The organism is Nocardia sp. NPDC058640 (genome assembly GCF_042716995.1).
Lineage (GTDB): Bacteria > Actinomycetota > Actinomycetes > Mycobacteriales > Mycobacteriaceae > Nocardia.
The window spans coordinates 1-55,335 of record NZ_JBHXRG010000018.1 but is presented as its reverse complement, the minus strand read 5'-3'; the positions used below and the strand labels follow the sequence as shown (position 1 = coordinate 55,335).

Below are 55,335 nucleotides of genomic sequence, written 5' to 3'. Positions count from 1 at the left end.
TTGATCGCCGAGCGTCTGCGGGTGGCCGCCGAGCGCACGAGTGGGCGTGACGGCGTGCACGTCAATGTCGCGGTCGGGTACGGCGGTCGGCAGGAGATCACCGATGCGGTGCGTTCGCTGGTGCGGCAGGAAATCGCGTCGGGGGAATCCGATGAGGATCTGGTGCAGTCGATTACGGTCGACGCGATCGGTCAGCACCTGTACACCTCCGGCCAGCCGGACCCGGATCTGGTGATCAGAACCTCTGGGGAGCAACGGCTTTCGGGGTTCCTGTTGTGGCAGAGCGCCTATTCGGAGATCTGGTTCACCGAGGCGTACTGGCCGGAGTTCCGCCGCGTCGACTTCCTGCGTGCCCTAAGGGATTACGCCGCACGTCACCGCCGTTTCGGCGTGTGATGTCGTAGGGGTCGCGTACTCTGCGATCAGTGCAGCCCGAACAGCCTTCTTACATCAGCTATGAGGAGTTCGGCAGGCGTTTCCTGGAATACGCCGTGTCCGAGCAGCGCATCGCCGACGCCTTCGGCCAACTCACCGGTGCCGCTTTCGATTTCGGGCCCGTGGGTGTCGGTCCGGGACGACTGGCGAAGGTCACCGCGCAGGTGGAGCTGGGCCAACCGCGGATCCTGCGTTTCGTCGACGCGTTCATCTCCTTCGAACTGACCATCCCGTTGCATGTGGATCTGGTGCTGGATCTGGCGGTGGACCGGTCGCGTTTCCGGGTCGACGGCACCGTGCACCTGCATCTGACCGCGCGCACCGCCGACCCGTTGCGGGTGGTCATCGACATCGCCGAACCGCGCCCCGGCGACGTGCGGGTCAATGTCGCCAGCAATTCCAAGCGCGGCGAGTTGTTGCGCGTGCTGGCCAGTGTCGATCACGAGATCCGGCGGTTCGTCGCCCGGTATATCGCGCAGGAGATCCGCAAACCCGAGATCGCGGCGGTGCGCAATATCGACGTGGCGACCAGGCTCGACGCGGCCTGGACCTTGTAGCGCGTAACCCCCGATACGGTGCCGCCACGGGCTAGGCTGCCACCCGAGACCAGGCCGGATGACAGGGGTGAGCTGTGGGGATTGTTTCGAAGGCGAGCGTGTGGTGCGCGGTGCTCGGCGTGGCGGCGGTGTTGGCCGGCTGCGGTGAGGTCGACAAGCCCGCGCTGCCTCGGCTGACCCCCGAGCAGGAACAAGCCGCGAAGGGTTCGGTGTTCGCCTACCGCACCGGTTCCGAATTGGCGGTGGTGCGCGGCAGCGAAACCATCCGCGCGACAGGCAGTTTCGGCTACTCCTCGGGCACGGTGTCGTTCACCAGCGACGGTCAGTACGCGTTCGCGGTGGAGCCCAACACCAAGGCCTTGGTCGCGCTGGGCGTGCGCGACGGCTCCGTCACCCGCATCGACTGCGAGTGCACCGACGCCGTGGCTTTGCGCGGTTCGGTGGTCGGTTGGTGGCGCGAACCGGGCCAGATCGTGAGCATGGACCTGGCGGGCACCGAACCTCCCGCGGCCGAACGCGAGATCGAACTGCCGGATTCGCCGAGTCCGCTCACCGGCGGCGCGTGGGACGGCGCCAAACTCGTTGCCGCCACCGATGAATACGTGCTGCTGGCCCGGGTCGAATCGCGCGGACTGTGGTGGGAGAAGAGCCACCTGTACGCCATCGGCGCCGACACCATCCTGCCGCTGGGCCGCGTGCCCGGGATCGACGCGGGACTGTCGGCCGCCGCCGGACCCGACGGTCACACCTTCGTGCTGGCCGGTGCCACCGCGCGCAGTGCGACCTGCGGCAGCGGCAATGTGGCCACCATCGACGCCACCACCAACGGTGTCCGCTCGCTGCCGACCCTGCCCGGCGAATGCTCGGCCGCCTACAGCCCGCGCTGGAGCGCCGACGGTTCGATCACCATCGCCACTCGCAAATGGATCGACGCCGTCGGCGCGCCCAGCATGGTCGACCGTTTGCAGTCCGCGGCGCAGGGGTGGGCGCCGGTCGCGGAGTACCCGGTGGTCGACCTGCTGCCGCGCGCGCAGGAGTCCGCGGTCGAGGTGGTTGCCGGTGACCCCACCGACGCGCGCGGCACCCCCAGCGGCGTGCTCGTGATCCAAAAGGGCACGGCCCGTGAGGAACTCGCGAAGCAGGTCGTGTCGCTGGGTGCCCCGGTGGGCACCAACTGATCAGAGTTTGCGCAGTCGCAACCGGTTGATGGTGTGGTCGGAGTCCTTGCGCAACACCAGGGTTGCGCGCGGACGCGTGGGCAGGATGTTCTCCACCAGGTTGGGTCGGTTGGTGGAGTTCCAGATGTCGCGCGCGGCCGCGGTGGCCTGCTCGTCGCTGAACGCGGCGTAGTGGTGGAAGTGCGCGTCGGGGTCGGCGAAGCCGGTCTTGCGGAGCGCGAGAAAGCGCTGCACGTACCAGTTTTCGATGTCCTCGATGCGGGCGTCGACGTAGATGGAGAAGTCGAACAGGTCCGACACCATCAGTCGCGGACCGGTCTGCAGCACGTTCAAGCCCTCGACGATGAGAATGTCGGGCTGATGCACGCAGTGCTTCTCGTTGGGCACGATGTCGTAGGACTTGTGCGAATACACCGGCGCACACACCTCTTCCGCGCCCGACTTCACCTCGGTGACGAACCGCAGTAGCTTGCGCCGGTCGTAACTCTCGGGGAAACCCTTGCGGTGCATGATCCCGCGACGGGTGAGTTCGGCTGTGGGATAAAGGAATCCGTCGGTGGTCACCAGATCCACGCGCGGGTGGTGATCCCAGCGCGCCAGCAGCGCCTGCAGCACACGCGCGGTGGTCGACTTGCCGACCGCGACACTGCCCGCGACACCGATCACGAACGGCACCTGCTTGTCGGGATGTTTCTCCCCGAGGAAGGTGGCGGTGGCGGCGAACAACCGCTGCCGTGCCGCGACCTGCAGGTGGATCAGTCGGGCCAGCGGCAGGTAGACCTCGGCGACTTCCTCGAGGTCGATCTGCTCACCCAGACCGCGCAGTCCGGTCAGTTCGTCCTCGGTCAGCACCAGGGGAGTCGACTTGCGCAGGGTGCGCCACTGGCTTCGATCGAACTCCACGTAGGGGCTCGGTTCACTCATCCGTGCCACCTACCCGATCCTCCGTCCGGGCGCATACGTACAGCTTCGCTGCCCGTCTGGTGGGATCGGGGATAACTCTGACCACATAGCGAGATTGTGCTCCGTGCTCGCCGTTCGCGCGCAACAGGGGGTTTGGCTACTGGTCGGTAACTAGTCGCGATGCCGAGGTAAAGCCCGCTTTTTCGACCGACCCAGTAATGTCGCCCACATGGGTTCACATCCACTTGTCACCGAGTATCTGCGGCTGGGGCTGGCGTTCGATCGCCTCGAAGAGGGCTTCGTCGACGCGTTCACCGGCGACCCGCAGCTGCGCCGCGATGTCGAGAACGCGCCCGTGCCGCAGCCCGCCGAGCTGGCCCGACGCGCTGTCGACCTGCGCGCGGCCCTGCCCGATGCGGGGCTGTCGGCGCAGCGCACCGAATTCCTCGACGCGCACCTGGTGGCGATGGAGTGCTCCGCGCGCAAGTTCGCCGGCGAGCAGATCGGCTTCGTCGACGAGGTCCGCGCCTATTTCGACGTCGATATCGCGCCCGGCGACCCCGACGACTACCTCGAAGCGCACCGGCAGATGGACGAGGTGCTCGGCGGCGAGGGGCCGCTGGCCGAACGTGCCGCGGCCTACCGTCGCGGCGACGAGATCCCGCCGGAAAAGCTGGCGATCTGCGTGGAAGCGTTCTCCAGCGCGCTGCGCGAACGCGTGCGCGACCGGTACCCGCTGCCCGACCATGAGCACGTCAACTACGAGGTCGTGGGCGACAAGCCGTGGTCCGGTTTCAACTATTACCTCGGCAATTTCACGTCGACGGTCGCGATCAATTCCGATTTGAAACAGCACATGGGCAACTTGCCCGCGCTGATCGCGCACGAGTCCTACCCGGGCCATCACACCGAGCACTGCCGCAAGGAAGCCGGACTGGTCGCGGCGGGCGAGGACGAGCAGACGCTGTTCCTGGTCAACACCCCGCAGTGCCTGATGGCCGAAGGTCTGGCCGACCTGGCCCTGCAGTCGATCGTGGGACCGGGCTGGGGTCTGTGGGCGCAGGAAATCTACGCCGACCTGGGGCTTCGCTTCGATGGTGAACGCGCCGAACGGTATTCGACCGCGTCGGCGAAGTTGCTGAACGTGCGCCAGGACGTCGCGTTGCTGCTGCACGACCAGCATCGCAGCGAGGACGAAGCTGCTCTGTACCTGCAGCGATGGGTGCTGGCGACGCCGGAGCGGGCGCGGCAGATGTTGCGGTTCCTGTCGTCGCCGCTGTGGCGGGCCTACATCAGCACCTATGTCGAGGGATACCGCCTGTTGGGCGGGTGGCTCGACGGTGCCGTCGACGCGCAGGATCGCGTCGAGCGGTTCGGGCGACTGCTCGACGAACCGCTCACGCCGGGGGCGATCCGGCGGATGACTACTGGATGATCACGCAGCCGCCGGGGTTGAACAGCGAACAGATCAGGTAGTTGAGCTGCAGCAGCAGCGCTTCGATCGGGTTGGACGGTGCGATGGCGGGGGTCACGGGCATGACAGGTCCTTACGGTCGGGGATCAGGTGTAGATGACGCAATTCTGGCCGCCGGTCCAGGTGCAGATCAGCTGCTGAACCGCCATCCAGAACGCTTCCAGCGGTCCTACGGGTGCGAAGTTCATACCCGTGTCATCGGTGCCCGCGGGTCGCGCCGTTACGGTTTTCGCCCTGTTCGACGGCTATCGAACCTGGTCAGACGCATCAGTTCGCCGGTGTGAACTGGGTCTCTCCGGTGGCGTCCGCACCGGTGTTGCGCTATCCCCGTGCTGGGCGCGCGGTACCCGGCCCATAGACTTGCGGTCGTGACGCAGACGACCGCTTCGGTGAATACCCAGTCTCTCGGTGAGCTCGATCCCGAGTTGGCCGCCGCGATGGCGGGCGAGCTCGCCCGCGAACGCGACACCCTCGAGATGATCGCCTCGGAGAACTTCGTGCCGCGCGCGGTCCTGCAGGCGCAGGGCTCCGTGCTCACCAACAAGTACGCCGAGGGGTACCCGGGCCGCCGCTACTACGGTGGCTGCGAGGCCGTCGACGTGGTGGAGACCCTGGCTCGCGACCGGGCCAAGGAACTGTTCGGCGCCGAGTTCGCCAACGTGCAGCCGCATTCCGGCGCGCAGGCCAACGCCGCGGTGCTGATGGCGCTGATGGAGCCGGGCGAAACCCTGCTGGGCCTGGACCTCGCGCACGGCGGTCACCTCACCCACGGCATGCGCCTGAACTTCTCGGGCAAGCTCTACGACGTGCACTCCTACGGCGTGTCCAAGGAAGACCACCGCATCGACATGGACGAGGTGCGTGACATCGCACTGAAGGCCAAGCCGAAGGTGATCGTCGCCGGTTGGTCGGCCTACCCGCGTCACCAGGACTTCGCGCGATTCCGAGAGATCGCGGACGAGGTCGGCGCCTACCTGTGGGTCGACATGGCGCACTTCGCCGGCCTGGTCGCCGCCGGTCTGCACCCGTCGCCGGTGCCCTACGCCGACGTCGTGTCCTCCACCGTGCACAAGACTCTCGGCGGCCCCCGCTCCGGCCTGATCCTGGCCAAGCAGGAATTCGCCAAGAAGCTCAACTCCGCGGTGTTCCCCGGCCAGCAGGGCGGCCCGCTCATGCACGTGATCGCCGCCAAGGCCGCCGCGTTCAAGATCGCCGCCACCGACGAGTTCGCCGACCGCCAGGTCCGCACCCTGTCCGGCGCCCGCATCCTGGCCGAGCGTCTGCTCGGCGAGGACGTCAAGGCCAAGGGCGTGTCCGTGCTCACCGGCGGCACCGACGTCCACCTGGTCCTGGTCGACCTGCGCAACTCCGAACTCGACGGCCAGCAGGCCGAAGACCTGCTCCACGAGGTAGGCATCACCGTCAACCGCAACGCCGTCCCCTTCGACCCGCGCCCCCCAATGGTCACCTCCGGCCTGCGCATCGGCACCGCCGCCCTGGCCACCCGCGGCTTCGGCGACACCGAATTCACCGAGGTAGCCGACATCATCGCCGCCGCCCTGGCAGGCACCGCCGACACCGAGTCGTTGCGCGCCCGCGTCTCCCGCCTGGCCCAGAGCGTCCCGCTCTACCAGGGCCTGGAAGACTGGCGCCTGCTCGGCTGAGCCGAAAGTCTTTACCCGACAGCCCCGCTGATCATTCAGCGGGGCTGTCGTGTTCTCGGGTGACCCGTCGGGTGGTGGCTCTGCGTCGCCGCGACACAGGGTGGGGGGGTGTGATTGTCGGAACACACAAAGATTTGGCGAATTGCCTACGGGGCTACTGAAATACGGCATGGTCAGTGCGTATGGAATATCGGCGTGAGCTGGCGCGTGAGGTCGGCGCGGTGCACGCGTTCGAGTTGTTGTCCGAGGCCGAGGCCAAGGAGCTGCTCGAGCTGTTCCGTGAGGTGCGGTCGAACGAGGTGCGGGCGTTGAATCGGTCCATCGATGCCGCGATGACCGCGATGCCTGCTTCCCTGCGCACCGTCACGCGCAAGATGATCTTCGGGCGCTGACGCGATGATCGAAACCGAACTGGAAGCCCAGACCCAACTCGTCGTCCTCGCGCGCACTCTGCACGTGCCGCCGCAACATCTCGCACCGCTGGCTCGCCTCGGTGCGGTGCATCTTTCGGCGATGCACGAGCAGATCCTGCGATCGCTGCACGCCGAGCACGCGGAGACCTTCCGACGCGTCCGCCCGCTGGTGCCGATCTTTCCGGTCGGCCTCGGCGTCGCGCTGTTCGAGCGGGTGGTGCCGCCGGTGCTCGCGGCCCGGTTCCTCGGCGCGGTCGGCATCCACCATCCGCAGAAATGCGCGCAAGCGTTGTGCGCGGTCGATGCCATCTACGCGGCCGACGGTGCCCCGTTCCTCGACCCGAACGTCTTCGAACAGTTGATGCGCTACGGCAGACCCGAGCCGATCACGTTGATCATCAACGAACTGCTGCGCCGACGCGACTACGTGACCGCGGCCCGGTTCCTCTCGGTGGTGAACGAACCGCTGATCGCGGCGCTGGAACAGTCCGTGCTCGACGACGCGGGCCTGATCTTCACCGCCGCCTACTCCTACCCCGCCCACACGCTGAGCCAGATCGTGCGCCAACTGCTGAGCGGCCCCCGCCAACGCATTCCGGGGATGCTGCAAACCGTACTGGCCGGACCGCCCACCCTGCACCACGCGATGCTGGCCCTGTTCTGCAAGGTCGACCCCGCCGTCGCTGCCACCCTCGGCGACATCTTCTTCGGCCGCGGCACTGCCCACGAGGTCGGCCGATTCCTGCGCACCGCCGTCGACCGCAACGCGTCACCCGCCCTGCTCACCGTGATCGGCAGACTCAATCCTGTTGCCCTGTGGGCACTTTCGGTGAACCCACAGTTCGCCGACACCGGCATCCTCGGCGCGCTGGTCCGATCCCTCGACGGCAAAGACGAAGCCGACCCCTGGCGCGGCCTGTTCGCCCTGTCGGCCCGCCTGAGCGAACCGGCCCGCCGCCACATCGCCGCCACCCTCGCCGAACTCGACGAAGCCTCGGTGGCAGCCCTGCCCGCCCACGCCACCGACGCCACCTACTGGCCGGCCCTGCTGCAACTGCTCGCCGAATCAGAACCCGCGGCCCAATCCCGCGTCGCCGAGATCTGGTCCCGCCTCACCCCCGAATGGCAAGCGGGCATCGAACGCCACATCCGCGAAAACCGCTACGACACCCGCCTGAGCCGCATCACCGAAGCGCTCACCACGGTCACCCCGGAAGAAGTGTTCTTCCGTCGTCGCCAGCAGATCCGTCAACGGGGAGAAGACCACTTCGCGTCGTGGTGACAGCCGCCACAGCCGCTCGCTACCTTCTCGAGTCCGTGATGAAATCGCGATTCATGTCGAGTAGCACATGGTCTGCGGTAAGGAGTTGGAGCCCTTCGCAGTTGGCTTGAGCAACGATCAACCGGTCGAATGGGTCGTGCTTGGCCAGTTCCGGGAACTCGCGCAGGCCCTCAGCATGCTCACCGGTGACGTCGAGAACGCTCAGGCCCTGAGTGGTCAGCAACTCGGTGAACGCAGGCGGAATGCTGAGTTTGCCCAGCATCGACTTGATTGTCAGCTCCCACACCGACGCCGCGGAGACATAGACCTCCGCGGTGGTGGAAATCGACTGACGAGCGGCGGCTCCCAGTCGAGGATTGCCATCGAGCGTCCACAGTGCGGTTTGGCTGTCAAGCAGAAGCATCGGCGTCGTCTCCGTAGAACATCCGCTGAATGTCCGCGTCGACATCGAACGCCGCGTCGTCGTAGGTGAGTTGGCCACGCAGGCCGCCGATGGTAACCGGGGCGCTTCGATGCGGCACAAGGTCGGCGATGGGATGACCTGCCTTGGAGATCACGATCCGCTCGCCCTTGGACACCCGCTCGAGCAGCCTCGACAGGTGCGTCTTCGCTTCGTGGATGTTAACCGTCGTCATTCCTCGGATTCTACCGGACTTAGTTCAACTTAGTCTATGCAAGCAGGGGCTCGCGGACTCAGCGCCACGAATCGATGACGTCGGTCGCGTCCCAGCTCGCGTGGATCGAGCTGGAATCCCAGCCGGGCGATCAGACTCAGGTCGACATCGGTCGCCAGCTTCCAACGAAACGACGCGTCGGCGAGGTCGACGGCGTACACGGCCCGCGATATCGACTGGACCACGCGTCCGTGGCCGAACCGTGGACAAGGTGCTGCCGCGATCGCCGTGAACAGGGCTTCTGTGGAAAACTTCCGCGATTGTGGATAACGCTCAGTTCACCAAGGGGTGCAGAGCCTGACCGACCCGGTCGACCACGCCGGGCTCGTGACCGTTGGCGATCATGTTCACGATGATCCCGTCGACCCCGAGGTCGAGCACTCTGGTTTGGATCTGTTCGGCGACTTCGTCTGGGGTGCCGGCGAATTGGCGGTCGGCGACGGTTGCGCGGCGTTCGGCTTCGGTCAGGGTCGAGAGGTCGATTCCGAGACGGGACAGGCTGTCGGACTGCATCTTTCGGGCCCGATCGCCGTCCTCGTCGACAATCACCAGGGCGAGGAAGCTGGTGTCGAGGGTGGCAGGGTCGCGGCCCGCCTCATCGCAACGTTGGTGCAGCGCATCGAGTTTGCGCGGCAGCTCGGAAGCGTTGCAGATGATGTTGAGGTGATCGGCGAACCGAGCGGCCATCCCGAAAGTCTTCTTCTCGCCACCGCCGCCCAGCAGAATCGGCAGGTCGTCGCGGACGCGCGGCTCGTTCATCGCGTTCTCGGTGCGATACCACTGACCGTCGAAGGTGGACCGCTGCCCGCGCAGCATCGGCGTGATGATCTGCAACGCCTCGTCCAGGCGCTCGAACCGCTCGGTGAACGTCCCGAACTCGAACCCGTACTGCCGATGCTCCAACTCGAACCACCCCGCCCCGATCCCGAGCACCGCCCGCCCACCACTGACCACATCGAGCGTGGTCACGGTCTTGGCCAGCAGCGCCGGATTCCGGTACGTATTCCCAGTCACCAAGGCGGACAACTGAATTCGCTCAGTTGCCGTAGCCAAGCCGGATAATGCCGAGTAAGCCTCGAGCATCGGCTCCTCGGGCGCCCCGATCAACGGCAGCTGATAGAAGTGATCCATCACGAAAGCAGCATCGAACCCCGCCGCCTCCGCCTCCCTGACCTGCGCGATCACCGCGGGGAACAGCTCCCGCACCGACGAGGTGTTGCCGAAATTGGGCATCTGATAACCGAGGCGAATGCTCATGTCATCGACGATAGGACCTGGAGTGCACTCCAAGTCAAGAGTGGCGATCGCCTCGACGAGACGGGGTACTCACCCACGGTGAGCCCCGAGCCTATCCTCGCTCGTGGTTGTCGATGATGCCGTCGCGGACGATGCTGTGGCATTCGTCGGCGGTGAGTGGTCGATCGAAGTCGAGCACGGGGATCTCCATTGGTGCATGGGCAGAGGAGGTCGTGCTGTGATGGGGATTTGCTAAGGCGGCATCCATGTCGGAGCGGCGTACGGCGGGCAGCGTGTATCGCTGCGGCCTTTCCGGTACCGGACTGTTGCCGACGACCAGTAACGGCTTGATCAATCCGATCATCCATACCCCGAGTAACCAGCGGAATCGCGGATAGCGACCGGTGTCGCGGTCGACGATCACCAGGTCGAACATCAGTTTGCCCACGGTGGTGTGGGAAAACGTTTGCAGCACAACGCGATCGAGAAACGACACGACGAGGAAGGCGGCGAACGCGACTCGGGGGTCTACCGGTGGCAGATCGACCGTGCGTGTGGGAGCTGTCATGGTCTCGATAGCGAGTGCGATTCCGGCGGCGAGGGTCAGGTGAATTGCGACGTCGGTCAGGTAGGCCAGCCAGCGGCGGAGCTTTCGCGGTGTCGGGTACCGGGTGTCGCCGAATCCGCCGAAGTCGGGTGGGGGCTCGACAGTGGGAGAGCCCGGCGGCGGCACCATTCTCAGGTGGCCGTCGACCCGCTTCGCGGTGTATCCGTTTGCGGCGACAGTTGGAGATTCATCGGGCTGTGGTCCGTGTTCGTCGCTCGAAGTCGTCGTTCCGCGATCGTTCGTGGAAGTTTCGTTGTGTGCGGTCATCGGTGTCCTCCGTGCGTGTGATCTCGCGGGCGGTCTTTCTGCCGGCGGAGCTGATGCCCAGCAGTTGTTCATCTGCTGCCATCGGTCCGAGGCTGTACGGCGAGGTCGCGACGCCGTACAGCTGGCAGGAAGTAGCGCTCCGGGCGATCGGGGCCTGCGCCGCCGCCCGGGAAGCACCCCGATCATCGCACCCGCGTTGGCGCGCAGCGCATTTCAGTCTTGCCGTGCTATCGCCCGCTGGGCAGCGGGATTGCTGATGAAGACGATGCCGGGCGATCGATGTATGTGCCGCGACATCGAGCAGGTAGGCGAGTATGCGCCTGAGCGTGCAGGGCGAGGGGAATCTGTCATCGTCGAGGCCACCGAAAGAGTTGACCTTCTGGGTGCCCCTTCGGTGGTCGCATCATGAGACCGAGACCGGTCCGCACGAGTGTGAAGCAGTTTGCGGCGGTGCGGACCATCATCGTGTCGAAGGCCCGATGACGCCGTCGCCGACAGCATCCAGGACCGTTGCGGGGCTTGATTGATCAGGATCGGGTGGGGGCGTTGTGTCGGTCGGCGGAGGCTGGGCGCTCGGAGCTCCGGCTTCCACGTCGCGACGGCGGACGGCCGGGAGCATGTACCGTTCCGGGCGCTCGGGGCCGACACCGTCCAGAGCCATGAGGGCGAACGGGAGCTGAATTGCCAAGAGCCCACTGACGAGCCACGAAGCGAGCAGCCAGCGCATTCGTGGATAGCGGCCGGTGTCTCGGTCGATGATGACCAGGCCGAATATGGCCTTTCCGATGGTCGTGTGTGTGATCGCCTGAAGGAGGACGCGGTCGATGAACGAGGCGAGCAGCGAGAAGCCGATCACCGCGGCCCCATTGATGTGCAGGCGGTCCCATTCCCCGTGCACCACCGCGAATTGGGTTGCGGGGGAGCTGACGAAAAACATGCCGAGGCCGATCGTCACGTGGATGGCGATATCGAGCAGGTAGGCGAGTGTGCGGCGAAGTCTTCGTGGGGAAGGAAATCTTTCGTCCTCCACTCCGCCGAAGAGTGGGACCTGTGGGGCAGATAAAGTCATCTGTGTTATGACATGGTCCGGGATTTAATGCGCATTGTCGAAAGAGTGCCAACGTTCTACCGAAGACATTGTTCCGAGCTCCGCTCGAAGTTCAGGATTCGCAACATAAAAGTCGAGGAATCTGTAAAGGGTTATGCTGTCGACGGCTAGTCTTGGGCATTCTACGACGATCCAACCGGGGTGCGACATCTTGTTCTTGTTCCACGGTCGGCTCGGATTGTCGGAAACTTTGTAAAACGGACGGTTGTAGCGGTGGATCCATTGCGCTGAGCTGAGTCCGACAATGTTGAGCAACCGCTGCAGGGGTTGTAGATTGAACGACGCATGGAGTCTATTGACGTCGGCCCAGTAGAGGGTGGTCTGTGAGCTCCAACCGTGATGGACGATCGAATCAGCAGACAGGACCAACTTCTCGGGCCGTAGCTCACCGGTGGCAGCAAGAACTAGCGGAATGACTAACACTGACCCGAGAGCCGCGAATATGATAAAGAGCGGCCAGTGTACGCCCTCTTCAGAGGTCGCGAATCCGTATGAAGCGAGCAGGAATATCATCGCGAAGCACAGATACATGGCTTGAGGTAGCCAGAAGTATAACTTGGATCCGGGCACAATCAGCAGGGACTGTTCACCTTCTTTTGCGATACGTACTGGGCGTTTGAAAAACGGTCCGGATTGAGGTCGAAGCGCAAGTGCGAGCGCGAGCGCCATGCTGATCCCGAAGAGGATGACATATTTTGAAGCGCTGACAGCAGTGGGATCTCCGCTACGAAGCATGGAGACGCTGATCCCTGTAGTGAGGATCGTGAGCAGTGATATGGCGAAGATCGAGAGTATGCGGCGGCGTGCGAAACCTCTAGGTTGAATAAACCACGGGTCTACTATCGCTCGATTCTCAGAATATTGCATTCCAGCCTTTCGAGACCACGCCGCCAATAGCATCTCCGGCACTGTCCAGCGCACTCAGTCCACCGTCCACAGCGCCGCCGACGCTGAGCCCTTCGGTGTACATCGAGTCCACCGCTCCTGAGGTGAAAATGCCCGCACCCATACCCGCGCCCGCGCCGATGATGGCGCCAGCTGCAGCTCCCACGACCGTCCCTGGCCCCGGTACGATTGATCCGACTGCGGCGCCGATGGCGACCGAGGCGGCGAATCCGGCGACGCCGGAAACGACCGCCTGCTCGACGGGCTTACCGTTGGCGATATCGTAGCCGATTCCTGCTACGGCCAGCGCGCCGCCTACCTTGAATCCGAGTGACTTGCCGGTGGCTTTCGCCTTGTCGGCATCATCCAATGCTTTTGCCGCATTTTGCATCTGCTCCCGCGACCAATCAACGTCGCGGTAGATCGTCTGTGCGGGTGACCCCGTGGCATTTTTGGCTTCGATCAGCGCCTTCAGTGCATCGCTGGAAGCTAGTGCGGCAGTCGATCGCAGCATCGAGGAGTTCATCATGGCGCGTGCGGCCGCTCCGGCGCCGACTAAGTCGCCGACAACGAGGAACCATTTGTCCTGAATGTCGTTCATCATGTTCTTGAACGTGTTTCCCCAGAAGGTCTCCCGTTTTCGCACGCCGTCAGCGGCTTGGGTTGCGTTATTGAACGCTGCGATTTTATCGGGATCATCACCACCGGGTTGTTCGATAACCTGCTCTCGCACAGTGAGTCCGGCGGCGCCGGCCTGTTGGCGAATCGTCGACATGTCGGTCTGGGCGAGCCGGACATCGTTGGCCAGGTTGTCGAAGTGGGTCGCATACGATCGAACATCGTCGGCGAAGGTATCGGTCTTCGTGTATGCGCCGCGAATTTTGGTGGCGAACGCATCACCGGACTCACCGTCCCAGCCCGACTCCGCAAGCATACGAACCGCGTTGAGGTCAGTGGCGGATATGTCCAACTGGCTGGCCAACGTATCCCGCAGCCAGCTGGCCACGGCGTGGATACTGTTCGGATCTCCGTCGATCTTGGTATTCAGGGCCATGATTTACACGACCTTCCAATTTTCGCGGAGGATCGCATCTGCGGTCGTGTCGTCCTGCTCTTTATATTTGGTTGCGGCTTCGGTGACTGCGTTGCCGCTCGCCCCCATCCCGAGAACGAGGTTCCCCGCGCTCTCCAAGAGCACGGACAGGATCGCCAAGACGGACGGCGTCACGACCCCGGCATCGACAGAAGCCGGGGTCTTATCGCTCGTCGCGTCCAACTCTGTACTCGATTTGACAAGTGTTTTCGAAATCGTAGCGAGGGAGTTTTGGTCGATGTACAGCTCTGCCATGTCAGGTTCGCAGCCTGTTCTCTTCGGGAATCTCGAGGTCGAGGAATAGCAGCTCGAAGGGCTGTGCCAGTTGGAGGGCATCCAGCGCGGCTGTCGGGGTCCACATCCACGGCTGATCGGAACCGCAGCACTGGTATAGGCGATCCAATGCCGAGTATGCCAGGCACGCAACACGGCCGTCCTTGGTCTGTCGGAGCATGATCTGAGCGTCTTCGACCCGCTGAACCTCCGCCAGCACAGGCAAATAGACCACGGGTGGGAATCCCGTTGGAAGCGGCGTGGCCCGAGGATTGCCGGTCGCTTCGGCGCCGACAGAACCGGAATTGGTGGTTACATCGGATTGCAGGTCTGCCGCCCGTTTGACGATCGCGTCGATTTCGCTCTGACAGGTGTTGACCGCGGCAACGGCGGAAGTCAGTTCGGATGCCGCTCGGTCCAGCCGCGCCTGTGCCGCAGCCAACTGGGTCGAGGTGGCAAATCGTTCGTTGGCGAGACCGAAATCGGGGTTCGACTTGGCGCGCTGGAGGACTTCTACGGCTCGAGCATGGTTTGCGCGGGCCGCGGCTGCCTCAGAATCGAGAGTTCGAGCGGTTTCGTGTGCCGCAGCCAAGGCGGTGTGCCAGTTCTGTACTAGGCGAGCCGAATTCTCCAGGGAGGTCCGCGCGTGTTCGAGATCGCGCGTGAGAGCGGTATCGAACCGGGTGCGGGCGGTGCTGCGTTCCTGGCCGAGGTGAACGTTGTTGCTGCTGGGATGAATTCGGGCGAGGAAGGTGTTGGTTTCGGCTACTGCAGTTGCCGCGGCTTTGACCATTGTGTCGAGTGTTGCAACGTCCACGGCGTTGCCATGGACGGGGTTGAAGCCAAGATTCGGGTATAGGTTCTCGGTCACTTCCAGTGTTCTCCCCGGTTGATTACTTACTGGTTGGCATTGAGGTCAGGACATCGCAGCAGCTACTTGGTTGGAAGCGAGGCTTCGACGGTGCGGGCGGCTTCGTCGATGTGGTCGCAGCCGACCCAGTCGGTGAAGGCGGCCGAGCTGGAGACGCTGACCTCGATCGTCTGATCGGGACCTGGCATCACGATGTTGCACGCTTCGGCCGCGCGTGAGCTGTGAAAAAGTGCTTCCTTGCCATTCACTGTGGTCGGCCTGGCGCCCTCGTAGTTTCGGGCGCGCATCTCATCGAAGGTGATATTGGTTGATGAAATGGTGAGGTAGCCGACGTCGAGCTGTTGGCCGCGGATGTCTTCTTTCCGCGAGAACTTGCAGCCGATGAAGGCGTAGTCGTCGAAAACGAAATCGGTTCTTTTTCTGGTTGCTGGGTCGAATCCCAGGGCTGCCGGAACTGCATCGCCTATTCGGGTGCAGGGGTCGAACGCGACGGGCTTTCGCGAACCGGGCGGTTGTGATGGTGCGGAAGCGACCGGCGCCGCGATCGAGATCGCAGGCCCAGTGGAGGTAGACGAACCGTTCGGATCCTGGGTAGGTTCCGGAGAGCAGCCGGCGAGCATCCAGACACCGAGGACTGCGGTGGTCATCGCTGTGCATAGGCGCATCATCGGGCCTGACCTCCGATTGCGCTCTCCAACAGTGCGATTCTTCGCTGGTTGAGCGTGTCGGCCTCGGAAATTTTGTTGGCTGCGCAGAGCAGGCCTTCTTGCATCTGCATCGCGGCGTCGACCAATTGCGTGAGGACGTCGATTCCGTCAGCAGCCTTCTGAGCGAAGCCCTGCTGCAGTTCGAGTCCAGAAGGAAACCCTCCGAATCCTCCAGCCTTTTGCGCATCATAGAAATCCTGGCGAAGGCCGAGAAGGTCTTGAATCATCGTGTCGTACAACGAGACAACCGCCATGACCGCCGTTTCATCGAAGCTGAATTCCCCGGCCCGCGCGGACTGGGTGAACGACGAGATCTCTTCTCGGCCGTAGTCGATTTCGATGCTCATCGTTCATCCTGTCGTTTCGGCTTGGAGTGGAAGTAGCCGCGTTTGCTGAGTTCGCGGGTGAGGATCGTGGAGTCGGCGGGGGTGACGGTGGTGTCGTTGTCGTTGACGTCGATGAGGTAGCGGCCGCCGGCGAATTGGCCTGGGGGGATGTCTATCCAGCTCAGGTATTGGGTGGGGCGGTGGGTGCCGGGGTCGCGTTCGATGACGAAATAGCCTTCGGCGCTGCGGGGCAGGCGCATGAGTTTGCGGATGCGTTCGTCGACGGGGAGGCGGCCTTGGGCGTCGCGGGTCCAGTGGGTTTGTTGTTCTTCGCCGCGGACTCGCGGGGTGTAGCCGAGCATCGGGCCTGCGCCGCCGGGGTCGGCTTTGGGCAGGATGGCGGCCAGGTGGGCGGGGACCAGTGCTCGGGAGACCAGGGCTAGGCGGATGTCGCTGCCGCCGTCGGGGGTGATGCGTTGTGCGGCAACGACACCGAGGCCGTCCAGGGCTGCACCGTGGCTGCGGATCTCGGTGGTGCCGATGGTGCTGACGCTGGCCACTCGGGTGTCGGCGTTGGACATGATGGTGAAGACCGCGGACAGGCCTTGGTCGCCGCCTCGGGGGAAGCGTTCGCTCAGGACTGTTCGTAGTTTGTCGGCGGCGTCCGCGGTGGTGGGGGTGGTGCGGACCGCTAGGGGGTCGGGGTGGTCGTAGGCGTCGTCGAAGCGGGTTTCTCGGCGCCAGACCCAGTCGAATTCGTCGCTGGTCAGGGTCCAGGTGGGGGTCATCGGTCAGTGCGCTCGTTTCCGGCGGGAGCGGGCTCCGTCGTGCCGTGTTCGGCGAGTAGTGCCGCGACTTCGGGTGGCAGGGTTGGTGCGGTGGGTTCGATCGCTGACCTGCTGGGTGTGGAAGTTATTGGGGTGCTTTCGGTTTCGACAGGCTGGTCGAGCAGTGATGCGACCGGAGGCGCGGCAATGGGTGCTGCGGTGGTGGTCGGGGTTGGTTCGCTCGGCTCGAGGTCGGCGCCGATGACTCCGGCGAGAACGTGTGTGGTGTCGAACAATTCGGGCTGCACGCGGCGTAGGTAGTCGGGGGAGCCGTGTTCGGAATCGTCGTCGCCGGGCTTGCGGCCTGCGCCTGCCCCTGCGCCCGGCATCATGCCCATGCCGGGTCCGCCTACGCGCGAACCCGCGGACGGCCCGCCTTGGGCGAGAGCTGCTCCCACACCGGGTGATTGGGGCTGACCCGGCACCGCCGCGCCCGGGGAGCCGAGACCGCCGGGTGAACCGCCGCTGCCCAGCGGCGAACCCGTGCCGCCCGATGGGGAGCCGCCGCCGAGCGGGGAGCCTGCACCTGCCGGGTTCGAGCCAGCGGGCACGGTTGATGCCGGAACCGTGCTCGCTGGGGACGTGCCGTCGGCGTCCGTCGGCGTCTTGCTCGGACTCTCCGGGGCTGACGAATCGCCGTCGTCCGACTTGGGTGATGCCGGGCTGCTCGGCTCTTCGGCGACGGGAGTCTCTGGTGCCGTTGGTGTTTCAGCGGTCGGACTGCCCGCCGATGGTGACCCCGCGCCCGGCGAACCACCGCCCGGCGACCCACCTCCGGAACCGTCCGGTCCGCCACCGGACCCTGGTCCGCCGGGCACCACCGAGTAGGACGGCACACCGGACCCGGTCGGCGGGATGGTCGGGGTGTAGATCCGGTTCATGGTCGCCTGCGCGTCCAGCTCCGCTTGCCGCTGCGCCTGCCGGTCGACCGTCGCCACCGCAGGGTTGGTGAGGCCGGGAATGACCTGGATGTAGTGGTCGTCGGGTTTGGCCGCGACGATCTGCGCGGTCGGTGCCTGCACGGCCATCCGGATCGCCTCCACGGCGGGTCCGACGATGTCGAGGCGAGTTTTCATCGCCTCGCACACCTGGGCCATCTGCTGGATCGAGGTGTTGAGCGCGGCGATCCCGGCGCGCGCGGAATCACCGCTGGCGCCGGCCCATTCCCCATGTGCCAGTAGCGCATTGGCCTTGGTCTGGTGCGTGGTCGCGATCCGGGTGAGCTCGGTGTCGATGGTGTTCCAGGTTTCGCGCAGGGTGTTGATGGTGGTGATGCTCATGCCACCCTGGCCGTTCTTGCCGTGGACGCCGTCGTAGATCTGCTGGTGGGAGAGGCCGTCGAACTGGTCGACGGTCTTCACATAGTCGGGATCGGTCCCCGCGAGCTTGTCGCGCAGCGCCTGGTCGATCGACTGCGTGCGCGTCAGCGCGTCGATGACCTTCTGGTTGTTCGGAAACACCGCGGTCAGCGCCGCCGGGTCGAGATTGATGAACGGAAATAGCGGATTGGATGGCGGATTGTCACCGGTCATTTCGTGCCCCTCCCACAGGTGATTCGGAGGCGTTCGCGGCGACCGCAGATCGCCCCCACGCCCCACCAGCAGGCCATCTATAGATGGCATCGGCCAGTCGCGCACATAATGCCATCTATAGATGGTCGACGCGAGAGCGATCCCTCGGAAACCTCATGGAGATGTCCGAATCCGCCGTCGAGAAGCAGCTCATGGCGATTTTGGGGCAGCACCTGGCGACTCTGCGCGAGGCCAGCGGCCTCACTCAGGAGGCGGTGGCGGAGGCCGCGGGCATCAGTCGCAACTACTACCAACTGCTCGAGAACGGCATGGGCAATCGCAAGACGAAGAAGCCGCCGAACCCGCGGTTCTCGACGCTGATCGGGCTGAGCACGGCCCTGAACACGACGGTGCCCGACCTAGTCGATGTGATGTTCGGACGAAGCGCGAGCTGATGCACTCAGGCCGTTGGCCCTGGTAGGTCAGGGCCGTAGCGCATCTCCCGCTACGTGGGGCTGGCCGGGTTCGAGAACCCCTCGGAGCCCCTGTCGTAGCCGTCCCGGATCTCGCGGACGGCATCGGCGCTGGAAATAGTCGAGTGGCCGGTAATCCCGAGCCTGCCCTGTGTCTGTTTCAGGTCGGCGTTCCACTGGGCGATGGCGCGACGCTGCAGCTCCCGCTGGACATCCGCCGCCATGAGGTCCCGAACGTACTCCGACACCGACTTGTGCTCAGCGTTGGCCTTCTCCGCGATGATGGCGGCGACGTCATCGGGAACATCGCGAACCCGGACGGTTGCCATGGTCGGGCCTCCCGGTGAGGGTTGGTTGCTGTTAACCCATCGGTCGCACCTTGAGGTTCGTCGGCGGATCTACAGCACGAGGTCGGTCAGTTGGTCCCAATCCAGGTTGATTCGGATGGGTAGTTCGACGGCGAATGCCGTGCCGGGCTTCAAGATTCGGGCGAGGCGATAGTGGCCGACGCCGTGGTCGAGGGCGTAGGTCTCGATGGAGCTGACATCGGTGTCGGTGATGCTGACCAGCCAGTACCAGGGGATGCCCGCCGCCGCGTATTCGCTCATTTTTTCGAGCCGGTCGGTCTTCACATGGCTCGGTGAGATGACCTCGACGGCGATTTTCAGATGGCGGGCGGGCACCGGTCGAACCTCGGACGGCACACAGTCGAACAGTGCGACATCCGGGCGTCGGATGGTGGCTCGAGGTATCTCCCAGAGCACCACGTCGAAATCCTGGTTGGTATCGAGGCAGGACGACGGGTCCTCGGACATGTAGTCCTTGGCTGCGGCTTCGAACATCGCGAGCAGGCGATGGACGGCTTTCTGGTGCGCCCGCGTCGGCGACTCGCACCGCACAGCGTCGCCGTTGACGACCTCGACCAGGCGACAGAACTCCTCGGGGAGTTCGCGCCAGATGTCGACGGTGATCGGCTCGGGCTGAACATTGTCCGGCCGCGCCCAATCGAAGATCGCTGACATGACTGGAGTCTATCGTCTGTGGCCGTGAACTGGGCTTCAGTTCACGTGGGGTGCGGTTTCGATCAGTGTCGGGTAGTCGAGCAGGTCGATGTCGTTGGCGGCCTTGTCGCCGTACTTCATCATCACGGTGAACAGGCGGGAGCCGAGGAACCAGTTGCGGAGTTTGATGCCTCGGGGGGTTTTGGGGGCCAGGAAGGGGCCGGTGTTGCTGTTGCCCGCTATTTTGGCGTAACGCTTCATGATTCGGTTGTAGTGGTCGTATGCCGTCACGTGATCGTCTGTGGCGGAGGCTAGTTCGCCTGCCAGGACGTAGGCGCCGACGATGGCGAGGCCGGTTCCGAAGCCTGCCAGGGTGTTTCCGTAGGCGGCGTCGCCGATGAGGGCGGTGCGGCCTCGGGTGTAGGTGCCGTTCATGCGGACCTGGCTGAGCGAGTCGAGGTGGATGTCGTCGAAATCGGCCAGGTCGGTGAGCATTCGGGGGGTGTGCCAGCCCATGTCGGTGAAGGTTTCGGTGATGATCCGGCGTTGGGCGGCGGGGTCGTTGCGGGGGTAGTCGAGTTCGGGGGAGGCGAACAGGTACATCTGGGGGGCTTTGGGGCCGCCGTCGACGGCGAGTTTGCCGGGGGTGTTGTGGGCGTGGCCGGTTGCTTTGTCGGTGGTCGCGTCGCTCACGCGGGTGCCTGCGACGCAGTAGTAGTAGCCCAGGTGGGCGACGTAGTCGGATTCGGGGCCGAAGGCCAATTTCCTTACGCGGGAATGGATGCCGTCGGCGCCGAGGACGAGGTCGAAGGTGCGCGGTGGACTGTTCTCGAATCGCACAGCCACCGCGTCACCGGTGTCGTGCAGGTCGGTGATGGTGTCGCCGAAGACGTATTCGACTGTGTCGGCGGTCTTTTCGTACATGATCTCGGCCAGGTCGCCGCGCAGGATCTCCAGGTCGCCGCCGGTGAATTCGCCGGACATGACGGCGAGTTCGTGGCCGCTGTCGTCGACGAAGACCAGGTCGGTGGTGCCGGTGCGGCGGGCGCGGACGTCGTCGAGGATGCCCATGCGTTCGAGCACCGTGAGGTGGGTCTCGCCCTTGAAGTCCACAGCCTGGCCGCCTGCGCGCAACGCGGGGGCGCGCTCGACGACGGTGACAGCGAAGCCGTAGCGGTGCAGCCAGTAGGCGAGGGCGGTGCCCGCGACGCCGGCGCCGGAGATGAGAACAGTGCGCATGAGGAGCTCCTGACGAGGAACCGGGAATCTGTGTCCGGTGGATACAAATTAGCGTATGGTAGACACAGTTTCCCGTCAAGGGGTTTTCAGAGAGGATGGGCAGATGCCGCCGCCGACCACCGTCGAGCTGCTGTGGGGAACCGCGCAGCGTCCCAAGCGTGGGCCCAAGCCCGCGCTCACCCTCGACGGGATCGTCGCCGAGGCCATCGTGCTCGCCGATGCCGAAGGGCTGACCGCGCTGTCGATGCAGCGGTTGGCGCAGCGGCTGGGCTTCACCAAGATGTCGCTGTACCGGTATGTGCCGGGCAAGGAACAGTTGACCGCGCTGATGCTCGATGCCGCGATGGGGGAGCCGCCGGATATCGGTGGGGGACAGCGGAATTGGCGGGTCGCGCTGCGTGCCTGGGTCGAAGCGATTTTCGACCGCTACCGCACGCACCCGTGGGCGATCGAACTCACCCTCGGAGTGCGCCCCTTCGGCCCGAACGAGATGGGATGGACCGAGGCGGCGCTGGCCGCTCAGGCGGGAACGGGACTGTCCGGCTCGGAGAAACTCGACGCGATCGTGCTGCTCAACGGTCACGCCCGCAACCTGGCTCAGCAGGTCGCGTCGATGACCGACGGTGGTGAGCAGCAGTTCACCGAGATGATGGTCGCCGCCGCCGACCGGTATCCGCAGGTCCGTGCCGCTTTCGCCGAGGAGGCCGTGGCACCGGCGGGGAAGGGCGGGCCCGACGACGCCCTTCGGTTCGGTGTCGACCGCATCCTCGACGGACTGGCCGTGCTGATCGACCAGCGAAGCTGACCCTGGTCTCACGGCGATCAGCGCCCTAGGCTCGACGCATGAGCGATGAACAGCCCGCCGTCATCACCGTGCGCGAATTCTTCGGCGCGCTCGAACTCGGCGTGGTCGACGAGGCGGTCGAGCTACTGGACCCCGCGATCGTCTGGAAGAACACGTCGCTGCCCACCGTGCGCGGCAAGAACCGGGTCGCCAAGTTGTTGCGCGGACTGAATCGCCCCAAGCTCGGGTTCTCCGCCGACATGCACCACATCGCGGCCGACGGCGATATCGTGCTCACCGATCGCACCGACTATCTGCACGTGGGTCCGGTGCGGATCGGCTTCTGGGTGACCGGCACCTTCGAACTGCGCGACGGGCGAATCGTGTTGTGGGACGACCACTTCAGCAAGGGCAATGTTCTGCGCGGCACCGTAGTCGGCGTCGTGAAGGCGATTACCGGCCGCTGAATTACTGGTGCTTGCGCAGGTAGTCCAGGTAGGTGGGGCGCAGCACGTCGGCGAGCTTGCCGTCGCCGGCGTGGATGTAGTCGTCCAGCATCGGTAACACGTACTTGATGTCGGCCGAGCTCTCGCCCAGATCGCCCGCTTCGGCCTGGGCCGCGGGGATCGACTTGAGCAGTTCCCACAGGAATTTCACGTCGCCGTGGCGCACGGCTGTTTTCACCGCGCGGTCGTGCAGTTCCTTCGACGACAGCTCGTTCAGATCCTGGTCATCGGCCATGTCTGCATGGTAGCCGTCGTTAACGACAAATTCACGACACACCTGTGCCGGTCCGGCAGCGCGGGCACGAATTGGGCGGTAGCGTCGGAGATGCGAGTCGCGTCGGTGTGATTCGTACGGGAGGTCCTGACCGTGACTGAGCTACTCAGTGCGAGAGGGCCGGCACCTGGCCCTCGGGGCGGTTGACGTCAACATCAACCCCCACCAGGACCGGCCGGTCCAGCGAGATCGTTCGCGCGGGTGCCGTGCGAACACCTAAGGAGCCCACCGTGACTGCTACACGCTCCGTTTCCGCTTCCGCGAAGCACACGGCCCCTACCTCCGAGAAAGCCGCGAAAACCACGTTCGTCGTCGACACTTCTGTCCTGCTGTCCGATCCCTGGGCCGTGACCCGGTTCGGTGAACACAGGGTGGTCCTACCTCTGGTCGTGATCAGTGAGTTGGAGGCAAAACGGCACCACCACGAGCTCGGTTGGTTCGCCCGCGAAGCGCTGCGCATGCTCGATGACCTGCGGGTCAAGCACGGCAGGCTCGATCAGGCGCTGCCGATCGGCACCGAAGGCGGCACCCTGCAGGTCGAGCTCAACCACACTGATTCGTCGGTGCTGCCGGCCGGATTCCGGTCCGACACCAACGATTCCCGCATTCTGGCCTGCGCGCTGAACTTCTCGGCCGAGGGCGCGGATGTGGTGTTGGTGTCCAAGGACATTCCGCTGCGGGTGAAGGCCAGCGCGGTCGGTTTGGCCGCGGACGAATACCACGCGCAGGACGTGGTGACGTCGGGCTGGAGCGGCATGGTCGAACTCGACGTGACCGGCTCGCAGATCGACCAGCTCTACACCGATTCGGTGATAGACCTGGATCAGGCACGAGAGTTGCCGTGCCACACCGGCGTTCGTCTGCTGGGCAGCAGCTCCAGCGCACTGGGTCGGGTCACCGCCGACAAGCGGATCCAATTGGTGCGCGAGCGTGAGGCTTTCGGGTTGCACGGGCGTTCGGCCGAACAGCGGATCGCGTTGGACCTGCTGTTGGACGAGAGCATCGGCATCGTGTCGATGGGTGGGCGCGCGGGTACCGGAAAGTCGGCGCTGGCGTTGACCGCCGGGCTCGAGGCGGTACTGGAACGGCGCACCCAGCGCAAGGTGGTCGTGTTCCGGCCGCTGTACGCGGTGGGCGGGCAGGAGCTGGGCTATCTGCCGGGTTCGGAGAGCGAGAAGATGGGCCCGTGGGCTCAGGCTGTCTTCGACACGCTCGACGGGCTGGCCAGCCGTGAGGTGCTCGAGGAGGTGCTCAGTCGCGACATGCTCGAAGTGTTGCCGCTGACCCACATTCGCGGCCGGTCGCTGCACGATTCGTTCGTGATCGTGGACGAGGCGCAGTCGCTGGAACGCAACGTGTTGCTCACCGTGTTGAGCCGCCTTGGCACGGGGTCGCGGGTGGTGCTCACCCACGACGTCGCCCAGCGCGACAACCTGCGCGTGGGCAGGCACGACGGAGTGGCCGCAGTGATCGAAAAGCTCAAGGGCCACCCGCTTTTCGCGCATATCACCCTCACTCGTAGTGAGCGTTCGCCGATCGCGGCGTTGGTCACCGAGATGCTCGAGGAGTACGGTCCCAACGCGTAGATCACCCGGCAATCGGGCCGCGTCTAGGCCCGAATCCGTTTGATTACCGCGAACAGTGGGTATTATCCGCGACGACACCAATCCAGCAACGGCTCGGCGAACATCGTTTTGCCGGGCCGTTGCGGATGTCGGCCAGGCTCCATGTCGGGGTACGCCCCCGGGGGCCACTCGCGAGAGGATGGATATGAACCACTTCGCTCGACGTACTGCTGCCGGGAGCGCCGCGGTCCTGGCTGCGGCGGGTCTGCTGTTCGCTGCCGGCTGCAGCGAGGAGAACAAGGACAAGGCCAAGGACGCCGTCGCCTCGGTGACGTCGGCGGTGGGTGCACCGGGTGGCACCTCCACCACTGAGCCCGGTGGCATGACTACCACCCCGGGTTCGGAAACCACGTCCGGTTCGGAAACCACGTCCGGTTCGGCCACCACCAGCGGGGCGGCCGGTGAGTCGACTTCGGTCTCCACCCCCAACGGCGACATCACGATCTCCGGCGAAATCTACAAGAAGTACAAGGCGGCAGGCGGCGCGAGCAGCCCGCTCGGCGCTCCCGAGGAAGCCCAGGAGTCCGGCCCCGACGGCGGCGAGTACCAGGACTTCACCGGCGGCACCATCTACTGGAGCAAGGACTCCGGCGCCCACATCGTCTGGGGCGCCATCCGCGAGGCGTGGGAGGAGAACGGCGGCGCCAACGGCACGCTGGGCTACCCGACCAGCGACGAGAAGGACATCACCGGCGGCAAGCAGAGCGACTTCACCGGTGGCACCATCACCTGGGTCAACGGCGTCACCACCGTGACACCCAAGTAAGCAGCAGTACCTGCGCGCGGGGGCCCGGTTACCCCGTAGGTCCCCGCGCTTGCGGCCCAGGTACTAGGTTGTCTGGGTGCAGAAAACTTTGACCGATCGTGAGTTGCTGGATTCGCTGGCCGACGTGGTGGAAACCAACCTGCGTCGGCACATCGAGGTGGCCGACGCCTGGCAGCCGCACGAGCAGGTGCCGTGGTCGGACGGGCGCAACTTCGCCTTCCTGGGCGGCGAGGACTGGACCCCTGAACAGTCCGAGCTCAGCGACACCGCGCGGCTGGCGCTGACCGTGAGCGTGCTGGTCGCGGACAATCTGCCGTCGTACCACCGTGAGCTCGGCAAGCACCTGCGCACCGGTTCCTGGTGGCGCTGGGTCGGCCGGTGGACCGCCGAGGAGAACCGCCACGAGATCATGATCCGCAACTACCTCATGCTCACGCGTGCGGTGGACCCGGTCGCGCTCGAGCGGGCCCGGATGCAGCACATGACCGACGGGTTCAATCGTCCCGCGATGCACCTGATCGACGTGCTGGCCACCTGCGCGTTCGAAGAGCTCGCGGCCGCGGTTCGGCATCGCAACACCGCCGCGCTGGGCGAGAACCCGACCGTCACCGCGATGGCCGAGAAGCTGGCCGCCGACGACGAGCTGCAGGCGGAGTTTTTCGCCGCGCTCGTGGGCGAAGCCCTTGACCTGGTTCCCGATCAGGCCGTGCGGGCCATCGCCGACCGGATCGCGGACTTCCGGGTGCCGCACGTGGACCTGCCCGGTGGCGGTTCCAGTGACGAGGCGCTGGCCGCGGCCGGCATCTACGATCGCGCGAACGAGGCCGAGTTGGTGTTCAAGCCGCTGCTGCAGCGCTGGAACATCTTCTCCCGCACCGATTTCAGCGAAGAGGGCGAGAAGACTCGCGCGGAACTCGCGCACCTGGCCTGATATTCGACCCGCGAACGGCCGTCACCTTCGAAAGAGGTGGCGGCCGTTGCGCGTTCAGCGGTCGACGTCGGCCATGGCCAGGACATCGAGCTTGGCGTCGAGTTCCTCGAGGGAGAGCTTGCTGGGCACCAGGCCGCGATCGATGACGGTTTGACGGATCGTCTTCTTTTCGCGCAGAGCCTGTTTGGCGACGGCGGCGGCTTCCTCGTAGCCGATCGCGGAGTTGAGCGGGGTGACGATCGACGGTGACGATTCGGCCAGGGTGCGCAGGTGGTCCTCGTTGGCGACCAGGCCGCTGATGCATTTGTCGGCGAACAGGCGAGAAACGTTGGCCAGCAGGCGAATCGATTCGAGCAGGTTGCGGGCCATCACGGGGATGTAGACGTTGAGTTCGAACGCGCCACTCGCGCCGCCGAACGCGATCGCGGCGTCATTGCCGACTACCTGCACCGCCACCTGCGTAACTGCTTCGGGCAGAACGGGATTGACCTTGCCGGGCATGATCGAGCTGCCCGGCTGCAAGTCCGGTAGCTGTAATTCGCCGAGGCCAGTTAGCGGGCCCGAGCCCATCCAGCGGATGTCGTTGGCGATCTTGGTCAGGCTCACCGCGATGGTGCGCAGCGCGCCGGAGGCTTCGACGAGACCGTCGCGCGCGGCCTGGGCTTCGAAGTGGTCGCGGGCTTCCCGCAAAGCGTCGATTCCGGTGGTGCGCACCAGTTCTGCCACGACCTTCGCGCCGAAACCGGCGGGCGCGTTCATGCCGGTGCCCACCGCGGTGCCGCCGATCGGCAGCTCGCCCAGACGCGGCAGGGTGGCCAGCGCGCGTTCGATGCCCGCGGTGATCTGGCGGGTGTAGCCGCCGAACTCCTGACCCAGCGTCACCGGCACCGCGTCCATCAGGTGGGTGCGTCCGGACTTCACCACGGTGCGCCACTGCTGCGACTTGTCCTGTAGGGCCAGGCGCAGATGCTCGAGGGCGGGAACGAGTTCGGTGATCACGGCCTCGGTGGCGGCCAGATGCGTCGCGGTGGGGAAGGTGTCGTTGGACGACTGCGACATGTTCACGTCGTCGTTGGGGTGCACGGTCACGCCGTTGCGGGCGGCGATCGACGCGATCACCTCGTTGGCGTTCATGTTGGAGCTGGTGCCCGAGCCGGTCTGGAACACGTCGATGGGGAACTGGTCGTCGTGGCGGCCGTCGGCGATCTCACCGGCCGCGGCGATGATCGCGTCGGCCTTCACCGGGTCGAGCAGGCCCAGATCCCTGTTGACCTGCGCGCACGCGGCTTTCAGCAAGCCCAGCGCACGGATCTGCGCGCGTTCGAGGCCGCGTCCGCTGATCGGGAAGTTGTCCACCGCGCGTTGCGTCTGCGCCCGCCACAGGGCGTCGACAGGGACGCGAACCTCCCCCATGGTGTCGTGCTCGATCCGGTACTGCCCGTCGTCGTCAGCCATAGTTCGACACTAGGACGAGATCGCCGCCGATGGGGGGCCACACACCCGCGCGAAATCCCACAGCCGCGCGAGGAATATTCAGTCCGAGTCCTCCGGCCAGACCGCGCGCACCTCGTTGACGTAATCGGCGGCCTGCTTGCGTCCACATTCCGCGGAGTCGTGCACGCGCGTGGGGTCGAGTTCATTGGGCCCGATTGCCTTGCGGCACAACTCATCCGGGTTGATCACCGTGACCTTCGCCGATCCCAGGTGCTCGAGCTGGTTGGAGATCCGGCCGCTGCGGCGACCGGACAACACGTTGGACGCCAGGCCCACGATGCGGTCGTAGCCTTTCGCCAGATCCAGATTCATCGGCGAACGGACCCCGCCGTCGATGTAGGTGTGGCCGCCGACCGACGCGGCGGGCCACGCGAACGGGATCGCGCAACTGGCGTTGACCGCCTCGGCCAGGGTCACGTGGCTGTCGCGGTCGAAAACCTTCAGCTTCCCGGTGTGGGCGTCGACCGCGGTGATCCATAGCGGGCGCTTGGGCCAATTGCGTTCGGGCAGGCGCGAAGACACCGCGGCCAATCGCAGCACCGGGTCGATCTTCGACGTGCCGCGGGAGGCGCGCGCGACCCGGCGCGCGGCACTGGTGTCGCTGCGGGCGGTGCGCGCCAGCAGCGCCCACCGTGCCACCTGACGCACCGAGAGACGGTTGGGAATCTCGGCGAACAGCGGCCCCAGTTGCCGTTTGTAGAGCTCTTCGGTCGACAGCTTGCTGCGAATTTGCGCGCCGACGACCGCGCCCGCGGACGTGCCGATCACCAGATCGGCCGACCGCAGGTCGATCCCGGCCTCGGCCAGACCGGCGATCATGCCGATCTGCCAGCCGAGACCGGCGATGCCACCGTTGCCGAGGACCAGGGCGGTGCTGGGCGTTCCCATAGTTCGACTATAGGGACGCCCAGCCCCGGATCACGGTAGCGGCGGGTTCGCGCTGTCGTCGCCGTCGAAGTCGACCGAGGAGTACTCGCGCAGCTTCGTGAGGCGGTGGTATGCGTCGATCATGCGCACGGTGCCCGACTTGGACCGCATCACGATCGACTGGGTCGACGCGCCGCCGGCGTAGTAGCGCACGCCGCGCAGCAGGTCGCCGTCGGTGACGCCGGTGGCGCAGAAGAACACGTTGTCGCCGGAGACCAGGTCGGTGGTCGACAGCACGCGGTCCAGATCGTGGCCGGCGTCGATCGCCTTCTGCCGCTCTTCGTCGTCCTTGGGGGCGAGCATGCCCTGCAGTTCGCCGCCCAGACAGCGCAGCGCGGCGGCGGCGATGATGCCCTCGGGGGTGCCGCCGATGCCGACCAGGATGTCCACGCCGGACTCCGGACGCGCGGCCGCGATGGCGCCGGCGACGTCACCGTCGGAGATGAGGCGGATGCGGGCACCGGCGTCGCGGGCCTGCTGGATGAGGTCGTCATGGCGCGGACGGTCCAGGATGCACACGGTCAGATCCGACACCGACAGGCGCTTGGCCTTGGCCACGCGGCGGATGTTCTCGCCGATCGGGGCGGTGATGTCGATCGAACCGGCGGCGTCGGGGCCGACGGCGATCTTGTGCATGTAGAACACCGCGGACGGGTCGAACATGGCGCCGCGCTCGGCGACCGCGAGCACGGAGATCGCGCCGGGGGAGCCCTTGGACATCAGGGTGGTGCCGTCGACCGGGTCGACCGCGAAGTCGACCTCGGGGCCGGTGCCGTCGCCGACGAGCTCGCCGTTGTACAGCATCGGCGCTTCGTCTTTCTCGCCTTCGCCGATGACGACGATGCCCTTCATCGACACCGAGCTCACGAGCTGGCGCATGGCGTCGACAGCCGCGCCGTCGCCACCTTCCTTGTCGCCACGGCCGACCCAACGGCCACTCGCCATCGCACCTGCCTCGGTGACGCGGACCAGCTCGAGTGCGAGGTTGCGATCGGGTGCCTCGCGGCGGCTGGGGGCGGGCGAAGATGCCGTCATTGCGGAGTGCCTCCTTGGCGTTGGTGATACCGGGGCAATTGTCGCATTACGAACCGGCACGCCCGTGCACGACCTCCGCGCGATGCCCCCTGGGCGGGCAGGCACGGGCTCGAGTGGATACTGATAGCCGTGTCCCAGAAGAAGCACCGCATTTTCAACGACTATCGCGATCTGTTCTGGTCGTTGGTCCCGTTGGTGCTGGCCGCGGTCGTGCTGGCGGGGGTCGCCAGCCAGTGCACGGTGGCCACGAACGGGCCGACCCAAGGTCAGATCCCGCATTTCGACGCCGATGCCGCGTTGAAGGCCGACGCGAAGTCGCTGCCGTTCCCGATCCGCAACCCGGTGTTGCCGCCGGGGTGGCAGTCCAACTCGGGCAGTCGCGACACCATCGCGGTCGCGGGTGGCGGTCCGGTGAGCACCGTCGGGTACATCACCCCGCAGGGCACCTACATGCGGTTCTCGCAGAGCAGCGCGTCCGAGGAGGCGTTGTCACGGCAGGAACTGGGGTCGCGGTATCCGACCGGGGCCACCGACGTGGCCGGTCAGAAATGGGTGGTCTACTCCGAGCCGACCGAGGAAACCGCGTGGATCGCGGACCTGGGCGGGGTGCGGATCCTGATCACCGGCGCGGGCAACGAAGCCGCGTTCACGACCTTGGCCACCGCGATCACCGCGGCGCCGCCGCTGTCGAAGTGAATTGATCAGCGCACGATCAAGCTGGGTGTGAACGTCTGATTCGGTGGTCTTTCGCCGCTGGTCAGCGCGGCTACCAGCATCCGAACCGCGGCGGCCGCCTGCTCTTCGCGGTGGGTGTCGATGGCGGTCAGTGGCGGGTCGTTGTCGCGGGCGATGCTGCCTTCGGAGGTGATCAGACGCAGGTCGGTGCCGATGGTGCGGCCGAGTTCGCGCGCGGCGGTGACGCATCCCGCGGCCACGGAATCCAGGGGCGCGTAGATGGCGTCGACATCGGGGTGGTCGGTCAGCAGTCGGACGCAGGCGCGGTGGGCGAGTCTGGTGCGGCCGCCTTTTTCGGTGAAGTCGACTGTTTCGATGATGGGGGTTTTGTGCGCGGCGGGGCACCAGTTCTCGTAGGCGGTTCTGGTGGCGGCGGCGTTCTGTCGGCCGCTGGTGTCCACCAGTAGTGCCGGCTGTCGCGCGCCGGTGGTGAGGAAGTGGGTCATGGCCAGGTCGACGGCGGCGTCGCGGTCCAGGGCGACCGAGCTGGCCGGGCCGGGGGCGTGGCCGCCGATGGTGACCACCGCGAGGCCGCGGGCGGTGGCCGCTTCGACGATGCCGTCGGCGGGGTCGGGGTCGATGAGCAGTACGCCGTCGGCGGCGAGGTCGTGGACCTGGTCCTGATCGCCCAGTGGCGGGACGAGGACCAGGGCGTAGCCGTGGCGGAAGGATTCGTTGGCCGCGGCCAGGGCGGTGCGGGTGTACCAGTCCAGGCGGGATTCCTGGTCGTCGACCTGGTCGGCGACCATCGAGGTGACCAGGCCGATCATCATGGTGCGGCCGGTGCGCAGGGCTCTGGCTTCCCGGTTGATCCGGTAGCCGAGTTCGGTGGCGGTGGCCAGGATGCGGGCGCGGGTGCTGTCTTCCATGCGGCCCTTGCCCGCCAGTGCCAGGGAGACCGCGGACGGTGAGACACCGGCGGCGGCCGCGATGTCGCGCATGGTCGGCCTCGGTGGCACACGCACCTCCTTCGTGGTCATCAGGTTACCGAGGGATCGGCGAAGTGCAGCGCGACTACCCGTTCGACAGCTCCGACCAGGGTGTAGAGCACGATCGATGCGGCGGCGACCACCGCGATCGAGGCCCACAGTTGTGGATAGTCGTAGCGGGGAATGGCTTTGAGCATCGACGAGCCCAATCCTTCGCCGGTACCGAGCCATTCGGCGATCAGAGCACCGATCAGCGCGCCGGGCACCGAGATTCGGATCGCCGCGAACAGTGACGGCAATGCGGCTGGCAAGGCGACCATGCGCAATGCCTTGGCTTCGCTGCCGCCGTAGGCGCGGATCAAGTCCATGCTCTGCTGTGGGGCGGCGCGTAGACCGGCCACGATGGTGACGAAGGCGGGGAAGAACACGACGAGGGCACCGGTGATCGCGACCATGGTCATGCCGCGGCCGAACGTGGCGACCAGGATCGGGGCGAGGGTGACCAGCGGGATCGAGCGCAGCAGGGTGGCGACCGGGACGGCGCTGCGTTCGAATTCGCGCGACAGCAGTGCCAGTGCGGCGCCGCTCAGCGCCAGGCTCAGGCCGACGACGAAGCCGAGGCCGGCGTCGCGCAGGGTGATGGTGAGGCCGTCGATGATCTGGGCGCGGTGGGCGGGTTTGCCGTCGAACAGGTAGGTCCACACGTCCATCGGCGTTTGGCCGATGCGGGGGCCGATCTGGGGGAAGGCGGCGAGGAAGCCGAACCATACGGCCAGCACCAGCACTGTCGCCAGGGCTACCGAGCCGAGGAATGCCAAGACGCTCTTCATGATTCACCCTTCGGTGCGGTGATGGCGCCCGGTCCGTACAGCCGGGACTGGACCAGCTTGCCCGCAAGCGACGCGGCGAAATACCCTGCGCCAGCGAGTAGTCCGGCCGCCAATGCCATGCCCCAGGTGCGTGGTAGGTCGTAGGAGGACTGGGCGGCGGTGAGTGCCACGCCGACGCCGCTGTCCACACCGCCGAGATATTCGCCGAGGATCGCACCGAGAACCGCTGCGGGCGCGGCGATTTGGAGTGCTGCTGTGGTCGACGGGAGTGCGGCGGGGATCTGGACTCGGCGGAGGCGGTGCCAGCCGTTGCCGCCGTAGGCGTTGACCAGGTCGATGCTGGTGCGGTTGGCGGATTTCAGGCCGGTCAGGGTGCCGATCATGGAGGTGAAGAACACCGAGACCGCGGCCAGGAACACCGTGGGGGTGCGCCCGCCGAACACCACGAGCACGATCGGGCCCAGCGCCAGCAGGGGCACGCAGTAGCTGATCACCGCGAGTTGGGCGGCCAGTGGTTCGGTGCGGGGGAATACGGCCACGGCCAGGGCGACCGCGATGGCGGCGATATTGCCGAACACGAAGCCCTGGAAGGCGCCCCAGGCGGTGATCGACAGGTTGGGGCTGTAGAGGGCGAATCCGTCGCTGACCACCGACGATACGACGGCCCACGGGGTGGGTACGGTCTTGGTGCTGAGCCCGGCGATCGCCCACAACAGGAGCAATACCGCCGGGCCACGCAGTCTGTTCATGCCGGCCGCCGTTCGCCGAACAGCAGGCCCGACAGGTGATCGTGCAGCGCGTGGAATTCGGGGGTGCGCATCATCTCGGGTGCGCGCGGGCGCGGCAGGTCGATGTCGACCAGTTCGATCACCCGGCCCGGTCGCGGCGACATCACCGCGACGGTGTCGGACAGGAACACCGCCTCGCCGATGCCGTGCGTGACCATCAGGGTGGTGGCGGGCTTCTCGGTCCAGATCCGCAACAGTTCCATGTTCAACCGCTGCCGGGTCATGTCGTCCAGTGCGCCGAACGGCTCGTCCAGCAGCAGCACCGACGGCTTCACCACCAGCGCGCGGGCGATCGAAACTCGTTGTCGCATACCGCCGGACAGTTGCGCGGGTTTGGCGGACTCGAAGCCGGTGAGGCCGACGAGTTCGATCAGGCCGTCGATCACCGACTGGTCGATCGGCAGGCCCGCCACCTGCAGGGGCAACGCGATATTGGATCGCACACTGCGCCAAGGCAACAGCGCGGAGTCCTGGAACGCGATGCCCAACTCGTGTTCGGTGCGCAGCTGTTCGGGGGTGCGGCCGTTCACCAACGCCGAACCCGAGGTCGGGGTGTCCAGTCCGGCCAGGATGCGTAGGATCGTGGACTTGCCGCACCCGGACGGTCCGAGCAGGGACAGGAATTCGCCCTGCTTGCTGCTCAGATCCACCTCGGAAAGCGCCTCGACTTTGCGCTTGCCCGCGGTGAATGTCTTTGTCAGGCCCTTGATTTCGATACCGCTCATCGCAGGCCCTGGTTCTCGGCGTACAGCTCGGTCAGTACCGAGGCGTCGAACAGTTGGGCGGCGGTGACCTTCGAACCCGTGCGGCCCAGTGCGGTCACCGTGTCGGAGATCAGGGTCGGCGACAGGGTGAGCAGCCCGTCGCGGCGGGTGTCGGGGGTTTGGATCAGCGGCAACGTGGCATCCAGGAGGGCTCGCTGCTGTGCGGTGTCGAGCTTCTGATCGACGCCGTACTTCTGCACGGACAGGGCGACGCCGCGGTCAGGATCGGCCAGCGCGTCCTTCCAGCCCTTGATCTCGGCGGTGAGGAACGACTTGCACTTGGCGCGGTCTTCGGTCAGCGACTTCTCCGACACGACGAAAACCTGTGCGCACATGCGCAATCCGAAGTCGCCGTACAGGAAGGAAGTGGTGGCGAAACCCTTGGCGCGCAACGCGACCGGTTCATTGGTGGTGAACCCGGACCACGCGTCGACTTCACCGTTGACCAGCGGCGACGGATCGAACTGCACCGGAATGACTTTCACCGACGACGGGTCGACACCATTGGCGGTCAGCAGCGCTTCGAAGGTCGGCAGGTTGTGGTCTGCCACGCCAACTCGCTTGCCCACCAAGTCTTTCGGCGTGCGCAGTGGCTTGGACTCCGGCGACGTGATGCAGGCCGGACTGGTGGACAGGGTCGCGCCGATGATGCGCACCGGCACCCCGCGTTCGATCGCGGCAGCCACCTTCTGCGGGGTGGAGGTGCCGATCCACACCTTGCCGGTGTCGATCCCGGCCTCGGTGCTGGTACCGGCCGCACCACCGGCGAGCAGGTCCACGGTCAGCCCGGCGTCACGGTAGTGACCGTTCTCGATGGCGAGGTATTCACCGGCGAACTGGACGTTCTTGATCCAACCCAGTTGCATCGCAATCGAATTGCCGGTCTGAGTGGAGTGGGAGGCGGCGGGGGAACAGGCGGCCAGGCCCGCGGCGACACCGGCGTATCCGGTCAGTCGCAGGGCATGTCGACGGGAGAGTTGCATGATGGGGCGCCTTTCTCAGTTGCTCAGTCGGTAGGACCAGCCGCTGTTGGGCAGCGCGGTCGAAGTGGAAACAGTGTCGGTGGACACGACGTCGTCGGCCTTGCCCTGAGCCAGCAGGCCGTAGGGGTCGAATTCGCGTTTGAACGCCGCCTCCTTGGGCCCCCACGGCTTCATGCCGCTGGCGGCGAGCACGGGGGTGTGGGTATTGGCGATGAACAGGCCGGCCTGCTGCAATTGGGAGGTGATGTCGGCCAGTTGTTCCTGGCTTTCGAATTCGAAAACCGGCGAGCCCTGGCAGGAAAGGCCGCCGTCGATCCGCTTCATTTCCAGATGTAGCGGGCCGAGTTCGCCGAAGTCGCGATGAATGCGCATGATGGCCTCGTACAGGTCTTCTTGTGGATACAGCGCGAGTAGGCCGATGAGTTTCTTGTTGCGGCGCTGGTAGTGCATCATCGAATGCCCCCAGGTGAATTCGTACAGCGGAGCGCCGTAGGTGCCCTTGCCCTCGAGGCAGCGGTAGCGGATCTGACCGCCGTTGGCGTGCACGAGATCCTCGACATTGGGCACCGACTGCACCGCCGCCATCAGCAGCACCATCGCCTCGCCGTCGGGAACCAGGCCGTCCAGGTCGGGGAAATACTGCGGCAGGGGATGCGCGTGCGGGGAGACGACCTTCTTCAGCACGCCGTCGCTGTTGCAGATATCGACCGAAAAGCGTGCAGCCTGAGCGAATTCCGGGAACGAGATCACCAGCTCATGCCATTCCCAGGCAGGCGACACCGGCAGTTCGACCTCGGTGATGATGCCGTTGGCGCCGTAGGCGTGGTGCACGGTGTTCACGTCGCGGCCGCGCAATTCGATCAGGCGCGGATGTTCTTCCACCGTCATGACTTCCAACGCGGTGATATTGCCGGTGTCGCGCAGAATTCCCCACTGGCAGCTGCCGATTCCGGCGTGCCCGCCCGCGATATAGCCGCCGATCGTGGCCTGCTGTGAGGTCGAAGGGTGCATCCGCAATTCCCAGCCCGACGGGCGGATCGCGGCGTCGATATCGGACACCACCGTGCCGGTGAGCGCGCGTACGGTGCGCGGGACCTGCCTGCCGCGATCGCCGTGCCAGCCGATCACGCCGGTCAGCGCGGTCACGTCGATCACCGCGCCGCCGCTGAGCGGCACACCCTGCCCGAACTGCCCCGACCCCGCGCCGCGCACGGTGATCGGGATGCGGTTGCGCGCGCACGCGGCCACGGCGGTGCGCAGTTCCTCCTTGTCGCGGGGGGCGATGAAGATCTCGGCGTTGCGGCCGCGCAACAGGTCTCGCAGCACCGGGCTCTGCGCGAAGCGGTCGCGGCTCTTGCTGCGCAGCTTGCGGGCGTCGGTGGAGTGGTCGATGGGGCCGAGATCGGTCCGCAGCTGGGTCAGGGCTTCGATAGGTGACATCAGTTGGGCTCCAAGGTGTTTCGGGAGGCTGCCGGGGATCCGGCATCGAGGAATGGGTCAGAGCAGTGCGCGCAGAGCGGCGACACGCTCGTGGACCGCGCCGGGTGCGGTCGGTTCGAAAGGTCCGGTGGACACGCTGCGGCCGGCCACGCGTACGTCGGTGATGTTGGCTGCCGACAGCGCAAGAACGGTGTGCGCGTACAGATCTGGTGACACCGGGCCCGCGCTGGGGCGTTCCGGATCGAGGACGAGGAAGTCGGCGAACTTGCCCGGCTCCAGGCTGCCGACCCGGTCCTGCACGCCGAGTACTTCGGCGCTGCCCAGGGTGTGCATGCGCAGGATTTCGCGGCTGGACAGCACGGTCGCGTCCTTGGCGGCGGCGCGCAGCAGGTACAGCCCGGTGCGCATGTTCTGGAACGGGTCGGCCACATCGGCGCTGGCCTGCCCGTCCACGCCCAGGCCCACCCGCACGCCCGCGGCGCGGTACCCGAGGATGTCGGGGATGCCGGAGCCGAGCCTGCCGTTGGACAGCGGGTTCCAGGCCATGGCCGCGCCACGTTCGCCTGCCTGCGCCACGATCTCGGGGGTGGTGTGAATGAAATGCGCGAAAACCGTGTCAGGGCCGACACTTCCGGTGCGCAGCAACTGCGCGAACTCGGCTTGCTGATGTTCGGTGACGCCGGGGTCCTCGAGATAGTGCAGGTGCTTGCCGATGCCGTACTCGGTGAGCAACTCGATCTCGGCGCGCATGTCCGGCTCGTCCAGCGGCCAGGTGGTGTTGTAGGAGCGGCCCAGGATGCGCGGATCGTCGACGTCGGCGGTGGCCTTCTGGAAACGCTCGATCCCGGCCCGGCGTTCGGCGGCGGAATCGAAACGAGAAGGGCTGTGCGAGTAGACCGTTCGCTGCGGAAGGTCCAGCGCGGCCCGCCACTGACCTTCCTCGCCCGCACCGAAACTGTGCGTGTGATTGCACACGGTGGTGATGCCGTGGCGCAGCAGGTCGCGGCCGCCGTGCACGGTGAACTCGTACATGTCCGACTCGGTGAGCAGCGGACCGTACTTCAGGTGCAGCTGATCGATCCACCCGTAGGTGGAGCAGCCGTCGGCCAGGCCGCGGAACACCGACTGCCACAGGTGGCTGTGCGCCGAGACGAAGCCCGGCAGGACCAGTTTGCCCGCCAGATCCACCACGGTGGCATCGGCGGGAATGCGCGGCGAACCAGGTCCGGTCGCGGTGATGATGCCGTTCTCTACGGCAAGGAATCCCCGGTAGGGGGCGGAGCCGTCGTGCACTGGCACGAACAGTCCGTCGACGAAAATCTCCACGGCATACGCCTTCCAGCCCGAAGGCTGATCAATCGATTTACCAACGAAGATTAGCGTGCCCGGATCGTGTTTCGTGGCCGTAAAGCGTGAATTGCGTTTGCGGGACCGGCGGTTAAGGGCGGTGTTCGCTCAGCTCTCGGTGTCGAGGTCCGCGCGTGAGAGTGCGTCCTCTACCCGGCGGCGCGCACCGGCCAGATGTTGTTCGCAGCGGGTGGCGAGGGCTTCGCCGCGCTCCCACAGCACCAGCGAATCGTCGAGGTCCAGACCGCCCTGTTCGAGCATTTTGACTACGTTGATGAGTTCGTCGCGGGCGCGTTCGTAGCCGAAGGTCGCGATCTCGGCCAGGGTGTCGGTGTTCTCGGAACCGGCGTCGGCCACGGTCACTTCCTCTTCTGTTCGGTGGTTTCGGGGGTCAGGCGTTGGGCGCCCAGTGCCGCGGCGGTGACGGCGCCGTCGGCGACGCGGATGCGCAGCTGGCTGCCCGCGGGGGAGTCGTCGATGCTGCGCACGACGTGTCGTTCGGGACCGGCCACGCGCTGCACGACAGCGTAACCACGGGCCAGGGTGGCGGCCGGACCTACTGCGGTGAGCTTTTCGCGCAGGTGCACGGTGGTGGTGGACTCGCCGCGCAGCAGCTGTTCGACGTTGCGTCGCGCGGCGGTGCGTAGGCGTTCGAGCTCGTCGTGGCGGTGGGTCAGTTCGCGCAGAGGGTCGGAAAGTACTGGGCGCGAACGTAATTGGGTGAGCGTGTGGGTTTCGCGCTGGACCCAGCCGCGCAGGGCGGCGGCCGAACGCGCGCGCATCTCGCGGACCCCGGCCAGTTCGGCGGCGGCGTCGGGGACGATGCGTTTGGCGGCGTCGGTGGGGGTGGCCGCGCGCAGGTCGGCGACCAGGTCGAGCAGGGGATTGTCGGGTTCGTGGCCGATGGCGCTCACGATCGGGGTGCGCGCGGCGGACACCGCGCGGCACAGTGCCTCGTCGGAGAACGGCAGCAGATCTTCGACACTGCCACCGCCTCGCGCCAGCACGATCACTTCCACGTCGCTGTCGCGGTCCAGTTCGACCAGGGCTTCCAGTATTTGCGGCACGGCCGTCGGGCCTTGCACGGCGGTATTGCGGATGACGAAACGTACTGCGGGCCAACGATTCTGGGCCACGGATAAGACGTCTTTCTCCGCAGCGCTGGCTCGCCCGGTGATCAAGCCGATCGTCGCGGGCAGGAACGGCAGCGGCCGCTTCAATCGCGCATCGAAAAGACCCTCGGCCGTCAACAGGGCTTTCAACCGTTCGATCCGCGCCAGCAGCTCGCCGACACCCACCGCACGAATCTCGGTGACCCGCAACGACACCGAGCCGCGCCCGGTGAAGAAGTGCAGCTTGCCGTAGACGACCACCCGGCTGCCCTCGGTCAACGGCACCGGCAGCCTGCGCAAGAGTTCGGGGTCGCAGGTCAGCGACAACGACATGTCCACCGACGCGTCACGCAGCACCAGGAATGCGGTGCGGGTGCCGGGGCGGCTGTTGATCTGGGTGACCTGCCCCTCCACCCAGATACTGCCCAGCCGCTCGATCCACTGGGCGACCTTCACCGCGACCGAACGCACCGGATACGGCTGCTCCGCCGAATTCGCCGGTGCGGCCCGCGCCACGTCGTCTGCAGTCATACGACAGTTCTACGCGGGGGCACCGACACAACCAAAAGGCGGCCGCTGTCGCGAGGACAGCGGCCGCCTGGAACGAGGGTTCTTACTGCTGCGCCTGGACGGTGGCGATGCGGTTGGTCAGCATCGTGACGAACGGGGCACGGGCGCGAGTCTGCTGTTCGAAGGTCAGCAACTGCTGCAGCTCCTCGACGGTGAGCATGCGCAGGCGGGCGCGCAGCTGGGCCAGCGTCATCGCGGGGTAGTCGTAGCGGATCGCGACCTCGGGGGCCACGACCTCCTGCTCGACCGGCTCGACAACCTCTTCCTCGGTCTCGAGCAGCAGCAGCGACGCGGGCACAGCATTGCCGTTGGTCTGCTTGGCCGGCACCTCTTCGAACAGGTCGAAGCGGCTGGCGTGACCGTTGGTGACGGGCGCGGGCTCGATGTCCTCGTCGAAGGTGGCCCACTCGGGCTGCTCGGCCGGGGCCGCGCCCATCCGCTCGAACACACCGTCACCCTTCAGCGCGAGGCTGGTGACGAACTGCTGCACATGCATGGTCGTCTGCAGCACCCGACTCAGGGCGGTGATCGGGAAATTGACCGCGGCGACGGGCAGCCGCCGGGTCTCTTCTAAGGCATACACAGCGGCGCCGGCGGCCACCCGGGCCAGGAACGGAGGTCGAAACATGCCCCCAGCCTGCCGTAAACCCGCTGTGATGCAAAGGACCAGGGCAGGTTTATGTGACGATCGCCGCTGCATCCGACCCGATCGCGCCCATCACACGCACGTAAGCTGTGGACTATGACCTCGGCTATCCCCTTGAACGTCGGTATCACGCGCTCCGCGGGCGCGAACACTGCCGGTGGCAAGCGCGTGCTGCTGGCCGAGCCGCGCGGCTACTGCGCAGGCGTCGACCGCGCCGTCGAAACCGTGGAGAAGGCGCTGGAGAAACACGGCGCCCCCATCTACGTGCGCAAGGAGATCGTGCACAACCGGCACGTGGTGGAAACGCTGCGCGACCAGGGCGTGATCTTCGTCGACGAGACCGACGAGGTGCCCGAGGGCGCGCTGGTGGTGTTCTCCGCGCACGGCGTCGCGCCGATCGTGCACGAGGACGCCGCGCAACGGAATCTGCGCACCATCGACGCCACCTGCCCGCTGGTCACCAAGGTGCACCAGGAAGCCAAGCGGTTCGCCCGCGACGATTTCGACATCCTGCTGATCGGCCACGAAGGGCACGAGGAAGTCGAAGGCACCGCCGGGGAAGCACCCCAGCACGTGCAGCTGGTCGACGGGCCCGACTCGGTGGACAAGGTGACCGTGCGCGATCCGGCGAAGGTGATCTGGCTGTCGCAGACCACGCTGTCGGTGGACGAGACCATGGAAACCGTCGAGCGGCTGCGCGAACGGTTCCCGACGCTGCAGGATCCGCCCAGCGACGACATCTGCTACGCCACGTCCAACCGGCAGACCGCGGTGAAGGCGATGGCGCCGGAATGCGATCTGGTGATCGTGGTGGGGTCGCGCAACTCGTCCAACTCGGTGCGACTGGTCGAGGTGGCGTTGGGGGCGGGTGCGAAGGCTTCGTACCTGGTCGACTACGCGCGTGAAGTGGATCTGGCGTGGCTCGAGGGCGTGCAGACCATCGGCATCACCTCCGGCGCTTCGGTGCCGGAGATTCTGGTGACCGGGGTACTGGAGCTGTTGGCCGAGCACGGGTTCGGTGAGGTGCAGCCGGTGACTACGGCCAACGAGACGTTGGTGTTCTCGCTGCCGCGTGAGCTGCGACCTGCGCGCCGGGACGCACCTTCACAGAGCTGACCTGATGGGGCTGACCTCCTGATATCATTGATATCAGGAGGTAGCGACCATGACAGATATTCTCATTCGTGACGTTTCCGAGGCGGCGATCGAGGAAGTCGACCGCCGCGCCCGTGAATTGGGGATCTCCCGAGGTGAGTTCTTGCGGCGCTGGCTCGCGCGCGACTTCCAGCGGATCGTGCCGGTTACCGTCGGCGATTTGAATCGCGTCGGCGAGCTCGCGCAAGACCTGGACAACCCCGAGGTCATGGGCCGCGCATGGTCGTGAGCCCGCGCCCTTGGCTGATCGACAAGTCTGCCCTCGTTCGCATCGGCGGCACACCGGACGCGCACGTATGGGCCGACCGCATCGAGCGGGGGATGGTTCGCGTCGCTGCGGTCACCCTGCTGGAAACCGGCTACTCCGCGCGCACAGCTGAGGACCTCGACGAGCTACTCGACCTCCCCCCGCTCGTGAGTATGCCTGTCGAATACCAGACGCCCGCCGCGGAGGACCGCGCACTGGAAGTCCTGCGAGAACTGGCCCTGCGCGGTCGGCACCGGGCGCCGTCCATCCCCGATCTACTGATCGCCGCGATCGCCGAACGCTCGAAACTCACTGTCCTGCACGCCGACAAGGATTTCGAGCTCATCGCCGACATCACCGGTCAACCTATGGACCGTCTCCAGTTCGAGGGTTGCTGACCTTCGACGGAAACCAGGCCGACTCCGATGGAGCAAGCCCGGAATGTTCGGGCGGCGATGGTGCCCGCATGGAGCGAAGCGGCGACGTCCGCGAGGGCGTCTAGGCGACCGTGGCCTCGAGTCGAGAACCCGTGCGGCCGCGTAGGACGTGGAGGCGGCTGGGGATGCGTTGGCGCATTTCGTCGACGTGGCTGACGACGCCCACCACGCGGCCGCCCGCGCGCAGTTCGTCGAGCACGCCCATCACGGCGTCGAGGGTGTCGGCGTCGAGGCTGCCGAAACCTTCGTCGATGAACAGGGTGTCCAGCACGATGCCACCGGATTCGGCGGCCACCACATCGGCCAGGCCCAGCGCCAATGCCAGTGAGGCCATGAAGGTTTCGCCGCCGGACAGGGTTTTCGCGGAGCGGATGGCGCCGGTGTAGTCGTCGCGGACGTCGAGGCCGAGTCCGCCGCGTCGGCCGCGCGGGCCCGCCTTGTCCGAGTGGACGAATTCGTAACGGCCACCCGACATTCGACGCAGTCGAAGCGATCCCGCGACGGCGACCTCTTCGAGTCGAGCGGCAAGTACGTAGGAGCGCAACGACATTCGCCGGGTGTTCTCGCCGCGCCCCGCGACCACCTCGGCCAGCGATGCCAGCTCATCGAACTCACGCTGCTTGGGCGCGATCCGCTCGACCTCACCCCACAGTTGGGTGCCCAGCTGTTCGAGCTGGGCGACCCGCTCGGTGGCGGCGGACTGGGCTGCGACCGCGGCGGTGAGCGCGCTTTGCGCTTGGGCGAAACGCTGCTCGAGTGCGTTCAGATCGCCGGGGACCAGCTCGGCGACCGCCTGGATCTGCGGCTCGGCGAGTACCGCGTCGGCATGTGCTCGGGCGCGGTCGGCGGCGGTGAGCTCCGATTCGATCGCGGCTTGCTGCTGCGCGGTCCGCGCGACGGCGGTGACTACCTGCGCGTACGCGGTCAGCAGAGCAACGTCGTCGCGAGGCACGACAGGCTCGTCCGAAATGTGTTCGGCGGGCTCCTCGTCGATCGGATCTTCGTCGAAAAGGTCGAACAGACTGGGCATTTCAGACTCGGCGCTGACCGTGTGGCCGGTCTGTGCGCTCGCGACAGCGGATGCCGTCGTCTCTACTGGCGCGTCGGGACTATCGTCCTCGGGCGATTGCCCTGGAGCAGTGGTGCCACGGTGAGGCGTGACGCCGTCGGCCGAAGACCGCCCAGGTTCAGTGGTGTCGCCGTGTGACGTGACGCCCTCGGCCGAAGACCGCCCAGGCTCAGTGGTGTCGCCGTGTGACGTGACGCCCTCGGCTGAAATCTCGATGGCCTGGTCGGCGGCAGCGCTGCGATCGTCGGCCTCGTCGACCGCATTCGTCCCCGCAGCAGGCGTGAACGAACTCTCGTAACCTTCCGGCACGAGACCCGCTGTGCGGGCGAGGGTTTCGACGCGGGTGGCGATGGTGCGAACGGCCTCGCGGGCGGTGGATTCCTCGGTGCGGGTGGTGCGCAGGGTGGTGGCGGCGGTGATGAGGGATTGCAGGCGGGTGGTGCGGGCGTCGACGGTGTCGTCGGCGCCCGCGGCGGTGCGCAGGCGGGCGGTGAGTTCGTCGAGGCGGGTGCGGGTGGCGGCGATGGTGGCGGTGACGGTGCCGAGGCGGGCGTCGAGGTCGCGGGACTGGTCGTGCAGGGCGGTTTCCTCGGCGCGCAGGGCTTCGAGGCGGGTGGTCAGCTTCGGGGCGCGTTCGGCGGCTTCGGCGGTGTCGTCGAAGCGGTGGGTGGCGGTGCGGACGGCGTCGGCGAGGGTGACGGGGTCGGCGTCGCCACCGCGCGCGGTCAGCGCCTCGATCTCGCGTTCGATGACGCTGATGCGTTCGGCGATCCGGTCGCGTGCGGCTTCGGCGGCCTGCTCGGCGGCGTGCGCGGAGTCTTCGGCGTCTTTGGACACCGCGTCGTCGGTGGGCTCGGCAGGTTCCGGGTGCTCGGCGGACCCGCACACCGTGCACGGCGCACCCTCGGTGAGCGCGCCCGCGAGTTCGGCCGCCATGCCCGCGAGGCGGCGGGCACGCAGATCGAGCACACGCTCCCTGGCATCGAGGTGCACGCGCCGAGCGGTATCGAATTCCGCCTGCGCCCTGTCCAAAGCCGGTCGCTGCCGGGCGATGTCGACGGCAGCAGCAGCCGAGTCCTGCCACTTGCCGAGATCGTTGCGAATCCCGGGCAGCGCCGCGGCCGCATCGGTGGCCTCACGCAACTGTTCCTGCACCGAGCCGATCGCCGCCGGCACTTCGAGCCGCCGCTGCGCCAACGCGGCCGCCCGCTGCGTGAGGCGACCGGCTTCGCGCTCGTGCGCCGCGAGATCCGTGGTGAGCTGGCGCGCGGTCACCGCGTCCGCGCGAACCTCGCCGAGCACGCCGAGCAGCGCATTCCACTGGCTGACAGCCACATCGAGATCGCCCTCGACATCCACACCGTCGGCGGGCAGGTCGATCGGCACGACTGTCAGCACGCCCGCGATATCGGCCGCGGCCGGGGCACGCAGCTGATCAGCCAATTCGATTGCGGCCCTGCGGGTCGAGACCTCGGCGCGGCGGAGGTTGCGGACTGCGGAGCGCGCTTCGTCGATGGCCTGGACGACGGGTTCGGCGCGGCGGGATTGGGCGAGCTCGTGTTCGAGTTCGGTGCGACGGGGGGCCGATGCGGTGTACGCAGCCAGTTCGGCGCGGGCCGCTGCCATCCGAGCGTGCAGCCCGGCGATCCGGCGATGCTCTTCGGCTTCGGTACGTGCCTCGGCCGATTCCTTCTGGCGCAGTTCGGCATTCGTCGTCGCCTCGGCCAGTGCGGTACGCGCGGTCGCCAGCAGTTCCTGCGACCACCTCACCGAGTCGAGCACGCCGACCGACTCCGCGCCGCCATAACCCGCCGCCATACCGACCTTGGTGATCAGACGATCGATCCCCTGTTTACGGGTATCCAAGTCGGCGGCAGCGGCCCGGCGACGGTCGGACAGCCACTGTTCCGCCGTGCCGAAACGCTGTGTGTCGAAAAGCTTTTCGAGCAGCTTTTCGCGTTCTTCGTTCTCGGCGCGCAGGAACTTCGCGAAGTCGCCCTGCGGCAGCAGCACCACCTGGAAGAACTGGTCGGCGCTCATGCCGAGCAGGCGAAGGACCTCGTCGCCGATATCGGTGATGCGCGACAGGTTCTCGCCGCTGCCGTCGAGCCAGGCGAGCGTGGCTTGCGGTTGGATCAGCCGGGTTCCGGTGCCGTCCTTTTTCAGCCGCTCGAACTCGGGCGACCGGGTCAGCCGCAGCAGGCGGCCACCGAGCGTGGCCTCCAGCACGACCTTCGGTGGCGTCTGCGGATCCGCGTGATCGGAGTGCAGGCGCTTGCTCTCGCCGCGCGCGCCGGGAACTTTGCCGTAGAGGGCGAAGGCGATCGCGTCGAGAATGGTGGTCTTGCCCGCGCCGGTGTGCCCGTGCAGCAGGAACAGTCCGTCGGCGCCCAGCGCGTCGAAATCCACGACGGTGGTTTCGGCGAAGGGGCCGAACGCGGTGAGTTCGAGCCGGTGCAGCCTCACGCGATCACTCCGGAGACCGGGTTCACGCGGTCAGCTCCGAGGCAGCCGGTTCCCGGTCGGATCGTGTTCGCACCGTATCGGTTTCGTTCACCGCGGCGGCCAGCGCACGTTCCACCCATGCCATTTCCCCCTTGCTCGGTGTGCCGCGCACGTCGGTCAGGAAGCTCGCCGCGACCTCCGCGTCACGACGACCGTGCACGCGCTCGCGATAGTGCAGTTCCGGATTGTCTTCGGGCCGTGCCCATTCCACGTGCACCGCGTGCGGGAACCTCGCGCGCAGCTTACGCATCGGGTCCACCGGGCGCGTGGTGTCGGTGAGCGTGGCCGACACGTAATGCCCCTCGGCGCAGTCGTATTCGGCGTCGGTGAGCAGGCTGTCGAGAGTTCCGGTGATCCTGCTGAGCCCACGCACCAGCGGCAGGTCGTGACGCGACACCGCGGCCAGCCCCTGCGCGTCGAGGTCGACGATCCACACCGCCTTGCGGTGCGAACTCTCGCCGAACGAATACGGCAGCGGAGATCCGCTGTAGCGCACCGACTCCGACAGTGTCTGCGGCGAATGCAGATGGCCCAGCGCCACATAGTCGATGCCGTCGAAGGCCGACATCGACACCGTTTCCACCCCGCCCACCGAAATGGACCGCTCCGAACCCGTCGCCTCGCCGCCGATCACGAACGCGTGCGCCAGCACCACCGTGCGAGCGCCGGACCGGTTCGCGAGATCGGCGCGAATCCGCGCCATCGCGGCATCGAGGATCTCGGCGTGCGAATGCGCCTGCGGGACACCGAGTTCGGCGCGGGTGATCTCCGGTTCCAGATACGGGATGCCGTAGAAGGCCACGTCACCGTGAACATCGGACAGCACGATCGGCCGGTCCGCGTGCGCGACCTTGGTGCACAGGTGCAGCCCGCCTGCCGCGGCGAAGCTGGCGCCCGCACCTAGTCGGGCGGGCGAATCGTGGTTGCCCGAGGTCGCGATGATCGTCGCGCCCGCCGCCCGGATCGCCTCGAAACCGCGATTGCAGACCCCGATGGCGTCGGCGTTGGGGATGGAGCGGTCGTAGATGTCGCCGGGCACCACCACCACGTCGACCGATTCGCTCTCGACCAGTTCCGCGATGGCCGTGAGCGCGCGCGCCTGATCGGCCAGCAGGTCGACACCGTGAAAGGTGCGCCCGATGTGCCAGTCGGAGGTGTGCAGGATCCGCATGTCGCGAACCGTAGGGCACACCACCGACAGAATTCAATCGGCGCACCACACACGTGTAATTCACGCACCTCGCGCCATGCCCGGTTTGCCCGGAAATTGCGAACTTGTCGGTGGGGTCGGGCAGTATCGCCGTCATGACCGCTTCGATGCTCGTCGCGCTCGTCTTCGTCTTCGCCGCAGGCTTCGGTCTGGGCTGGTTGGGGCACTCCGCCCGTGGTGGCCAACGCGCCGCCACCGCGGAGGCCCGGTTGGCCGCGGCCGGGGACAATCAACGGTTGCTGCAGCAGTCGTTGCACTCGGCCAATGAGGATGCCGCGCGCCGACATTCGGCCGCGATCGGTGCGATGGTGGATCCGCTGCGCGATGCGGTGGGCGCGCTGGAGCAGCAGATCAGGCAGGTCGAACACCATCGGATCGACGCTTATTCGGGGTTGCGCGAGCAGGTCGCGGGGATGCAGGCCACCTCGCATCGGCTCTCCGACCAGACCGGGCAGCTGGTCGCGGCGTTGCGTGCGCCGCAGGTGCGGGGACGGTGGGGCGAGATCCAGTTGGAACGGGTCGTGGAACTGGCGGGCATGACCAGGCACTGCGATTTCGACACGCAGGTGTCGCGGCCCGGTGGTGACGATCGCGGTGCGGTCCGCCCCGACATGGTGGTGCGGTTGGCAGGGGGCAGGCACATCGTCGTCGACGCGAAGGTGCCGTTCTCGGCGTACCTGGACGCGGCCACCACCGACGACCCGACCGCACGCACCCAATTACTCACCCGCCACGCCAAGCACCTGCGCGCGCACGTGGACCAACTCGCCGACAAGGCGTACTGGGCGGCGTTCGATCCGGCACCGGAGTTCGTGGTGCTGTTCGTGCCGGGCGACCCGTTCCTCGACGCCGCGCTCACCACCGACGCCGACCTGTTGGAGTACGCGTTCGGCCGGAACGTGATTTTGGCAACCCCCACTACCTTGATCGCGCTGCTGCGCACGGTGGCCTTCAGTTGGCGCCAGGAAGCGCTCTCGCGTGACATGGCAACGGTGCAGCAACTGGGCAAGGAGCTGTACACCCGACTGGGGAAGGTGGCCGAGCATCTGGACAATCTGGGCGTGAATCTCGGTAAGGCCGTTGCGGCTTTCAACTCCACGGTGGGGTCGATGGAGTCGCGGGTGATGGTCACCGCGCGCCGGATGCACGATCTCGGGATCGCCGATTCGGAGATCCCGGCAATCCGACTCACCGACACCCGACCGCGCGCTGTCGCGTTCGCCGACGGGCAGGATCGCCTCTGAGATCCACGTGCCGTGACGCCTGAGGGGCCGATATGCAGTTAGTGTCATGGGGTGGCTGCTTCCCAACGTGCGCGACCCCGGGTGCCCGCGCCGCAACGTTCGATCGTGCCCTCGGTACCCGGCATCCCCGCCTGGGCCGCGATTGCGCTCGCCACGGGTGCGACCGGTCTCGGGTTCCTGATCGACGGATTCGGCGGCGAGACCTATCCGACCGGCACGTTCTCGGCGCTGTATGTACTGGGCTGTGTGCTCGCGGTCTGCGCGGTGCGCTTCCGCGGCCTGTTCTCCACGATGGTGATGCCGCCGCTGCTGCTGTTCATCGCGGTGCCGCTGGCGTGTCAGATGCTGGGTGGGCGCGTCACCGCGTCGATCAAAGACGTGCTGATGAACCTGATCATCCCGCTGGTGGAACGCTTCCCGACGATGGCACTGGCCACGCTGCTGGTGTTGGCGATCGGCGGTGCCAGAATCGCGATCGCCAAGCGCGTGCCCGCGGCCGCCCGACCCGCCGCCGCGGACCGCAGAAGCGAACGCAAACCGGCCAAGCGCCGCCGCCCCGAATCCACACCCGACTTGGCCACCGCGGCCCGTAAACGCCCCCGCCGCACCGCCACCCACGTCGACCCCGACACCGAGGTGGACATGGCGAGCCCGGCCCGCCGCGCCGCTCGCCCCGACGCCAAGCGCGCCCCGGCCGCCGCCCGTCCCCGCGAACCCCGCGCCGCCAGGACCGCAGCAGCCCCCCGAGAAGCCGAACCCCGCCCCGCCCGCACCCCCGAACCGCGCGCGGCCCGCGCTGCCGCCGCAGCCCGCGAACCCGAACCGGCCCGCGTCCCCCGCCGCCGCGGCGAAGCACCCCCGCATCCCCAGCCGAACGTGCGCTACCGCGATCGCGCCGACTCCGCCCGCACCGAACGGCGTCGCCCGGATAACGTGTAAGTAGTAGACGTAACCCCCCGCCCACCTCGCAGACGGTCGCGTACGAGTCAGGCGGTGATGTTCACGCTGGTGTTGTCCGCGAGGGCGATATCGAGAGGGGACCCGTAGTCACTGCCAGTGGTCGCGAGCAAGGGTGCGGTGTCAGCGTCGGCGGCTGACGGCGCGGAACGTCCAGCAACTCATGGCGTAGCGGGAGCTTGTGCGGTGAGTGTCGGTTCCTGGTGGATGATCGGCTCGAAACCGGGCAGTTTGCCGTCCACGAGCGGGATCATCAGCTGGACCAGCGGGCCGATGCCGAACGCGTAGACCAGGGTGCCGATGCCGACGCTGCCGCCGAGGAGCCAGCCGGTGGTCAGCACCGCCACCTCGATGCCGGTGCGCACCGACCAGACCGGCCAGCCGGTGCGGGCGACCAGTCCAGTCATCAGGCCATCGCGGGGACCCGGCCCCATGCCCGCGCCGATGTAGAGCACTGTCGCCGCGGCGTTCACGACCACTGCCGCGCCCATGGCGAGCACTCGCCACCACATGCCGTCCACGGCGGGGATCAACCACAACGCGGCGTCGACGGCGATCGCGATCACCACCACGTTGCTGATCGTTCCCAGACCCGGCCGCTGACGGAGCGGAATCCAGGCGAGCAGCACGACAATTCCGGTCAGCGCGGTGACTACGCCGAAGCTCAACGGCACGTGTTCGGTCACGCCCTGGTGGAAGACATCCCACGGGTCGAGGCCGAGCCCGGCACGGATCATGACGGCCATCGAGGTGCCGTACAACCACAAACCGACGTAGAGCGCGACCAGGCGACGAGTGAGCATGGTTAAAGCATCAGGGGTACTGGACCTGAAAAGAAGAGCCAGTCGGCGAACACTGGACTGGATGTTGTCACTTCTCGTGTGCGAGCAACCAGGTCTTGGCTTCCAGTCCCCAGCGGAACCCGCCGAGTGCGCCACCGATCCGCAACACGCGATGGCACGGCACGAACAGCGCGGCGGAGTTGCGAGCACACGCCATCGCGGCCGCGCGCGTGGCTGCCGGGCGTCCGGAGAGTCCGGCGAACTCGGTGTAGGTGATCGGCTCGCCCGCCGGTACCTTGCGTAGGACCTCCCACGCGTGAACCAGGAATTCGCCCGACTGTTGACGCACCGGAATCGCGTCGATCGCCGTCAGGTCGCCTTCGTGATAGTCGACGACGGCCTTGGTGACCGCTCCCAGCGAATCCCGGTGCTGCAGTTCGGTAGGGCGCAAGGTGGCGTGGATGAGACCGGTCAGGGTCGTCGGGTCGCCGGTCCAGCCGGAGGCGATCACGGCACCGTCGGCGTCGACCATGGTGGTGAACGGGCCGATCGGGGTGGTGACGGTCGCGAAATCCGCGACGCGAATAGCAGTGTCAGTCATGGTGTTTCGCTTCCTGAGGAGAGGGTTCGAGTGCGCCGCGATCTTCGAGCGCGGTCTTCCACAAGTGCATGGACAAGTAAGAGCGCCAGGGTGCCCAGCGCGCGGTGTCGCCGAGGTCGATGCCTGCCAGCGCCGCACCCTGGCGAACGACCAGATCGGTATCGAGCAAAATGTCGGGATCGGCCAGTGATCGCATGGTGACGTAATCGGCGGTCCACGGCCCGACCCCATCGAGCGCGAGCAGGTCGCTTCGCAGGTCATCGGCGGTGCGGCCGGAGTGCAGGACCAGTTCGCCGTCGGCAATCGCCCGCGCTGCGGACACGATGGCGGCCACCCGTCGAGCGGGACCGGTCAACACCTCGGCACCGTGTTCGGCCACCGCCTCGGCCGTCGGGAACAGCCGAGGAACCGGACCTTCGATCTGCTCACCGAGCGCGTCGACCAGCCGCGCGGTATGCGTACCCGCCGCCCGCACCGAAATCTGCTGCCCGATCATGGTGCGCAACAACAACTCTGGTCCATCCAAGCACCCTGGTACTCGGATCCCAGGCGTGAATCCGTGCTCAGCGACGGCAGGGCTGGAACCTGAAGATGCTGCAGCGCCGACTGATTGGCGTTCATCGCCACCATCGGTGCGACCATCGGCTCGTCCGCCGATCCCCAACGCCGCATCGATCCCCAACGCCGCATCGATCCCCAGCGCCTCATCGATCCCCAACGGATCCGCATCCAAATCGAGCAGATGCCGCACCCGCGCCACCGTCGGCGCCAGATCCCGCATATCCCGCAAAGCCAACTCGGCCCGCACATGCCCAGGCTGGAACGACAGCCGAATAGTCGCGTGCCCGTGCGGAGTTCGCAGACTGCGCGAATACACCCCGTCCTCCCACACCTCCATCCCCGGCACGGTGTGCGCGGACAGGAACCAGGCCAGCCACTGCGTATCCAACGGCTCCCGATACGGCAGCCGCAACGTCAGCAGACCGGGCGTGGCAGGTGCGACAGCGTCCGCGCGGGGGGATCGCCGCAACTCGGTGCGCATCGTCGTCGGGCTCACCGCGAACACCTCGCGCACCGTGTCGTTGAACTGCCGGATGCTGGCGAATCCCGCCGCGAACGCGATATCCGACATCGGCATCTCGGTGGTCTGGATCAGCAGTCGCGCCGTGTGCGCACGATGCGCCCTGGCCAGCGCCAACGGCCCGGCCCCGAGCTCGGTGGTGAGCACTCGGGTGAGTTGTCGTTGCGAATAACCCAGTGTGGCAGCGAGTCCCGGCACGCCGCCGCGCTCGATCATGCCGTCGCCGATCAATCGCATGGCCCGTGCGGCCAGATCGGCCCGCACATTCCACAGCGGCGAACCGGGCGCGGCGTCGGGTAGGCAGCGGCGGCAGGCGCGGTAACCGGCCTGCTGCGCCGCCGCCGCGGTGGGCAGGAACGAGACGTTGACGCGCTTGGGCGTGATCGCCGGGCACGAGGGTCGGCAGTAGATGCCGGTGGTACGCACCGCGGTGAAGAACTGCCCGTCGAAGCGGGAGTCGCGGGTGGACACGGCCCGGTAGCAGCCTTCGAAGTCCAATGCAGTGATGGTCACGAGTTCCACAATGGCACCCACGCGGCGGGGGTGCTAGCGGAAATCAGCCATCGATTCATCGCCCGCGTGCGGGGTCCGGCGCACCAGCGACGTCCGGTGCGCGTATCGCGTTGTGGGCCCGTCAGCAGCAGCGGTTGGTGGGATTGCGCTCGGCCTCGGCATACCGCTCGCGCCAGTAGTCGCGCACAGACGGCACCGGGGCGTCCGGGTGATTGCGCCGCAGATGGTCGACATAGCGCTGATAGTCCTGGCCGCCGTTGATCGCGCTGTACCAGCGGGCGACCCCGCGCGCCGCCGCCCACACTCGACCGAGCACTGCCTTCACGGAAGAATCTGTCGTCACAACCGGCCCGCTCACACAGCCGCGGACGGCCGATTCAGTGAACCGGCCGTCCGCATCCCTGGTGACACTCACTTCGACAGTGGCACCGATCCGGGCGCGCTGACCTTGCCCTCGGCGATCAACGCATCCCACTGCTTCTGCACGTCCTTCTCCGCCGCGGTGGCGATGAATCCGCTGGGGGAGAAGATCTTCGACGGCTGCTCCTCGGTCTCACTGCTGGACACCGTGCCCGACCGAATCGCCTTCGCGCACACCAGCACTCCGACCACGGTCACGATCAACACCAGCACCGCGAACACGATCGACAGCGTGCCCTGGATGAAGGTGTTGCGGATCGCGATGTCGACCTGTTCCGGCTTGGCCGTGAGGCAGCCCTTGCCCGCGTCCTTGGCAGCCTGGCACAGGCTGTTCTGCTTCCAGTACCCGAGCTTGGGGTCGTCGGAGAAGATCTTCTGCCAGGACGCGGTCATGGTGACGATCAGATCCCAGGCCAGCGGAATGCCCGGAATCCACGCCCACTTCCACTGCCCGCGCTTGACGATGATCGTCAGCACCACGGTCAGCGCGATCGCGGCCAGCAGCTGGTTGGCGATGCCGAACAGCGGATACAGCGCGTTGATGCCACCGAACGGATCACCGACACCCATCAGCAGCACGCCACCCCAGCCCGCGACCACGATCAGCGAGCACAGCCACGCGCCGACCCGCCAGGACGGGTCACGGAACTTCTTGAACTGGCCACCGAAGTTGCCCAGCGCGTCCGACACCAGGAAGCGCGCGACACGGGTGCCGGCGTCGATGGTGGTGAGGATGAACAGCGCTTCGAACATGATCGCGAAGTGGTACCAGAACGCCTTCATGGACTGGCCGCCGAGGAAGCCGGAGAAGACCTCGGAGATGCCGACCGCCAGGGTCGGGGCGCCACCGGTGCGCGAGACGATGGACTTCTCGCCGACGTCGGCGGCCGCGTTCGCGAACAAGTCGGGCGTGGCAGCGGGACCGGACAGGCCCAGCGAGTTCGTGAACTTGGCGGCGCCTTCGGCGGTGCCGCCGGTGAGTCCGGCCGAGGCGTTCATGCCGAAGTACAGGTGCTGGTCGATGATCGAGGCGGTGATGATCGCCATGACCGCGACGAACGACTCCATCAACATGCCGCCGTAGCCGATCATGCGGGCATTGGATTCCTTGGCCAGCAGTTTCGGCGTGGTGCCCGAGGAGACCAACGCGTGGAAACCCGACAGCGCACCACAGGCGATGGTGATGAACAGGAACGGGAACAGACTGCCCGCGAACGCGGGACCTGTTCCGGTGTGCGCGAATTCGGAGACCGCGGGGGCCTTCAGCACCGGCATCGTGATCAGGATGCCGACCGCCAGCAGCACGATCGTGCCGACCTTCATGAACGTGGACAGGTAGTCACGCGGGGCCAGCAGCAACCACACCGGCAGCACCGAGGCGATGAAACCGTAGGCGATCAGCGCCCACGCGATGGTGGTGCGCGACAGCGTGAACCAGTCCGCGCCCCACTCGGTTTCGGACACCCAACCGCCGCCGATGATCGCGGCCAGCAGCAACACGACACCGATCGCGGATACCTCGCCGACCGCACCCGGCCGCAGGTACCGCAGGTACACACCCATGAACAACGCGATCGGGACGGTCATCGCGATGGAGAACACGCCCCACGGGCTCTCGCCCAGCGCGTTCACCACCACCAGTGCCAGCACCGCGAGCAGGATCGTCATGATCACCAGAATCGCCACGATCGCCGCGACACCACCGACGGCGCCGAGCTCGTCGCGCGCCATCTGACCGAGGCTGCGCCCGCGTCGACGGGTCGAGGCCCACAGCACCAGGTAGTCCTGCACCGCACCGGCGAACACCACGCCGACGATGATCCAGATCGTGCCCGGCAGATAACCCATCTGCGCGGCCAGCACCGGACCCACCAGCGGACCCGCGCCGGCGATGGCGGCGAAGTGGTGCCCGTAGAGCACCCGCCGGTCCATCGGCATGAAATCCTTGCCGTTGTCATAGATTTCGGCAGGCGTGGCCACGTCGTCGCGCGGCTTGGTGATCTTCCATTCGATGAACCGCGCGTAGAAGCGGTAGGCGATGATGTAGGTACAGACCGCCGCGATCACGATCCACACCGCGTTCACGGACTCGCCGCGCACGAACGCGATCACCGTCCAGGCGATGGCGCCGACGACGGCGATCGCCGCGAACACGGCCTTCTTGACGGGTGTGATCGGCGTGCGATCCACGACCCCGACCGGAGGTAAATCCGGTTCGGTCCGCAGATATTCGATAGTCGCCATTGACTCAACTCTCCTGTACAACGCGCAGAGCCTCGGGTGAAGCAATCGACAACGTAGCCGATCCCGGAACTGCGACGGAGAGGTTCGCAGCCCATCGTGCGCATAATGAAATTTTGTTCAGGTCACGCGGTAGGTGCCGAAGCTCCAGAGGTTGCCTTCGGGGTCGGCGGCGCTGAAGCCGCGCGAGCCGTAGTCCTCGTCTCTCAGTTCGCGGATGATCGTCGCGCCCGCGGTCGTCGCCCGGTCGTAGAGGGCGTCGGGGGTGTCGGTGACCAGGTAGAGGTTGGCCACGCCGGGTGGTCGGGTGCCGAAGGGGGTGTCGTCGCGGCCGGTGGAGCCGAACATGATGCCGCCGCCGCCCGGCCAGCGCAGTTCGCCGTGTTCGACGATGGTGGCGTCGTCTTCTCTGGCGTAGACCGCTACCTCCTCGAAACCGAAAGCGGTGGTGAGGAATTCGATCATCGCTGCGGCATCGGTGAAGGCGAGGCAGGGCCAGATTCCTGGTTGGGTGTTCGTTGTGGTGTCCATGTCTTCAGCCTCGCGCTTGTTCGGCGTCGGGGTCTTGGACGGATGGAATCTCCTCGGCGAGCCAGGCGGTGGGGGAGATGCCCGCCAGCTCGGCGAAGTCGCGGTTGAGGTGAGCTTGATCGTAGTAGCCGCAGGTGTTGGCGATCTGGGCGATGGAGATGTAGGACGGGGTGCTGGTCAGCATCTGGCGGGCGCGTTCGAAACGGATGATCCGTGCGGCCAGTTTCGGGCTCGCGCCGAACTCGGCGGTGAACTTGCGGGTCAGGTGTTGGCGGGTCCAGCCGATCTTGTCCGCTAGGGGGTTGATCGGGTGGGTGCCGCCTGTGCTCACGAGAGCTCGCCAGGCCCAAGTCAATTCGAGTCCGGGGTGGATTTCGGAACGTGCCGCGAGGGTGAGTGCGCGGTCGCAGGCGGCGAAGCGGCTGGGCCAATCTTTTTGGGATTGAACAGCATCGGCTAGTTGGTCGCCCAATATTCTTTGGGCTTGGGAACATTCGATAGTCACGTCCCACAGTTCGCTGGCCGGCATACCGAACAGGACCCGACAACCCAACGGGGTCAGTTCGATCGCCACACCTTCTTGAAAACCGTTGTGCGCGATCATCGCTGGGCTTGCCTGTAAGCCGCTGAGTACGCAGCGGTAGTTGGCGGGGGCCTGGCGGGGGTCGGTTTGTTCGATGACATCGATCGTCGGGCCGACCGCGACGATGAAAGTCATGTGGCGGGAAGGCATGCCGCGATGCAGGCCCGGTGCGAAGCCCGTGAGTCGGTAGCCCACGTACCGGTCGATGAACGCTGCCAGAACCGGCGCGGGGGCTGCTGTCACCACCTCGGTGGTCGCCTCCATACGGC

60 protein-coding genes (1 of these 60 only partly in view) are annotated in these 55,335 nt (G+C 66.4%); 20 read left to right on the top strand and 40 right to left on the bottom strand.

Translation table 11 applies throughout. The annotated features are described in order from the left end of the window. The 3 genes from ACFWU5_RS19435 to ACFWU5_RS19425 all read left to right on the top strand — a co-directional run. Positions 1–396 carry the 3' portion of an isoprenyl transferase gene (locus ACFWU5_RS19435; protein ID WP_379239943.1) on the top strand. Its footprint begins 393 nt before the window's first position, so 396 of the gene's 789 nt are visible here — the last part of the coding sequence; the start codon falls outside the window, past its left edge; its stop codon occupies positions 394–396. Between the two features lie 29 nt (positions 397–425). Beyond that, complete coding sequence (locus ACFWU5_RS19430; protein WP_379239944.1) at positions 426–992, top strand: hypothetical protein; 567 nt, start codon at positions 426–428, stop codon at positions 990–992. A 74-nt stretch (positions 993–1,066) separates the two neighbouring features. Then, complete coding sequence (locus ACFWU5_RS19425; protein WP_379239945.1) at positions 1,067–2,170, top strand: hypothetical protein; 1,104 nt, start codon at positions 1,067–1,069, stop codon at positions 2,168–2,170. Here ACFWU5_RS19425 and coaA read toward each other — a convergent pair whose 3' ends face one another. Continuing rightward, positions 2,171–3,103, bottom strand: coding sequence for a type I pantothenate kinase (gene coaA, locus ACFWU5_RS19420; RefSeq protein ID WP_379239946.1), 933 nt, complete (start codon positions 3,101–3,103; stop codon positions 2,171–2,173). A 199-nt stretch (positions 3,104–3,302) separates the two neighbouring features. Between coaA and ACFWU5_RS19415 the strand changes: the two genes are divergently transcribed. The 4 genes from ACFWU5_RS19415 to ACFWU5_RS19400 all read left to right on the top strand — a co-directional run bounded on the left by ACFWU5_RS19415 (position 3,303) and on the right by ACFWU5_RS19400 (position 7,906). Further along, positions 3,303–4,508 carry a DUF885 domain-containing protein gene (locus ACFWU5_RS19415; protein ID WP_379239947.1) on the top strand — a complete coding sequence of 402 codons (1,206 nt, stop codon included), beginning with the start codon at positions 3,303–3,305 and terminating at the stop codon, positions 4,506–4,508. 407 nt (positions 4,509–4,915) lie between these two features. Then, positions 4,916–6,211, top strand: a complete 1,296-nt coding sequence (gene glyA / locus ACFWU5_RS19410) for a serine hydroxymethyltransferase (RefSeq protein ID WP_379239948.1) — start codon at positions 4,916–4,918, stop codon at positions 6,209–6,211. Between the two features lie 182 nt (positions 6,212–6,393). Then, positions 6,394–6,603: a hypothetical protein gene (locus tag ACFWU5_RS19405; protein WP_379239950.1), complete on the top strand. Its 210-nt coding sequence runs from the start codon at positions 6,394–6,396 to the stop codon at positions 6,601–6,603. Between the two features lie 4 nt (positions 6,604–6,607). Next, positions 6,608–7,906, top strand: a complete 1,299-nt coding sequence (locus ACFWU5_RS19400; protein WP_379239951.1) for a hypothetical protein — start codon at positions 6,608–6,610, stop codon at positions 7,904–7,906. A gap of 19 nt (positions 7,907–7,925) precedes the next feature. Here ACFWU5_RS19400 and ACFWU5_RS19395 read toward each other — a convergent pair whose 3' ends face one another. The 9 genes from ACFWU5_RS19395 to ACFWU5_RS19355 all read right to left on the bottom strand — a co-directional run bounded on the left by ACFWU5_RS19395 (position 7,926) and on the right by ACFWU5_RS19355 (position 14,491). Then, positions 7,926–8,309: a type II toxin-antitoxin system VapC family toxin gene (locus ACFWU5_RS19395; RefSeq protein WP_379239952.1), complete on the bottom strand. Its 384-nt coding sequence runs from the start codon at positions 8,307–8,309 to the stop codon at positions 7,926–7,928. Next, positions 8,296–8,541: a type II toxin-antitoxin system Phd/YefM family antitoxin gene (locus ACFWU5_RS19390; RefSeq protein ID WP_379239953.1), complete on the bottom strand. Its 246-nt coding sequence runs from the start codon at positions 8,539–8,541 to the stop codon at positions 8,296–8,298. The genes ACFWU5_RS19395 and ACFWU5_RS19390 overlap by 14 nt, the downstream gene beginning before the upstream one ends. 312 nt (positions 8,542–8,853) lie before the next feature. Beyond that, the gene (locus ACFWU5_RS19385; RefSeq protein WP_379268165.1) at positions 8,854–9,837 is read right to left on the bottom strand and encodes an LLM class F420-dependent oxidoreductase; all 984 of its coding nucleotides are present in this window, start codon (positions 9,835–9,837) and stop codon (positions 8,854–8,856) included. Between the two features lie 91 nt (positions 9,838–9,928). Next, a complete protein-coding gene (locus ACFWU5_RS19380) occupies positions 9,929–10,312 on the bottom strand; it encodes a hypothetical protein (protein ID WP_379268164.1) in 384 nt (127 codons plus the stop codon). An 838-nt stretch (positions 10,313–11,150) separates the two neighbouring features. After that, entirely contained in the window at positions 11,151–11,759 is a 609-nt protein-coding gene (locus ACFWU5_RS19375; protein ID WP_379268163.1) for an RDD family protein, read from the bottom strand. A gap of 24 nt (positions 11,760–11,783) precedes the next feature. Next, a complete protein-coding gene (locus ACFWU5_RS19370; protein ID WP_379268162.1) occupies positions 11,784–12,665 on the bottom strand; it encodes a hypothetical protein in 882 nt (293 codons plus the stop codon). Beyond that, positions 12,652–13,737 (bottom strand): hypothetical protein, encoded by a 1,086-nt coding sequence (locus ACFWU5_RS19365; RefSeq protein WP_379268161.1) that lies wholly within the window; start codon positions 13,735–13,737, stop codon positions 12,652–12,654. The genes ACFWU5_RS19370 and ACFWU5_RS19365 overlap by 14 nt, the downstream gene beginning before the upstream one ends. Before the next feature lie 3 nt (positions 13,738–13,740). After that, a complete protein-coding gene (locus tag ACFWU5_RS19360) occupies positions 13,741–14,031 on the bottom strand; it encodes a hypothetical protein (RefSeq protein ID WP_379268160.1) in 291 nt (96 codons plus the stop codon). 1 nt (position 14,032) lies between these two features. Then, entirely contained in the window at positions 14,033–14,491 is a 459-nt protein-coding gene (locus ACFWU5_RS19355; RefSeq protein ID WP_379268159.1) for an SAV_915 family protein, read from the bottom strand. A 204-nt stretch (positions 14,492–14,695) separates the two neighbouring features. On the opposite strand from ACFWU5_RS19355, the gene ACFWU5_RS19350 reads away from it, so the two are divergent. Beyond that, a complete protein-coding gene (locus ACFWU5_RS19350; RefSeq protein ID WP_379268158.1) occupies positions 14,696–14,908 on the top strand; it encodes a hypothetical protein in 213 nt (70 codons plus the stop codon). Positions 14,909–14,982: 74 nt separating this feature from the next. Here the strand turns inward: ACFWU5_RS19350 and ACFWU5_RS19345 are convergent, their stop codons facing one another. From ACFWU5_RS19345 to ACFWU5_RS19330, 4 genes are read right to left on the bottom strand one after another with little or no spacing between them, the layout of a single operon-like run. Continuing rightward, on the bottom strand, positions 14,983–15,567 hold the full coding sequence (locus tag ACFWU5_RS19345) for a DUF3558 domain-containing protein (RefSeq protein ID WP_379268157.1): 585 nt from the start codon (positions 15,565–15,567) through the stop codon (positions 14,983–14,985). Positions 15,568–15,584: 17 nt separating this feature from the next. Beyond that, the gene (locus ACFWU5_RS19340) at positions 15,585–15,974 is read right to left on the bottom strand and encodes a hypothetical protein (protein ID WP_379268156.1); all 390 of its coding nucleotides are present in this window, start codon (positions 15,972–15,974) and stop codon (positions 15,585–15,587) included. Beyond that, entirely contained in the window at positions 15,971–16,741 is a 771-nt protein-coding gene (locus tag ACFWU5_RS19335; RefSeq protein WP_379268155.1) for an ESX secretion-associated protein EspG, read from the bottom strand. The genes ACFWU5_RS19340 and ACFWU5_RS19335 overlap by 4 nt, the downstream gene beginning before the upstream one ends. Continuing rightward, positions 16,738–18,312 (bottom strand): hypothetical protein, encoded by a 1,575-nt coding sequence (locus tag ACFWU5_RS19330; protein WP_379268154.1) that lies wholly within the window; start codon positions 18,310–18,312, stop codon positions 16,738–16,740. The genes ACFWU5_RS19335 and ACFWU5_RS19330 overlap by 4 nt, the downstream gene beginning before the upstream one ends. Before the next feature lie 161 nt (positions 18,313–18,473). On the opposite strand from ACFWU5_RS19330, the gene ACFWU5_RS19325 reads away from it, so the two are divergent. Next, positions 18,474–18,746, top strand: a complete 273-nt coding sequence (locus tag ACFWU5_RS19325; protein ID WP_379268153.1) for a helix-turn-helix domain-containing protein — start codon at positions 18,474–18,476, stop codon at positions 18,744–18,746. Positions 18,747–18,796: 50 nt separating this feature from the next. Here ACFWU5_RS19325 and ACFWU5_RS19320 read toward each other — a convergent pair whose 3' ends face one another. From ACFWU5_RS19320 to ACFWU5_RS19310, 3 genes are all read right to left on the bottom strand, one after another. Next, complete coding sequence (locus ACFWU5_RS19320) at positions 18,797–19,093, bottom strand: hypothetical protein (protein ID WP_379268152.1); 297 nt, start codon at positions 19,091–19,093, stop codon at positions 18,797–18,799. Between the two features lie 69 nt (positions 19,094–19,162). Continuing rightward, on the bottom strand, positions 19,163–19,786 hold the full coding sequence (locus tag ACFWU5_RS19315; RefSeq protein ID WP_379268151.1) for a Uma2 family endonuclease: 624 nt from the start codon (positions 19,784–19,786) through the stop codon (positions 19,163–19,165). Positions 19,787–19,822: 36 nt separating this feature from the next. Then, the gene (locus ACFWU5_RS19310; protein WP_379268150.1) at positions 19,823–21,004 is read right to left on the bottom strand and encodes an FAD-dependent monooxygenase; all 1,182 of its coding nucleotides are present in this window, start codon (positions 21,002–21,004) and stop codon (positions 19,823–19,825) included. 103 nt (positions 21,005–21,107) lie between these two features. Here ACFWU5_RS19310 and ACFWU5_RS19305 point away from each other — a divergent pair, with 103 nt between their 5' ends. Beyond that, positions 21,108–21,809, top strand: a complete 702-nt coding sequence (locus ACFWU5_RS19305; RefSeq protein ID WP_379268149.1) for a TetR/AcrR family transcriptional regulator — start codon at positions 21,108–21,110, stop codon at positions 21,807–21,809. Positions 21,810–21,847: 38 nt separating this feature from the next. After that, entirely contained in the window at positions 21,848–22,255 is a 408-nt protein-coding gene (locus tag ACFWU5_RS19300; RefSeq protein ID WP_379268148.1) for a limonene-1,2-epoxide hydrolase family protein, read from the top strand. 1 nt (position 22,256) lies between these two features. On the opposite strand, the gene ACFWU5_RS19295 is transcribed toward ACFWU5_RS19300, so the two are convergent. Beyond that, entirely contained in the window at positions 22,257–22,529 is a 273-nt protein-coding gene (locus ACFWU5_RS19295) for a hypothetical protein (RefSeq protein ID WP_379239972.1), read from the bottom strand. Positions 22,530–22,798: 269 nt separating this feature from the next. On the opposite strand from ACFWU5_RS19295, the gene ACFWU5_RS19290 reads away from it, so the two are divergent. The 3 genes from ACFWU5_RS19290 (at position 22,799) to ACFWU5_RS19280 (ending at position 25,890) form a co-directional block, all read left to right on the top strand. Continuing rightward, on the top strand, positions 22,799–24,154 hold the full coding sequence (locus ACFWU5_RS19290; RefSeq protein WP_379239973.1) for a PhoH family protein: 1,356 nt from the start codon (positions 22,799–22,801) through the stop codon (positions 24,152–24,154). Between the two features lie 184 nt (positions 24,155–24,338). Next, positions 24,339–24,959: an LGFP repeat-containing protein gene (locus ACFWU5_RS19285; protein ID WP_379268147.1), complete on the top strand. Its 621-nt coding sequence runs from the start codon at positions 24,339–24,341 to the stop codon at positions 24,957–24,959. A gap of 76 nt (positions 24,960–25,035) precedes the next feature. Beyond that, complete coding sequence (locus tag ACFWU5_RS19280) at positions 25,036–25,890, top strand: acyl-ACP desaturase (RefSeq protein ID WP_379239975.1); 855 nt, start codon at positions 25,036–25,038, stop codon at positions 25,888–25,890. Positions 25,891–25,944: 54 nt separating this feature from the next. Here ACFWU5_RS19280 and ACFWU5_RS19275 read toward each other — a convergent pair whose 3' ends face one another. The 3 genes from ACFWU5_RS19275 to glpX form a co-directional block, all read right to left on the bottom strand. After that, the gene (locus ACFWU5_RS19275; RefSeq protein WP_379239976.1) at positions 25,945–27,345 is read right to left on the bottom strand and encodes a class II fumarate hydratase; all 1,401 of its coding nucleotides are present in this window, start codon (positions 27,343–27,345) and stop codon (positions 25,945–25,947) included. Positions 27,346–27,423: 78 nt separating this feature from the next. Next, positions 27,424–28,272, bottom strand: a complete 849-nt coding sequence (locus tag ACFWU5_RS19270) for a patatin-like phospholipase family protein (RefSeq protein ID WP_379268146.1) — start codon at positions 28,270–28,272, stop codon at positions 27,424–27,426. A gap of 30 nt (positions 28,273–28,302) precedes the next feature. Then, positions 28,303–29,346 carry a class II fructose-bisphosphatase gene (gene glpX, locus ACFWU5_RS19265; protein ID WP_379239978.1) on the bottom strand — a complete coding sequence of 348 codons (1,044 nt, stop codon included), beginning with the start codon at positions 29,344–29,346 and terminating at the stop codon, positions 28,303–28,305. Between the two features lie 129 nt (positions 29,347–29,475). Here glpX and ACFWU5_RS19260 point away from each other — a divergent pair, with 129 nt between their 5' ends. Next, a complete protein-coding gene (locus ACFWU5_RS19260; protein WP_379268145.1) occupies positions 29,476–30,042 on the top strand; it encodes a DUF4245 domain-containing protein in 567 nt (188 codons plus the stop codon). 5 nt (positions 30,043–30,047) lie between these two features. On the opposite strand, the gene ACFWU5_RS19255 is transcribed toward ACFWU5_RS19260, so the two are convergent. The 10 genes from ACFWU5_RS19255 to ACFWU5_RS19210 all read right to left on the bottom strand — a co-directional run bounded on the left by ACFWU5_RS19255 (position 30,048) and on the right by ACFWU5_RS19210 (position 39,472). Then, the gene (locus ACFWU5_RS19255) at positions 30,048–31,061 is read right to left on the bottom strand and encodes a LacI family DNA-binding transcriptional regulator (RefSeq protein WP_379268144.1); all 1,014 of its coding nucleotides are present in this window, start codon (positions 31,059–31,061) and stop codon (positions 30,048–30,050) included. Continuing rightward, the gene (locus ACFWU5_RS19250; RefSeq protein WP_379268143.1) at positions 31,061–31,840 is read right to left on the bottom strand and encodes an ABC transporter permease; all 780 of its coding nucleotides are present in this window, start codon (positions 31,838–31,840) and stop codon (positions 31,061–31,063) included. The genes ACFWU5_RS19255 and ACFWU5_RS19250 overlap by 1 nt, the downstream gene beginning before the upstream one ends. Beyond that, positions 31,837–32,589 carry an ABC transporter permease gene (locus ACFWU5_RS19245; RefSeq protein WP_379268142.1) on the bottom strand — a complete coding sequence of 251 codons (753 nt, stop codon included), beginning with the start codon at positions 32,587–32,589 and terminating at the stop codon, positions 31,837–31,839. The genes ACFWU5_RS19250 and ACFWU5_RS19245 overlap by 4 nt, the downstream gene beginning before the upstream one ends. Next, positions 32,586–33,353 carry an ABC transporter ATP-binding protein gene (locus ACFWU5_RS19240; protein ID WP_379239983.1) on the bottom strand — a complete coding sequence of 256 codons (768 nt, stop codon included), beginning with the start codon at positions 33,351–33,353 and terminating at the stop codon, positions 32,586–32,588. The genes ACFWU5_RS19245 and ACFWU5_RS19240 overlap by 4 nt, the downstream gene beginning before the upstream one ends. Continuing rightward, positions 33,350–34,375: an ABC transporter substrate-binding protein gene (locus tag ACFWU5_RS19235; RefSeq protein ID WP_379268141.1), complete on the bottom strand. Its 1,026-nt coding sequence runs from the start codon at positions 34,373–34,375 to the stop codon at positions 33,350–33,352. The genes ACFWU5_RS19240 and ACFWU5_RS19235 overlap by 4 nt, the downstream gene beginning before the upstream one ends. A gap of 15 nt (positions 34,376–34,390) precedes the next feature. Next, positions 34,391–35,815 carry an FAD-binding oxidoreductase gene (locus ACFWU5_RS19230; protein WP_379239985.1) on the bottom strand — a complete coding sequence of 475 codons (1,425 nt, stop codon included), beginning with the start codon at positions 35,813–35,815 and terminating at the stop codon, positions 34,391–34,393. Positions 35,816–35,872: 57 nt separating this feature from the next. After that, positions 35,873–37,141 (bottom strand): amidohydrolase family protein, encoded by a 1,269-nt coding sequence (locus ACFWU5_RS19225; protein ID WP_379268140.1) that lies wholly within the window; start codon positions 37,139–37,141, stop codon positions 35,873–35,875. Between the two features lie 129 nt (positions 37,142–37,270). Continuing rightward, positions 37,271–37,525 (bottom strand): exodeoxyribonuclease VII small subunit, encoded by a 255-nt coding sequence (locus ACFWU5_RS19220; protein ID WP_379239987.1) that lies wholly within the window; start codon positions 37,523–37,525, stop codon positions 37,271–37,273. Beyond that, positions 37,522–38,805, bottom strand: coding sequence for an exodeoxyribonuclease VII large subunit (gene xseA / locus ACFWU5_RS19215; RefSeq protein ID WP_379268139.1), 1,284 nt, complete (start codon positions 38,803–38,805; stop codon positions 37,522–37,524). The genes ACFWU5_RS19220 and xseA overlap by 4 nt, the downstream gene beginning before the upstream one ends. A gap of 82 nt (positions 38,806–38,887) precedes the next feature. Continuing rightward, a complete protein-coding gene (locus ACFWU5_RS19210) occupies positions 38,888–39,472 on the bottom strand; it encodes a lipid droplet-associated protein (protein WP_379268138.1) in 585 nt (194 codons plus the stop codon). A 114-nt stretch (positions 39,473–39,586) separates the two neighbouring features. Here ACFWU5_RS19210 and ACFWU5_RS19205 point away from each other — a divergent pair, with 114 nt between their 5' ends. The 3 genes from ACFWU5_RS19205 to ACFWU5_RS19195 are packed head-to-tail and all read left to right on the top strand — an operon-like array spanning position 39,587 to position 41,290. Then, positions 39,587–40,606 carry a 4-hydroxy-3-methylbut-2-enyl diphosphate reductase gene (locus tag ACFWU5_RS19205; RefSeq protein WP_379239990.1) on the top strand — a complete coding sequence of 340 codons (1,020 nt, stop codon included), beginning with the start codon at positions 39,587–39,589 and terminating at the stop codon, positions 40,604–40,606. 49 nt (positions 40,607–40,655) lie between these two features. Next, positions 40,656–40,874, top strand: a complete 219-nt coding sequence (locus tag ACFWU5_RS19200) for a ribbon-helix-helix protein, CopG family (RefSeq protein ID WP_379268137.1) — start codon at positions 40,656–40,658, stop codon at positions 40,872–40,874. After that, positions 40,865–41,290, top strand: coding sequence for a PIN domain nuclease (locus ACFWU5_RS19195; protein WP_379268136.1), 426 nt, complete (start codon positions 40,865–40,867; stop codon positions 41,288–41,290). Before ACFWU5_RS19200 ends, ACFWU5_RS19195 begins: the two co-directional genes overlap by 10 nt. 100 nt (positions 41,291–41,390) lie before the next feature. Here the strand turns inward: ACFWU5_RS19195 and ACFWU5_RS19190 are convergent, their stop codons facing one another. Both ACFWU5_RS19190 and ACFWU5_RS19185 read right to left on the bottom strand, forming a co-directional pair. Beyond that, a complete protein-coding gene (locus ACFWU5_RS19190) occupies positions 41,391–44,864 on the bottom strand; it encodes an AAA family ATPase (protein WP_379268135.1) in 3,474 nt (1,157 codons plus the stop codon). Between the two features lie 22 nt (positions 44,865–44,886). Beyond that, positions 44,887–46,074, bottom strand: a complete 1,188-nt coding sequence (locus ACFWU5_RS19185; RefSeq protein WP_379268134.1) for an exonuclease SbcCD subunit D — start codon at positions 46,072–46,074, stop codon at positions 44,887–44,889. Positions 46,075–46,208: 134 nt separating this feature from the next. On the opposite strand from ACFWU5_RS19185, the gene ACFWU5_RS19180 reads away from it, so the two are divergent. Then, a complete protein-coding gene (locus ACFWU5_RS19180) occupies positions 46,209–47,357 on the top strand; it encodes a DNA recombination protein RmuC (protein ID WP_379268133.1) in 1,149 nt (382 codons plus the stop codon). 51 nt (positions 47,358–47,408) lie between these two features. Then, complete coding sequence (locus ACFWU5_RS19175) at positions 47,409–48,296, top strand: DUF6542 domain-containing protein (protein WP_379239995.1); 888 nt, start codon at positions 47,409–47,411, stop codon at positions 48,294–48,296. Between the two features lie 179 nt (positions 48,297–48,475). On the opposite strand, the gene ACFWU5_RS19170 is transcribed toward ACFWU5_RS19175, so the two are convergent. The 7 genes from ACFWU5_RS19170 to ACFWU5_RS19140 all read right to left on the bottom strand — a co-directional run. After that, complete coding sequence (locus ACFWU5_RS19170) at positions 48,476–49,117, bottom strand: YitT family protein (RefSeq protein ID WP_379239996.1); 642 nt, start codon at positions 49,115–49,117, stop codon at positions 48,476–48,478. Between the two features lie 67 nt (positions 49,118–49,184). After that, on the bottom strand, positions 49,185–49,697 hold the full coding sequence (locus ACFWU5_RS19165) for a methylated-DNA--[protein]-cysteine S-methyltransferase (RefSeq protein WP_379268132.1): 513 nt from the start codon (positions 49,695–49,697) through the stop codon (positions 49,185–49,187). Then, a complete protein-coding gene (locus ACFWU5_RS19160; RefSeq protein WP_379268168.1) occupies positions 49,690–51,300 on the bottom strand; it encodes a DNA-3-methyladenine glycosylase 2 family protein in 1,611 nt (536 codons plus the stop codon). The genes ACFWU5_RS19165 and ACFWU5_RS19160 overlap by 8 nt, the downstream gene beginning before the upstream one ends. Positions 51,301–51,412: 112 nt before the next feature. Further along, a complete protein-coding gene (locus tag ACFWU5_RS19155) occupies positions 51,413–51,616 on the bottom strand; it encodes a YbdD/YjiX family protein (RefSeq protein WP_379239998.1) in 204 nt (67 codons plus the stop codon). A gap of 86 nt (positions 51,617–51,702) precedes the next feature. After that, entirely contained in the window at positions 51,703–53,955 is a 2,253-nt protein-coding gene (locus tag ACFWU5_RS19150; protein ID WP_379268131.1) for a carbon starvation CstA family protein, read from the bottom strand. A 117-nt stretch (positions 53,956–54,072) separates the two neighbouring features. Continuing rightward, entirely contained in the window at positions 54,073–54,483 is a 411-nt protein-coding gene (locus ACFWU5_RS19145) for a VOC family protein (RefSeq protein WP_379268130.1), read from the bottom strand. Positions 54,484–54,487: 4 nt separating this feature from the next. Continuing rightward, the coding region (locus ACFWU5_RS19140; RefSeq protein ID WP_379268129.1) for a helix-turn-helix domain-containing protein at positions 54,488–55,335 on the bottom strand (848 nt) is incomplete at its 5' end.

Coding starts and splice junctions, on each gene's coding strand:
- ACFWU5_RS19415 (WP_379239947.1), top strand. CDS start 3,303: ATGGGTTCACATCCACTTGTCACCGAGTATCTGCGGCTGGGGCTGGCG.
- ACFWU5_RS19405 (WP_379239950.1), top strand. CDS start 6,394: ATGGAATATCGGCGTGAGCTGGCGCGTGAGGTCGGCGCGGTGCACGCG.
- ACFWU5_RS19400 (WP_379239951.1), top strand. CDS start 6,608: ATGATCGAAACCGAACTGGAAGCCCAGACCCAACTCGTCGTCCTCGCG.
- ACFWU5_RS19395 (WP_379239952.1), bottom strand. CDS start 8,309: ATGCTTCTGCTTGACAGCCAAACCGCACTGTGGACGCTCGATGGCAAT.
- ACFWU5_RS19390 (WP_379239953.1), bottom strand. CDS start 8,541: ATGACGACGGTTAACATCCACGAAGCGAAGACGCACCTGTCGAGGCTG.
- ACFWU5_RS19385 (WP_379268165.1), bottom strand. CDS start 9,837: ATGAGCATTCGCCTCGGTTATCAGATGCCCAATTTCGGCAACACCTCG.
- ACFWU5_RS19375 (WP_379268163.1), bottom strand. CDS start 11,759: ATGACTTTATCTGCCCCACAGGTCCCACTCTTCGGCGGAGTGGAGGAC.
- ACFWU5_RS19370 (WP_379268162.1), bottom strand. CDS start 12,665: ATGCAATATTCTGAGAATCGAGCGATAGTAGACCCGTGGTTTATTCAA.
- ACFWU5_RS19365 (WP_379268161.1), bottom strand. CDS start 13,737: ATGGCCCTGAATACCAAGATCGACGGAGATCCGAACAGTATCCACGCC.
- ACFWU5_RS19360 (WP_379268160.1), bottom strand. CDS start 14,031: ATGGCAGAGCTGTACATCGACCAAAACTCCCTCGCTACGATTTCGAAA.
- ACFWU5_RS19345 (WP_379268157.1), bottom strand. CDS start 15,567: ATGACCACCGCAGTCCTCGGTGTCTGGATGCTCGCCGGCTGCTCTCCG.
- ACFWU5_RS19340 (WP_379268156.1), bottom strand. CDS start 15,974: ATGAGCATCGAAATCGACTACGGCCGAGAAGAGATCTCGTCGTTCACC.
- ACFWU5_RS19335 (WP_379268155.1), bottom strand. CDS start 16,741: ATGACCCCCACCTGGACCCTGACCAGCGACGAATTCGACTGGGTCTGG.
- ACFWU5_RS19330 (WP_379268154.1), bottom strand. CDS start 18,312: ATGACCGGTGACAATCCGCCATCCAATCCGCTATTTCCGTTCATCAAT.
- ACFWU5_RS19325 (WP_379268153.1), top strand. CDS start 18,474: ATGTCCGAATCCGCCGTCGAGAAGCAGCTCATGGCGATTTTGGGGCAG.
- ACFWU5_RS19320 (WP_379268152.1), bottom strand. CDS start 19,093: ATGGCAACCGTCCGGGTTCGCGATGTTCCCGATGACGTCGCCGCCATC.
- ACFWU5_RS19315 (WP_379268151.1), bottom strand. CDS start 19,786: ATGTCAGCGATCTTCGATTGGGCGCGGCCGGACAATGTTCAGCCCGAG.
- ACFWU5_RS19310 (WP_379268150.1), bottom strand. CDS start 21,004: ATGCGCACTGTTCTCATCTCCGGCGCCGGCGTCGCGGGCACCGCCCTC.
- ACFWU5_RS19305 (WP_379268149.1), top strand. CDS start 21,108: ATGCCGCCGCCGACCACCGTCGAGCTGCTGTGGGGAACCGCGCAGCGT.
- ACFWU5_RS19300 (WP_379268148.1), top strand. CDS start 21,848: ATGAGCGATGAACAGCCCGCCGTCATCACCGTGCGCGAATTCTTCGGC.
- ACFWU5_RS19295 (WP_379239972.1), bottom strand. CDS start 22,529: ATGGCCGATGACCAGGATCTGAACGAGCTGTCGTCGAAGGAACTGCAC.
- ACFWU5_RS19285 (WP_379268147.1), top strand. CDS start 24,339: ATGAACCACTTCGCTCGACGTACTGCTGCCGGGAGCGCCGCGGTCCTG.
- ACFWU5_RS19275 (WP_379239976.1), bottom strand. CDS start 27,345: ATGGCTGACGACGACGGGCAGTACCGGATCGAGCACGACACCATGGGG.
- ACFWU5_RS19270 (WP_379268146.1), bottom strand. CDS start 28,272: ATGGGAACGCCCAGCACCGCCCTGGTCCTCGGCAACGGTGGCATCGCC.
- glpX (WP_379239978.1), bottom strand. CDS start 29,346: ATGACGGCATCTTCGCCCGCCCCCAGCCGCCGCGAGGCACCCGATCGC.
- ACFWU5_RS19255 (WP_379268144.1), bottom strand. CDS start 31,061: ATGACCACGAAGGAGGTGCGTGTGCCACCGAGGCCGACCATGCGCGAC.
- ACFWU5_RS19250 (WP_379268143.1), bottom strand. CDS start 31,840: ATGAAGAGCGTCTTGGCATTCCTCGGCTCGGTAGCCCTGGCGACAGTG.
- ACFWU5_RS19245 (WP_379268142.1), bottom strand. CDS start 32,589: ATGAACAGACTGCGTGGCCCGGCGGTATTGCTCCTGTTGTGGGCGATC.
- ACFWU5_RS19240 (WP_379239983.1), bottom strand. CDS start 33,353: ATGAGCGGTATCGAAATCAAGGGCCTGACAAAGACATTCACCGCGGGC.
- ACFWU5_RS19235 (WP_379268141.1), bottom strand. CDS start 34,375: ATGCAACTCTCCCGTCGACATGCCCTGCGACTGACCGGATACGCCGGT.
- ACFWU5_RS19230 (WP_379239985.1), bottom strand. CDS start 35,815: ATGTCACCTATCGAAGCCCTGACCCAGCTGCGGACCGATCTCGGCCCC.
- xseA (WP_379268139.1), bottom strand. CDS start 38,805: ATGACTGCAGACGACGTGGCGCGGGCCGCACCGGCGAATTCGGCGGAG.
- ACFWU5_RS19210 (WP_379268138.1), bottom strand. CDS start 39,472: ATGTTTCGACCTCCGTTCCTGGCCCGGGTGGCCGCCGGCGCCGCTGTG.
- ACFWU5_RS19205 (WP_379239990.1), top strand. CDS start 39,587: ATGACCTCGGCTATCCCCTTGAACGTCGGTATCACGCGCTCCGCGGGC.
- ACFWU5_RS19200 (WP_379268137.1), top strand. CDS start 40,656: ATGACAGATATTCTCATTCGTGACGTTTCCGAGGCGGCGATCGAGGAA.
- ACFWU5_RS19195 (WP_379268136.1), top strand. CDS start 40,865: ATGGTCGTGAGCCCGCGCCCTTGGCTGATCGACAAGTCTGCCCTCGTT.
- ACFWU5_RS19185 (WP_379268134.1), bottom strand. CDS start 46,074: ATGCGGATCCTGCACACCTCCGACTGGCACATCGGGCGCACCTTTCAC.
- ACFWU5_RS19180 (WP_379268133.1), top strand. CDS start 46,209: ATGACCGCTTCGATGCTCGTCGCGCTCGTCTTCGTCTTCGCCGCAGGC.
- ACFWU5_RS19170 (WP_379239996.1), bottom strand. CDS start 49,117: ATGCTCACTCGTCGCCTGGTCGCGCTCTACGTCGGTTTGTGGTTGTAC.
- ACFWU5_RS19165 (WP_379268132.1), bottom strand. CDS start 49,697: ATGACTGACACTGCTATTCGCGTCGCGGATTTCGCGACCGTCACCACC.
- ACFWU5_RS19150 (WP_379268131.1), bottom strand. CDS start 53,955: ATGGCGACTATCGAATATCTGCGGACCGAACCGGATTTACCTCCGGTC.
- ACFWU5_RS19145 (WP_379268130.1), bottom strand. CDS start 54,483: ATGGACACCACAACGAACACCCAACCAGGAATCTGGCCCTGCCTCGCC.